This window comes from Stenotrophomonas sp. HITSZ_GD (assembly GCF_029543105.1).
GTDB lineage: Bacteria > Pseudomonadota > Gammaproteobacteria > Xanthomonadales > Xanthomonadaceae > Stenotrophomonas_A.
Window position 1 is genome coordinate 1 of record NZ_JARQXB010000014.1, and the last position, 55,963, is coordinate 55,963.

At 69.4% G+C, this 55,963-nt stretch carries 51 protein-coding genes and 1 pseudogene; 23 read left to right on the top strand and 29 right to left on the bottom strand.

All coding sequences use genetic code 11. The features are described from left to right. Nucleotides 1-168: 168 nt before the first annotated feature. Nucleotides 169-1,077, top strand: coding sequence for a pyridoxal kinase (gene pdxY, locus P6166_RS13635; RefSeq protein ID WP_130318273.1), 909 nt, complete (start codon nucleotides 169-171; stop codon nucleotides 1,075-1,077). Continuing rightward, complete coding sequence (locus tag P6166_RS13640) at nucleotides 1,074-2,189, top strand: prephenate dehydrogenase (RefSeq protein WP_277765003.1); 1,116 nt, start codon at nucleotides 1,074-1,076, stop codon at nucleotides 2,187-2,189. The genes pdxY and P6166_RS13640 overlap by 4 nt, the downstream gene beginning before the upstream one ends. A 117-nt stretch (nucleotides 2,190-2,306) precedes the next feature. On the opposite strand, the gene P6166_RS13645 is transcribed toward P6166_RS13640, so the two are convergent. From P6166_RS13645 to P6166_RS13655, 3 genes are all read right to left on the bottom strand, one after another. Continuing rightward, nucleotides 2,307-2,495 (bottom strand): hypothetical protein, encoded by a 189-nt coding sequence (locus P6166_RS13645; protein WP_277765004.1) that lies wholly within the window; start codon nucleotides 2,493-2,495, stop codon nucleotides 2,307-2,309. 81 nt (nucleotides 2,496-2,576) lie between these two features. Beyond that, nucleotides 2,577-4,343, bottom strand: a complete 1,767-nt coding sequence (locus P6166_RS13650) for an ABC transporter transmembrane domain-containing protein (RefSeq protein WP_277765005.1) — start codon at nucleotides 4,341-4,343, stop codon at nucleotides 2,577-2,579. Then, the gene (locus P6166_RS13655; protein WP_277765006.1) at nucleotides 4,340-4,933 is read right to left on the bottom strand and encodes a YigZ family protein; all 594 of its coding nucleotides are present in this window, start codon (nucleotides 4,931-4,933) and stop codon (nucleotides 4,340-4,342) included. Before P6166_RS13655 ends, P6166_RS13650 begins: the two co-directional genes overlap by 4 nt. A gap of 152 nt (nucleotides 4,934-5,085) precedes the next feature. On the opposite strand from P6166_RS13655, the gene P6166_RS13660 reads away from it, so the two are divergent. Continuing rightward, entirely contained in the window at nucleotides 5,086-7,977 is a 2,892-nt protein-coding gene (locus P6166_RS13660) for an EAL domain-containing protein (RefSeq protein ID WP_277765007.1), read from the top strand. A gap of 235 nt (nucleotides 7,978-8,212) precedes the next feature. Here P6166_RS13660 and P6166_RS13665 read toward each other — a convergent pair whose 3' ends face one another. From P6166_RS13665 to purB, 8 genes are all read right to left on the bottom strand, one after another. Continuing rightward, nucleotides 8,213-8,806 carry a TIGR00730 family Rossman fold protein gene (locus tag P6166_RS13665; protein ID WP_277765008.1) on the bottom strand — a complete coding sequence of 198 codons (594 nt, stop codon included), beginning with the start codon at nucleotides 8,804-8,806 and terminating at the stop codon, nucleotides 8,213-8,215. Nucleotides 8,807-8,909: 103 nt separating this feature from the next. Then, nucleotides 8,910-10,346 carry a dihydrolipoyl dehydrogenase gene (lpdA, locus tag P6166_RS13670; RefSeq protein WP_277765009.1) on the bottom strand — a complete coding sequence of 479 codons (1,437 nt, stop codon included), beginning with the start codon at nucleotides 10,344-10,346 and terminating at the stop codon, nucleotides 8,910-8,912. 163 nt (nucleotides 10,347-10,509) lie between these two features. Continuing rightward, entirely contained in the window at nucleotides 10,510-11,721 is a 1,212-nt protein-coding gene (gene sucB, locus P6166_RS13675; protein ID WP_277765010.1) for a dihydrolipoyllysine-residue succinyltransferase, read from the bottom strand. Between the two features lie 40 nt (nucleotides 11,722-11,761). Beyond that, nucleotides 11,762-14,590: a 2-oxoglutarate dehydrogenase E1 component gene (locus P6166_RS13680; RefSeq protein ID WP_277765011.1), complete on the bottom strand. Its 2,829-nt coding sequence runs from the start codon at nucleotides 14,588-14,590 to the stop codon at nucleotides 11,762-11,764. Nucleotides 14,591-14,779: 189 nt separating this feature from the next. After that, nucleotides 14,780-15,613: a GNAT family N-acetyltransferase gene (locus tag P6166_RS13685; RefSeq protein ID WP_345781877.1), complete on the bottom strand. Its 834-nt coding sequence runs from the start codon at nucleotides 15,611-15,613 to the stop codon at nucleotides 14,780-14,782. Nucleotides 15,614-15,677: 64 nt separating this feature from the next. Next, on the bottom strand, nucleotides 15,678-17,051 hold the full coding sequence (locus P6166_RS13690; RefSeq protein WP_277765013.1) for a cupin domain-containing protein: 1,374 nt from the start codon (nucleotides 17,049-17,051) through the stop codon (nucleotides 15,678-15,680). Between the two features lie 74 nt (nucleotides 17,052-17,125). Continuing rightward, entirely contained in the window at nucleotides 17,126-17,581 is a 456-nt protein-coding gene (locus P6166_RS13695) for a VOC family protein (protein ID WP_277765014.1), read from the bottom strand. A 59-nt stretch (nucleotides 17,582-17,640) separates the two neighbouring features. Further along, nucleotides 17,641-19,008: an adenylosuccinate lyase gene (gene purB / locus P6166_RS13700; protein ID WP_277765015.1), complete on the bottom strand. Its 1,368-nt coding sequence runs from the start codon at nucleotides 19,006-19,008 to the stop codon at nucleotides 17,641-17,643. A 187-nt stretch (nucleotides 19,009-19,195) separates the two neighbouring features. Between purB and P6166_RS13705 the strand changes: the two genes are divergently transcribed. Next, the gene (locus P6166_RS13705) at nucleotides 19,196-20,605 is read left to right on the top strand and encodes a class II fumarate hydratase (RefSeq protein WP_277765016.1); all 1,410 of its coding nucleotides are present in this window, start codon (nucleotides 19,196-19,198) and stop codon (nucleotides 20,603-20,605) included. A gap of 393 nt (nucleotides 20,606-20,998) precedes the next feature. Here P6166_RS13705 and P6166_RS13710 read toward each other — a convergent pair whose 3' ends face one another. The 7 genes from P6166_RS13710 to P6166_RS13740 all read right to left on the bottom strand — a co-directional run bounded on the left by P6166_RS13710 (nucleotide 20,999) and on the right by P6166_RS13740 (nucleotide 25,437). After that, nucleotides 20,999-21,424 (bottom strand): hypothetical protein, encoded by a 426-nt coding sequence (locus P6166_RS13710; protein ID WP_277765017.1) that lies wholly within the window; start codon nucleotides 21,422-21,424, stop codon nucleotides 20,999-21,001. 96 nt (nucleotides 21,425-21,520) lie between these two features. Beyond that, on the bottom strand, nucleotides 21,521-22,111 hold the full coding sequence (locus P6166_RS13715; RefSeq protein ID WP_277765018.1) for a DUF2884 family protein: 591 nt from the start codon (nucleotides 22,109-22,111) through the stop codon (nucleotides 21,521-21,523). A 3-nt stretch (nucleotides 22,112-22,114) separates the two neighbouring features. Continuing rightward, on the bottom strand, nucleotides 22,115-22,942 hold the full coding sequence (locus tag P6166_RS13720; RefSeq protein WP_277765019.1) for a DUF4097 family beta strand repeat-containing protein: 828 nt from the start codon (nucleotides 22,940-22,942) through the stop codon (nucleotides 22,115-22,117). Between the two features lie 29 nt (nucleotides 22,943-22,971). After that, nucleotides 22,972-23,946 (bottom strand): ABC transporter permease, encoded by a 975-nt coding sequence (locus P6166_RS13725; protein ID WP_277765020.1) that lies wholly within the window; start codon nucleotides 23,944-23,946, stop codon nucleotides 22,972-22,974. After that, nucleotides 23,943-24,818, bottom strand: a complete 876-nt coding sequence (locus tag P6166_RS13730) for an ABC transporter ATP-binding protein (RefSeq protein WP_277765021.1) — start codon at nucleotides 24,816-24,818, stop codon at nucleotides 23,943-23,945. The genes P6166_RS13725 and P6166_RS13730 overlap by 4 nt, the downstream gene beginning before the upstream one ends. Further along, nucleotides 24,815-25,177 carry a GntR family transcriptional regulator gene (locus P6166_RS13735; protein WP_130318292.1) on the bottom strand — a complete coding sequence of 121 codons (363 nt, stop codon included), beginning with the start codon at nucleotides 25,175-25,177 and terminating at the stop codon, nucleotides 24,815-24,817. The genes P6166_RS13730 and P6166_RS13735 overlap by 4 nt, the downstream gene beginning before the upstream one ends. Nucleotides 25,178-25,179: 2 nt before the next feature. Then, entirely contained in the window at nucleotides 25,180-25,437 is a 258-nt protein-coding gene (locus P6166_RS13740) for a hypothetical protein (RefSeq protein WP_277765022.1), read from the bottom strand. Between the two features lie 175 nt (nucleotides 25,438-25,612). On the opposite strand from P6166_RS13740, the gene P6166_RS13745 reads away from it, so the two are divergent. The 6 genes from P6166_RS13745 (at nucleotide 25,613) to P6166_RS13770 (ending at nucleotide 30,206) form a co-directional block, all read left to right on the top strand. Continuing rightward, nucleotides 25,613-26,131 (top strand): glutathione peroxidase, encoded by a 519-nt coding sequence (locus P6166_RS13745; RefSeq protein ID WP_277765070.1) that lies wholly within the window; start codon nucleotides 25,613-25,615, stop codon nucleotides 26,129-26,131. Nucleotides 26,132-26,219: 88 nt separating this feature from the next. Then, a complete protein-coding gene (locus P6166_RS13750) occupies nucleotides 26,220-27,182 on the top strand; it encodes an FKBP-type peptidyl-prolyl cis-trans isomerase (protein WP_277765023.1) in 963 nt (320 codons plus the stop codon). A gap of 24 nt (nucleotides 27,183-27,206) precedes the next feature. Beyond that, a complete protein-coding gene (locus P6166_RS13755) occupies nucleotides 27,207-28,568 on the top strand; it encodes a UDP-glucose/GDP-mannose dehydrogenase family protein (RefSeq protein WP_277765024.1) in 1,362 nt (453 codons plus the stop codon). Continuing rightward, nucleotides 28,561-28,794, top strand: a complete 234-nt coding sequence (locus P6166_RS13760; RefSeq protein WP_277765025.1) for a SlyX family protein — start codon at nucleotides 28,561-28,563, stop codon at nucleotides 28,792-28,794. The genes P6166_RS13755 and P6166_RS13760 overlap by 8 nt, the downstream gene beginning before the upstream one ends. Before the next feature lie 19 nt (nucleotides 28,795-28,813). Further along, the gene (locus P6166_RS13765; RefSeq protein ID WP_277765026.1) at nucleotides 28,814-29,479 is read left to right on the top strand and encodes a DUF2058 family protein; all 666 of its coding nucleotides are present in this window, start codon (nucleotides 28,814-28,816) and stop codon (nucleotides 29,477-29,479) included. Further along, complete coding sequence (locus P6166_RS13770) at nucleotides 29,436-30,206, top strand: transporter (RefSeq protein WP_277765027.1); 771 nt, start codon at nucleotides 29,436-29,438, stop codon at nucleotides 30,204-30,206. The genes P6166_RS13765 and P6166_RS13770 overlap by 44 nt, the downstream gene beginning before the upstream one ends. A gap of 164 nt (nucleotides 30,207-30,370) precedes the next feature. On the opposite strand, the gene metH is transcribed toward P6166_RS13770, so the two are convergent. From metH to P6166_RS13785, 3 genes are read right to left on the bottom strand one after another with little or no spacing between them, the layout of a single operon-like run. Then, a complete protein-coding gene (gene metH, locus P6166_RS13775) occupies nucleotides 30,371-33,055 on the bottom strand; it encodes a methionine synthase (protein ID WP_277765028.1) in 2,685 nt (894 codons plus the stop codon). A 34-nt stretch (nucleotides 33,056-33,089) separates the two neighbouring features. Beyond that, nucleotides 33,090-34,178: a homocysteine S-methyltransferase family protein gene (locus tag P6166_RS13780; protein ID WP_277765029.1), complete on the bottom strand. Its 1,089-nt coding sequence runs from the start codon at nucleotides 34,176-34,178 to the stop codon at nucleotides 33,090-33,092. Between the two features lie 12 nt (nucleotides 34,179-34,190). After that, nucleotides 34,191-35,120, bottom strand: a complete 930-nt coding sequence (locus P6166_RS13785) for a metalloregulator ArsR/SmtB family transcription factor (protein ID WP_057646247.1) — start codon at nucleotides 35,118-35,120, stop codon at nucleotides 34,191-34,193. Between the two features lie 122 nt (nucleotides 35,121-35,242). On the opposite strand from P6166_RS13785, the gene P6166_RS13790 reads away from it, so the two are divergent. Beyond that, on the top strand, nucleotides 35,243-36,391 hold the full coding sequence (locus tag P6166_RS13790) for an acyl-CoA dehydrogenase family protein (RefSeq protein ID WP_277765030.1): 1,149 nt from the start codon (nucleotides 35,243-35,245) through the stop codon (nucleotides 36,389-36,391). Between the two features lie 348 nt (nucleotides 36,392-36,739). Here P6166_RS13790 and P6166_RS13795 read toward each other — a convergent pair whose 3' ends face one another. Then, nucleotides 36,740-37,570 carry an inositol monophosphatase family protein gene (locus tag P6166_RS13795; RefSeq protein WP_130318303.1) on the bottom strand — a complete coding sequence of 277 codons (831 nt, stop codon included), beginning with the start codon at nucleotides 37,568-37,570 and terminating at the stop codon, nucleotides 36,740-36,742. A 120-nt stretch (nucleotides 37,571-37,690) separates the two neighbouring features. On the opposite strand from P6166_RS13795, the gene P6166_RS13800 reads away from it, so the two are divergent. The 3 genes from P6166_RS13800 to P6166_RS13810 all read left to right on the top strand — a co-directional run bounded on the left by P6166_RS13800 (nucleotide 37,691) and on the right by P6166_RS13810 (nucleotide 41,583). Then, entirely contained in the window at nucleotides 37,691-38,467 is a 777-nt protein-coding gene (locus P6166_RS13800) for an RNA methyltransferase (protein WP_277765031.1), read from the top strand. Nucleotides 38,468-38,581: 114 nt separating this feature from the next. Next, a complete protein-coding gene (locus tag P6166_RS13805) occupies nucleotides 38,582-39,463 on the top strand; it encodes a phosphate/phosphite/phosphonate ABC transporter substrate-binding protein (RefSeq protein ID WP_277765071.1) in 882 nt (293 codons plus the stop codon). Beyond that, entirely contained in the window at nucleotides 39,460-41,583 is a 2,124-nt protein-coding gene (locus P6166_RS13810; protein ID WP_277765032.1) for an EAL domain-containing protein, read from the top strand. Before P6166_RS13805 ends, P6166_RS13810 begins: the two co-directional genes overlap by 4 nt. 52 nt (nucleotides 41,584-41,635) lie before the next feature. On the opposite strand, the gene epmB is transcribed toward P6166_RS13810, so the two are convergent. Further along, nucleotides 41,636-42,658 (bottom strand): EF-P beta-lysylation protein EpmB, encoded by a 1,023-nt coding sequence (gene epmB / locus P6166_RS13815; RefSeq protein ID WP_277765033.1) that lies wholly within the window; start codon nucleotides 42,656-42,658, stop codon nucleotides 41,636-41,638. Between the two features lie 99 nt (nucleotides 42,659-42,757). Here epmB and efp point away from each other — a divergent pair, with 99 nt between their 5' ends. From efp to P6166_RS13850, 7 genes are all read left to right on the top strand, one after another. Beyond that, entirely contained in the window at nucleotides 42,758-43,324 is a 567-nt protein-coding gene (gene efp, locus P6166_RS13820; RefSeq protein WP_277765034.1) for an elongation factor P, read from the top strand. 4 nt (nucleotides 43,325-43,328) lie between these two features. Beyond that, nucleotides 43,329-43,997: a TMEM175 family protein gene (locus tag P6166_RS13825; protein ID WP_277765035.1), complete on the top strand. Its 669-nt coding sequence runs from the start codon at nucleotides 43,329-43,331 to the stop codon at nucleotides 43,995-43,997. Nucleotides 43,998-44,045: 48 nt separating this feature from the next. Continuing rightward, complete coding sequence (locus tag P6166_RS13830) at nucleotides 44,046-45,386, top strand: TRZ/ATZ family hydrolase (RefSeq protein ID WP_277765036.1); 1,341 nt, start codon at nucleotides 44,046-44,048, stop codon at nucleotides 45,384-45,386. A gap of 28 nt (nucleotides 45,387-45,414) precedes the next feature. Further along, entirely contained in the window at nucleotides 45,415-46,149 is a 735-nt protein-coding gene (gene ubiG / locus P6166_RS13835) for a bifunctional 2-polyprenyl-6-hydroxyphenol methylase/3-demethylubiquinol 3-O-methyltransferase UbiG (protein ID WP_277765037.1), read from the top strand. After that, complete coding sequence (locus P6166_RS13840) at nucleotides 46,142-46,831, top strand: phosphoglycolate phosphatase (RefSeq protein WP_277765038.1); 690 nt, start codon at nucleotides 46,142-46,144, stop codon at nucleotides 46,829-46,831. Before ubiG ends, P6166_RS13840 begins: the two co-directional genes overlap by 8 nt. Nucleotides 46,832-46,875: 44 nt before the next feature. Continuing rightward, complete coding sequence (locus tag P6166_RS13845) at nucleotides 46,876-47,565, top strand: squalene/phytoene synthase family protein (RefSeq protein ID WP_277765039.1); 690 nt, start codon at nucleotides 46,876-46,878, stop codon at nucleotides 47,563-47,565. 102 nt (nucleotides 47,566-47,667) lie between these two features. Further along, entirely contained in the window at nucleotides 47,668-48,162 is a 495-nt protein-coding gene (locus P6166_RS13850; protein WP_277765040.1) for a pyridoxamine 5'-phosphate oxidase family protein, read from the top strand. A 94-nt stretch (nucleotides 48,163-48,256) separates the two neighbouring features. Here the strand turns inward: P6166_RS13850 and P6166_RS13855 are convergent, their stop codons facing one another. The 3 genes from P6166_RS13855 to yidD are packed head-to-tail and all read right to left on the bottom strand — an operon-like array spanning nucleotide 48,257 to nucleotide 50,702. Then, complete coding sequence (locus P6166_RS13855; RefSeq protein WP_277765041.1) at nucleotides 48,257-49,102, bottom strand: M23 family metallopeptidase; 846 nt, start codon at nucleotides 49,100-49,102, stop codon at nucleotides 48,257-48,259. Beyond that, nucleotides 49,102-50,436: a dihydroorotase gene (locus tag P6166_RS13860; protein WP_277765042.1), complete on the bottom strand. Its 1,335-nt coding sequence runs from the start codon at nucleotides 50,434-50,436 to the stop codon at nucleotides 49,102-49,104. The genes P6166_RS13855 and P6166_RS13860 overlap by 1 nt, the downstream gene beginning before the upstream one ends. Beyond that, a complete protein-coding gene (gene yidD / locus P6166_RS13865) occupies nucleotides 50,433-50,702 on the bottom strand; it encodes a membrane protein insertion efficiency factor YidD (protein ID WP_277765043.1) in 270 nt (89 codons plus the stop codon). The genes P6166_RS13860 and yidD overlap by 4 nt, the downstream gene beginning before the upstream one ends. 96 nt (nucleotides 50,703-50,798) lie before the next feature. Here yidD and dksA point away from each other — a divergent pair, with 96 nt between their 5' ends. Continuing rightward, nucleotides 50,799-51,899, top strand: a complete 1,101-nt coding sequence (gene dksA, locus P6166_RS13870; RefSeq protein WP_277765044.1) for an RNA polymerase-binding protein DksA — start codon at nucleotides 50,799-50,801, stop codon at nucleotides 51,897-51,899. A 58-nt stretch (nucleotides 51,900-51,957) separates the two neighbouring features. Here the strand turns inward: dksA and P6166_RS13875 are convergent. The 3 genes and pseudogenes from P6166_RS13875 to cysS all read right to left on the bottom strand — a co-directional run. After that, nucleotides 51,958-53,217: pseudogene (locus P6166_RS13875) on the bottom strand (MFS transporter); the annotation flags it as partial. Then, nucleotides 53,214-53,651, bottom strand: coding sequence for a SufE family protein (locus P6166_RS13880; protein WP_277765045.1), 438 nt, complete (start codon nucleotides 53,649-53,651; stop codon nucleotides 53,214-53,216). The pseudogene P6166_RS13875 and the gene P6166_RS13880, both read right to left, overlap by 4 nt. A 52-nt stretch (nucleotides 53,652-53,703) precedes the next feature. Further along, complete coding sequence (gene cysS, locus P6166_RS13885) at nucleotides 53,704-55,083, bottom strand: cysteine--tRNA ligase (protein ID WP_277765046.1); 1,380 nt, start codon at nucleotides 55,081-55,083, stop codon at nucleotides 53,704-53,706. Nucleotides 55,084-55,237: 154 nt separating this feature from the next. Here cysS and P6166_RS13890 point away from each other — a divergent pair, with 154 nt between their 5' ends. Beyond that, nucleotides 55,238-55,765, top strand: coding sequence for a hypothetical protein (locus tag P6166_RS13890; protein ID WP_277765072.1), 528 nt, complete (start codon nucleotides 55,238-55,240; stop codon nucleotides 55,763-55,765). Nucleotides 55,766-55,963 lie beyond the last annotated feature (198 nt).

The window sequence follows — 55,963 nt, forward strand, 5'->3', positions numbered from 1 at the left end:
GTCGGGCGACATGGACGTCGCCCGACGAGCCCCGCAGGGATGCGGTTGTTGGCGTCCCCCGATGCGGCCGCCCGCCCGTCCACCGCGCGACGTCAATGCAAGCGCCAAAAAAAACATGCAGAAAACGACCCAGCCCTAACCCCACGCGCAGTCCTAGAATGGACAACCATGAACACCCCAACCGATAGCCACCTGATCCACGGCCGCCGCCAGCGCCCGGACGGCCCCGTTCCGGTCGACGTCATTTCCGTGCAGTCCCAGCTCGTCTACGGCCACGCCGGCAACAGCGCCGCGGTGCCGCCGCTGCGCGCCCTCGGCCTGCGCGTGGCTGAAGTGCCGACCACGCTGCTGAGCAACGCGCCGTTCTACAGCACCTTGCGCGGCCGCGTGCTGCCTTCGGATTGGCTGGCCGACCTGCTGCTCGGCGCCAGCGAACGTGGCCTGCCCGCGCGTGCCCGCATGCTGGTGTCCGGTTATTTCGGCAGCACCGCCAATGGCGAAGTGTTCGCCGACTGGCTCGAACGCGAGCAGGCGCACGCGCCGCAGATGCGCTACTGCCTGGACCCGGTGATCGGCGATACCCACACCGGCCCCTATGTCGAAGCCGGCCTGGAGCGCGTGTTCGCCGAGCGCCTGTTGCCGCGCGCCTGGCTGGTCACGCCGAACGCCTTCGAGCTCGGCCGCCTCACCGGGCTGCCCAGCCTCGCGCAGGAAGATGCCATCGCCGCCGCGCGCGTGCTGCTCGAACGCGGCCCGCAATGGGTGCTGGCGCATAGCGTGGGCGGCGCGCCGGGCGAACTCGTGACCCTGGCGGTCAGCCGCGAGGCGGTGTTTCGCTGGCGCACGCCGCACTTGCCAGTCGACGTGGCCGGCACCGGCGATGTGCTGATGGCGCTGCTGATCGGCTTCCTGCTGCGCGATACCCCATTTGAGACCGCCGTCAGCCGCGCGCTCGCCGGCGTGCATACCGCGCTGGAGGCGACGCTGGCCGCCGGCTTCGAGGAGTTCGACGTGCTCGCCGCCGCACCCGCCGCGCTCTCGCCGGCCGATCGCTTCCCCGCCGAGCGCCTGGCGTGACGCCCACGCCGGTCGTCGGCATCGTCGGCAGCGCCGGCGCCTACGGGCGCTGGCTCGCGCGCTTCCTGCGCGAGCGCATGGGGCTGACGGTGTGGGGCCACGACCCGGCCGACGCCGCGTCCCTCGACGAGGCCGAACTGCTGCGCCGCGTCGACGTGCTGGTGTTCTCCGCGCCCATCCGCCACACCCCGGCGCTGATCGCCCGTTACGCCGCGCTGTCCGCCGGCCGCGAGCGCGAACAGCTGTGGCTCGACGTCACCTCGATCAAGCAGGCACCGGTCGCGGCGATGCTGGCCTCGCAGGCCGAGGTCGTCGGCCTGCATCCGATGACCGCACCGCCCAAGTCGCCCACGCTCAAGGGCCGCGTGATGGTGGTATGCGAAGCCCGCCTCTCGGGTTGGCGCCCGTGGGTAAGGCAGCTGTGCACCGCGCTGGAGGCCGAATGCGTGCCCGCCACGCCGGAACACCACGACCGCGTGATGGCGCTGGTGCAGGGCATGGTCCACGCCACGCACCTGGCCCAGGCCGGCGTGTTGCGCGAATACGCACCGCTGCTCGGCGAGCTGCAGGCGCTGATGCCCTTCCGCTCGGCCTCGTTCGAGCTGGATACCGCGGTCATCGCGCGCATCCTGTCGCTGAATCCCACGATCTACGAGGACATCCAGTTCGGCAATCCGTACGTGCCGGACATGCTGGATCGCCTGCTGTCGCAACTGGCCACGCTGCGCGAACTGGTGCGGCAAGGCGACGACGCGGCACGCGCTCGCTTCCGTGCCCAATTCCTGCAGGCCAACCAGCAGGCGCTGGCGCCCGCCAGCCTGGATGCCGGCAACTACAGCTACGAGCGCGTGGGCTACCTGCTGGCCGACCTCACCGAGCCGCTCGCCACCAGCGTGTACCTGCCCCAGGACCGGCCCGGCTCGCTGCGCGCGCTGTTGAACGTGTTCGAGCAGCACGGCGTCAACCTGTCTTCGATCCATTCCTCGCGCACCCCGGCCGGTGAGCTGCACTTCCGCCTCGGCTTCGAGCCGGACACCGACCCGGGCCGACTGGACACGGCCAAGCGCGAGATTGACCGCAGCGGCATCGGTCGCGTGTTGCCGATGCGCTGACCCACGCGGTCATCCACAGGCGATGTGGATGACCGTTGCACGAAGCTGTGGATAAACGCGCGCGGCCCAGGCCTGGCGCGGCTTGCACGCGGTATGGCGAATTATTCGCCAGCGCCCTCAGGCCGTGGACAAGCGCAGCTCGCCGCCCGTGGTGGTGTATTCCTGGCCCTGGCGGATCAGGTGGCGGCCGTCGGCCAGTTCATAGCGCGGGCGCTCGTGCGAGGCGCCCTGCGCCTGTTCGCGGAATTCGATGATGACGTAGGACTCGCCATCGGAGCCGGTGGCGGGAAATTGCCGGAATGACATCGTGCGCCTCCTCATCTGGATCGACGCCGGCCCATGCCGGCGCAGCGCGAGGATGCGCAAGCCGGCGTTACCGCCACGTGGTCAATCGATGAATTGCAGCCGCGCCAGTTCGGCGTACAGGCCACCCTGGGCGAGCAGTTCGGCATGCGTGCCTTGCGCGATGATGCGGCCGCGGTCCATCACCACGATGCGGTCGGCCTTGAGCACGGTGGCCAGGCGGTGCGCGATGACCAGCGTGGTGCGGCCGGCCATCAGCCGCTCCAGTGCCTGCTGCACGGCGCGCTCGCTCTGCGCGTCGAGCGCGCTGGTAGCCTCGTCGAGCAGCAGTACCGGTGCGTCCTTGAGCAGGGCGCGGGCAATGGCGATGCGCTGCTGCTGGCCGCCGGACAGCCGCGCGCCGCGCTCGCCCAGTTCGGTATCGAAACCCTGCGGCAGCTCGCCGATGAAACCTTCGGCCTCGGCGGCGCGTGCCGCCGCGCGCACTTCCTCGTCGCTGGCCTCCAGGCGGCCGTAGCGGATGTTCTCCGCCGCGCTGGCGGCGAACAGCGCCGGTTGCTGCGGCACCAGCGCGATGTGTTCGCGCAGCGGCAGCGGGTCGAGCGCGCGCAGGTCCAGGCCGTCGAGCGATACGCGGCCCGCGTCCGGGTCGTGGAAGCGCAGCAGCAGCGACAGCACCGTGCTCTTGCCCGCGCCGGAGGGGCCCACCAGCGCCACCGTCTCGCCCGGCCGCACGTGCAGGGTGAAGCCATCCAGCGCCGCGTGGTCCGGGCGCTGCGGATAGTGGAAAACCACCTCGTCGAAGCGGATCTCGCCGCGCAGCGGCGCGGGCAGGGCGGTGGGCGCGGCGGGCAGCGCCAGGCGCGGCCGCTCGCGCAGCAACTCGGCGATGCGGCCCATGCCGCCGGCCGCGCGCTGCAATTCGTTCCATACCTCGGCCAGCGCGCCCACCGAACCACCGCCGATCAGCGCGTACAGCACGAACTGGCCCAGCGCGCCGGTGCTCATGCGGCCATCGACCACATCGTGCGCGCCCAGCCACAGCACCGTGACGATCGCGCCGAAGAACAGCACGATGGCTACCGCGGTCACGATCGACTGCGTGCCGATGCGCCGCCGCGCCGCGGCCAGCGTGGCCTCCAGCGCCGCGCCGAAGCGCGCGCGCTCGTAGGGCTCGCGCGCGTGCGCCTGCACCGTGCGCACCGCGCCCAGGGTCTCGGCGGCGAGCGTGTTGGCGTCGGCTACGCGATCCTGGCTGGCACGCGCCATCTTCTGCAGCCGGCGCGCGCCCAGCACGATGGGCAGCACCGCCAGCGGGATGCCGAGCAGCGCCCAGGCCGCCAGCCGCGGGCTGGTGACGAACAGCATCACCAGGCTGCCGATCACCGTGACCGTGCTGCGCAGCGCCACCGACATCGTCGAGCCGATCACCCCGCGCAGCAGCTCGCTGTCGGCCGACAGGCGCGAGACCAGCTCGCCGCTGCGGCTGCGGTCGTGGAATTCCATGTCCATGCCGATCAGGTGGGCGTAGAGCCGGCCGCGCAGGTCGGCCACCACGCGCTCGCCCAGCAGCGAGACGAAGAACAGCCGCGCGGCGGTCGCCACCGCCAGTACCGCGGTGACGACGAAGGCGAGGGCGAAGGTGCGGTTGATCGCGCTGGCGGCGCTGAAACCATGGTCGATGACCTGGCGCGCCACGGCCGGCAGCACCAGCGTCGCCGCCGAGGACACCGCCAGGGCCACCAGCCAGGCTACGAACAGCGGCAGGTGGCGCCGCACGAACGGCCACAACGCGCCCAGGCTGGCGAGGCCGCGCAGGCCGGGGCGCGGGGTATCCGGGGTCGAACTCATGCGGGGGGCTGCTCGCGGACGTGTACCCGGTTCCGGGTGGCGTCGCGCAGCTGGTTTTTCAAGCCCGGCAGGTGCTCGGCCGGCAGCGACAGGCACAGCCACGCGCCTTCGGCGTCGAAATCCTCCTGCGCCTTGGTCGCCAGGCACTGCGCCATGACGCTGTGCACCGTGCCGAGGTCGTCGAAACCGCAGTGCAGCCACACCGTGGCCATCTGCGTGAGCGGCACGCGCGGGGCGGTGCGCAGGCATTCGGCAGCGGTGCCGCCATACGCGCGCACCAACCCGCCGGCGCCAAGCTTGATGCCGCCGTACCAGCGCGTCACCACCACCACGAGGCGGTCCAGCCCCTGGCCATCGATGGCGGCCAGGATCGGTCGTCCGGCGGTGCCGGCCGGCTCGCCGTCGTCGCTGGAGCGGTATTCGCCGCCGATGCGGTAGGCCCAGCAGTTGTGCGTGGCGTCGGCCACCGCGACCTGCGCCAGGAACGCCAGCGCGGCGGCGGCTTCCTCGACCGGCGCAGCGTGGGCGAGAAACCGGCTGTGGCGGATTTCCTGGCGGTGGCTGACCGCGTGGGCGAGGGTTTCGGACATCGCGGCCATTGTAGCGGCGAGGTGACTGCCGACCGTGCGGGTGCGTGCGCCGCGTCAAGAACGCGGGACAATCTTTCCATCTACCCCATGCCCAACGGTTATGCTGGGCACCACAGGGGAGCTGCCGGGAACGGCGGCCATGGATTTTCACAATGCTCATCAGCCCATCCGCCATGGCCCATCGCCTGCGCATCGCGCAGGCGTGTGATCGCGCCGCCGCGGTGCTGGCCGGCGTGATGCCGCCGGGCGCCGCGCTCGCGCTGGCCTGGCGCGATGGGCGGCTGGACGACGAGGCGCACGGCAGTACGCCGGGTGCCGGGCAGGCACTGCGTGATCGCGCCAGCGCCGGGCTGGCACGGCGCGACACACCGGCCCCCGGCGAGCGCCTGCACGTGTGGCGCAGCGACGACGACTTCGCGGTGCTGGCATTGGCCTGGGAAGGTCCGGCGCGCGATGCGGCGGAAGAACGCGCCTGGTTGCGGCTGGCCGAGTGCGTGGTCGGCAGCACGCTGGACAGCGCGCTGCTGCAGGCCGAGATCGAGGACCTGGAGAAGTCCAAGCTGCTGCAGCAGGCGTTGTACGAAATCGCCGACCTGGCCGGCAACGAGCTGGACCTGAGCCAGATGCTGCAACGCATCCACGCGGTGGTCGGCTCGCTGATGTACGCGGAGAACTTCTACATCGTCGAGTACGACGCCGCCGCGGCGAGCATGCGCTTTTTGTACTTCGTCGATCACCAGGACGGTTTCGTCGCCGATCCCTCGCGCACCTACCGCCACGAGGACATCCCCAACAGCCTGACCCTGGCGCTGCTCTCGCGCGGCGTGGCGCTGAGCGGGCCTTCGGATGAACTCTCCGAACGCCTCAACATCTCCCACGATCCCACCCGCGGCCCGGAAAGCCTGGACTGGCTCGGCGTGCCGATGCTGCGCGACGGCCAGGTGGCCGGCGCGATCGTGGTGCAGAGCTACGACGAGAAGATCGGCTTCAGCGAACAGGACCGCATCCTGCTGGCCTATGTCGCCCAGCACGTGCTCACCGCCATCGACCGCCGCCAGGCCAAGGTGCAGCTGGAGCGGCGGGTCGAGGAGCGCACGCGCGAGCTGCAGCACGCCAACCGCGAGCTGCAGGACGAGATCATCGAGCGCAAGCGTGCCGAGAAGCTGCAGCTGGCACTGTTCCGCATCAGCGAACTGGCCGGCGCATCGGAAAGCCTCAGCCAGTACTACGCCGAGGTCCACGACGTGGTCGGCGCCCTGCTGGATGCGCGCAACTTCTACATCGCGCTGATCAACGACAGCGGCGACGGGCTGGAGTTCGCCTATTCGGTGGACGAGCACAACGGCGTGCGCCCGCCGCGCAAGTTCAGCGGCGGCCTCACCGAATACCTGATCCAGACCCGCTCGGCGCTGCTGGCCACGCGCGCGGACATCGACGCGATGGCCGCCGCCGGCAAGCTCACCAACATCGGCGCGCAGGCGCACAGCTGGCTAGGCGTACCGCTGTTCATCGACGACGAAGTGGTCGGCGCGATCGTCGTGCAGAGCTATTCGCCGCAGGTCAGCTACACCCCGCACGACCAGCGCCTGCTCGCCTTCGTGGCGCACAACATCGGCAACGGCCTGGCCCGCCAGCGCAACCAGGCGCGGCTGCGGCTGGCGCATGCCGAGCTGGAAGTGCGCGTGCACGAGCGCACGCGCGAGCTGGCCGAACTCAACGAGCAACTGCTGAGCCAGATCGCCGAGCGCATGCGCGCCGAGCAGCGGCTGACCCACCAGGCGCTGCACGATGCGCTCACCGGCCTGCCGAACCGCGCGCACCTGCTGGACCGGCTGGACGAATCGATCCAGCGCGCCGCGCACGGCGACGGCGCGGCCTTCGCGGTGCTGTTCCTGGACCTGGACCGCTTCAAGCTGGTCAACGACAGCGTCGGCCATGCGGCCGGCGACCGCATGCTGGTCGAAGTGGCGCAGCGCATCGTGGCCACCGTGCGCGCCGACGACGTGGTCGCGCGGCTGGGCGGGGACGAGTTCGCCATCCTGATGCGCTGCCCGGAGGGTGTGGAGGCCGCGCGCGAGCTGGCGCAGCGCCTGCAGGGCGTGCTTGGCCAGCCGATGTGGGTGGCCGGCCGCGAGCTGTTCCCGTCCGGCAGCATGGGCGTGGCGCTATGGAACCGGCGCTACCGCACCGGCGAGGAGATGCTGCGCGATGCCGACGCGGCGATGTACCGTGCCAAGGCGCAGATCGCCGAGCGTTTCGCCGTGTTCGACGAGGCCATGCGCGAGGAAGCGCTGCGCAGCCTGGACCTGGAAGCGGACATGCGCCGCGCGCTCAACAACCGCGATTTCCATCCGTTCTACCAGCCCATCGTGCGGCTGGAGGACAACGTGGTGGTCGGCCACGAGGCGCTGCTGCGCTGGGAGCACGAGAGCCGCGGGCTGCTGCGGCCGAACGTGTTCATCCACTTGGGCGAGGACAGCGGCCTGATCGAACAGGTGGACTGGCAGCTGTACGAGCAGGTGATCGAACACCTGGCGCGCGGGGGCGAGGGCTACGTGTCGGTCAACGTGTCGCCGCGGCATTTCCGTTCAGTGGATTTCGCCGAGCGCTTGCTGGGGCTGATCGACGCGGTTGGCGCCGATCCGGTGCGCCTGCGGCTGGAGATCACCGAAGTGGCGCTGCTGGACGATGCGCCGCGCACGCTGCGCATCCTGCGCACGCTGCGCGAGCGCGGTGTGCTGATCCAGCTGGACGATTTCGGCACGGGCTATTCGGCGCTGTCCTACCTGCACCGCTTCCCGATTTCGGCGCTGAAGATCGACCAGAGCTTCGTGGCCGGCCTGCACCAGGGCGGTGGACAGGATTCGCTGGCGCTGGTGCGCAGCATCCTCGCCCTGGCGGCCACGCTGGGCATCGAGACGGTGGGCGAGGGCATCGAAACCGAGCAGCAGCGGCGCACGCTGCGCGAGCTGGGCTGCCACTACGGGCAGGGCTACCTGCTGGGCAAGCCCACGCCACGGCCGGAAGGCCTGGCCTGGTTGTAGCGGAAGGACGCGTTGCCCTGCCGTTAGTGCTTTTTCCCTGCGTCGCGGCTGAAGCCGCTTCTACAATGGGAAATCAGGCGCCGGGGAGATCAAGCGAAGCGTGGATCAGGACGCGCGCCCCTCAACGCAGCGCGGTGCGCCGCTTCTCGTCAATCCGCGCCAGGAAGTGATGAGGGCGCCCGGCGGGTGGGCGCGTCGCCACGCGTCCTGATCCAGCCGCGTTCACGCATGCTTCTCAACGCAATGCAGTGCGACGCTTCTCGTCGATCCACTTGGACGCCTGCGCCGGCGAATAATCGCGCATCCACTGCAGCATCTGCTCGATATCGCTGCCGTACCAGAGATCCGCACGCTGGTCCGGATGCAGGAAGCGCTCTTCCACCATGCGGTCGATCATCCCGATCAGCGGCGCGTAGAAGCCTTCCACGTCCAGGAACGCGCACGGCTTGTTGCCGATACCCAGCTGGCGCCAGGTCAGCATCTCGAAGATTTCCTCCATCGTGCCGAAGCCGCCGGGCAGGGCGACGAAGCCATCGGCCAGGTCGAACATGCGCGACTTGCGCTCATGCATCGAACCGACGATCTCCAGCTCGGTCAGGCCGCGGTGCGCCACTTCCCAGTCCGCCAGCTGCTTCGGGATCACGCCGGTCACCTCGCCGCCAGCGGCCAGCACCGCGTTGGCCACGGTGCCCATCAGGCCGACGTTGCCGCCGCCGTAGACCAGCCGCAGGCCTTCGCGGGCGATGCGGTCGCCCAGCGCGATGGCGCGTTCGGTGTAGCCCGGCTTGCTGCCGGCGTTGGAGCCGCAATAGACGCAGATGCTCTTCATGTCAGGCCTTTCGTATACGAGTGCTGGAAGCGCGAACGCCGGGCGGGCGCCCGGCGTTCGCTGGAGCGGTCGGGTGCGGCGTTCGCCGCCCCCGGAGCCGGGCTCAGTTGACCTTGTGGATGGCGCGCTTGCTGACTGCCATCGCGGCGTCGTGGATCGCCTCGGACAGGGTCGGGTGCGCGTGGCAGATGCGGGCGAGGTCGTCGGCCGAACCATTGAACTCCATGGTCAGCACGCCCTCGTGCACCAGCTCGGAGACGCCCACGCCCACCAGGTGCAAGCCCAGCACGCGGTCGGTCTCGGCATGGGCGATGATCTTCACCAGGCCCGCCGGCTCGGCCATCGCCACCGCGCGGGCGATCGCCGCGAACGGGAAGGTGCCGACCTTGTACGGGATGCCCTCAGCCTTGCACTGCTGCTCGGTCTTGCCGACCCAGGCGATTTCCGGCTCGGTGTAGATCACCCACGGGATGGTGTCGAAGTTGACGTGGCCCGGCAGGCCGGCGATCAGCTCGGCCACCGCGATGCCTTCCTCGAAGCCCTTGTGCGCCAGCATCGGGCCGCGCACGCAGTCGCCGATCGCCCACACGCCGTCCACGCCGGTGTGGCAGTGGTCGTCGACCACGATCTGGCCGCGCTCGTTGACCTGCACGCCGGTGCCGTCGGCCAGAAGGCCCTTGGTGGCGGCCTTGCGGCCCACCGCGACCAGCAGCTTGTCCACGGTCAGGCTCTTCTCGCCTTCGCTGTCGGTGTAGGTGACGACGACTTCCTTCTTCTTGCCCTTGCCGGTGACTTCGGTCTTGGAGACCTTGGCGCCGAGCTTGATCTCCAGGCCCTGCTTCTTGAATTCCTTGGCGGCGGCCTTGGCGATGTCGGTGTCGGCGGCGGCCAGGAAGTCCGGCAGCGCTTCGAGGATCACCACTTCCGAGCCCAGGCGCTTCCACACGCTGCCCAGCTCCAGGCCGATCACGCCGGCGCCGATGACGGCCAGGCGGTTCGGCACTTCGGTGAAGTCCAGCGCGCCGACGTTGTCGACGATGGCCTCGTTGTCGAACTTGGCGAACGGCAGCTCGATCGAATCCGAGCCGGCGGCGATGATCACGTTGGTGCCCTTCAGCTCGACTTCCGAACCGTCGTGCTGCTTGACCTTGACCACGTTGCCCGGCTGCAGCTGGCCGAAGCCGTAGTAAGTGGTGATCTTGTTCGCCTTGAACAGCATCGCGATGCCGCCGGTGAACTGCTTCACGATCTTGTCCTTGCGGCCGATCATGGTGCCGACGTCCATCTTGGCATCCTTGAAGCTGATGCCGTGGTCGCCAAAGATGTGGCCCATGTTCCAGTACTGGCGCGAGGAATCGAGCAGCGCCTTGGACGGCACGCAGCCCACGCGCAGGCAGGTGCCGCCGAGCGCCGGCTGGCCGTCCTTGCCCAGGGCCGCGTCGATGCAGGCGACCTTCAGGCCCAGCTGCGCGGCGCGGATGGCGGCGTGATAGCCGGCCGGGCCGGCACCGATGACGACGACGTCGAAGTTCTCTGCCATTTTGGAATCCTTGTGCTTGCGCGGGAAGTGCGCGGTGGCCGGCCGGGAAGCACCCGGCGGGCCGGAATCTGGGAGGGCGGGGCGGTCATGGCCGATGTGGCGCCGCCAGCCCCCACAAGCAACCCCCTCGCCGTGCGGGCCGAGGGGGCGGGTGTGCCTTCGTTTACAGGCCGAACAGCATCCGGCCCGGGTTTTCCAGCTGGTTCTTGATGTCCACCAGGAACTGCACCGAATCCTTGCCGTCGATGATGCGGTGGTCGTAGGACAGCGCGATGTACATCATCGGCGCGACCACGACCTGGCCGTTCTCGGCGATCGGGCGCTCCTTGATGGCATGCATGCCCAGGATGGCGCTCTGCGGCGGGTTGACGATCGGGGTGGACATCAGCGAGCCGAAGGTGCCGCCGTTGGTGATCGTGAAAGTGCCGCCCTGCAGCTCTTCCAGGCTCAGCTTGCCGTCGCGCGCCTTCTTGGCGTAATCGGCGATGCCGGCCTCGATGTCGGCGAAGGACATGCGCTCGACGTTGCGCAGCACCGGGGTCACCAGGCCCTTCTCGGTGGACACCGCGATGGAGATGTCCGAGTAGCCGTGATAGATGATGTCGTCGCCGTCGATGGAGGCGTTGACCAGCGGGAAGCGCTGCAGCGCGTTGGCGGCAGCCTTCACGAAGAAGCTCATGAAGCCGAGCTTGATGCCGTGGGCCTTCTGGAACTCTTCCTGCAGCTCCTTGCGCGCGGCCGACACCTTGGCGAGGTTGACCTCGTTGAAGGTGGTCAGCATCGCGGTGGAGTTCTTCGAATCCATCAGGCGCTTGGCGATGGTCTTGCGGATGCGCGTCATCGGCACGCGCTCTTCCGGGCGCGCGCCGCCGGCGCGGGCCACGCCGCCGGACTTGGCGAAGTTGACGATGTCTTCCTTGGTCACCGCGCCGCGACGGCCGGTGCCTTCCACCTGCGACGGATCAACACCCTCGGTGATGGCGGTGAAGCGCGCGCCCGGCGGCAGGCTGTCGGCGGCCGACTTGGCGGCCGGGGCCGGCGCGGCGGCCTTCGGGGCCGGGGCGGCGGTAGCGGCGGCCGGCGCCGCCGGCGCGGCTTCGGCCTTCTTCTCTTCGGCCGGGGCGGCCGCGGCGACCGCGCCTTCCTCGATGATCGCCAGGACCTGGTTGCTGGTCACGGTGCTGCCGGTCTCGAACTTGATTTCCTTCAGCACGCCGTCCACCGGCGAGGGGACTTCGAGCACGACCTTGTCGGTTTCCAGGTCGACCAGATTCTCGTCGCGCTTGACGGCTTCGCCGGCCTTCTTGTGCCAGCTGGCGATGGTGGCGTCGGAAACGGATTCGGGCAGTACCGGGACTTTGACTTCGGTGGCCATTTGAGGAGCGTCCTAGAGTTCTGTTCTTGGGGGGTAAAGGTTATTCAGCGACCTGGTCGTTGAACGGATTGACCAGCGCATCGGCGACCAGCTTCTGCTGCTCGGCGATGTGGTCGGCCATGTGGCCGGCGGCCGGCGAGGGCGAGCGGGCACGGCCGGCGTAATGCAGCGCCTGGCCCTCGGCCAGCACGGCCTGCAGGTGGTGCTTGATCTGGTACCACGCGCCCTGGTTCTGCGGCTCTTCCTGGCACCACACCACGTCGGTGGCCTGGCCGTACTTCTTCAGTTCGGCGGCCAGCAGCGCGCGCGGGAACGGGTAGAGCTGCTCCACGCGCAGGATCGCCACGTCGTCCTGGCCACGCTTCTGCGCGTCTTCCAGCAGGTCGTAGTAGACCTTGCCCGAGCAGGCGACCACACGCTTGACCTTCTTGGCGTCGGCGGCGGCGTCCGGGATCAGGTGCTGGAACTCGCCGTTGGCCAGCTCGTCCAGCGTGGAGACCGCCAGCTTGTGGCGCAGCAGCGACTTCGGCGTCATGACCACCAGCGGCTTGCGCGTGCTCATGCGCATCTGGCGGCGGATCATGTGGAAGCACTGGGCCGGGGTGGTCGGCACGCAGACCAGCATGTTCTCCAGCGCGCACAGCTGCAGGAAGCGCTCCAGGCGCGCAGAGCTGTGCTCCGGGCCCTGGCCTTCGTAGCCGTGCGGCAGGAACAGCGACAGGCCCGAGATGCGGCCCCACTTGGCCTCGCCGGCGGCGATGAACTGGTCGATGACGACCTGCGCGCCGTTGGCGAAGTCGCCGAACTGCGCTTCCCACACGCACAGCGCGTTGGGGTCGGTGGTCGAATAGCCGTACTCGAAGCCCATCACCGCTTCTTCGCTGAGCAGCGAGTCGATCACGGTGGCTTCTTCCGGGTTCTCCACCAGCTGGCGCAGCGGCAGGTAGTAGCTGTCGGTCTTCTGGTCGTGGAGGATCGCGTGGCGGTGGAAGAACGTGCCGCGGCCGGCGTCCTGGCCGACCAGGCGCAGGCGGTGGCCTTCGCTCAGCAGGGTGGCGTAGGCCAGGTTCTCGGCAAAGCCCCAGTCGGCCGGCTGCTCGCCGGCGGTCATCTTCAGGCGGTCCTCGTAGATCTTCGCCACGCGCGGGTGCAGCTCGACGCCGGCCGGCACGGTGTTGATGATCTTGGCCAGCTGGTCCAGCGCGCCGCGCTTGACCGTGGTGTCGACCTTGTCGGTCAGCTTGCCGGACAGGTACTTGGACCAGTCGATGGCGAACTCGTCCGGCTTGCGCGTGGCCAGCTCGGTGGTGAACTCGCCCGAGTCCAGCTTCTCGCGGTAGCCGTCCACCAGCGCCTTGGCCTCGTCGGCCTTCAGCACGCCTTCGCTTTCCAGCTGCGTGGCGTACAGCTCGCGGGTGGTCTTGTGCTTGCGGATGGTCTGGTACATCACCGGGTTGGTCGCCGCCGGCTCGTCGGCCTCGTTGTGGCCCCAACGGCGGTAGCAGACCAGGTCGATGACCACGTCCTTCTTGAACTGCTGGCGGAACTCGTACGCCAGCTGGGTCACGAACATCACCGCGTCCGGGTCGTCGCCGTTCACGTGGAAGACCGGCGCGCCGATCATCTTGGCCACGTCGGTGCAGTACAGCGTCGAGCGGGCGTCGTCGCGGGTGCTGGTGGTGAAGCCGATCTGGTTGTTGATGACGATGTGCATGGTGCCGCCGACGGCGAAACCGCGCGCCTGCGACATCTGGAACAGCTCCATCACCACGCCCTGGCCGGCGAAGGCCGCGTCGCCGTGGATCAGGATCGGCATCACTTCCTTGCGCGCCGCGTCGCCGAAGCGCTCCTGGCGCGAACGCACGGAACCGGCGACGACCGGGTCGACGATCTCCAGGTGCGAGGGGTTGAACGCCAGCGCCAGGTGGACCTGCTTGCCGTCGCCCACGGCGATGTCGGCCGAGAAGCCCATGTGGTACTTCACGTCGCCGGTGTGGGCGCGGTCGTCATGGGCGTGCTCGAACTTGCCTTCGAACTCGTCGAACAGCTTGCGCGGGTTCTTGCCCAGCGTATTGACCAGCACGTTGAGGCGGCCGCGGTGGGCCATGCCGATCACGATGTCCTTCACGCCTTCCTGGCCGGCTTGGCGGACCATGCCGTCCATCATCGGGATCAGCGCATCGCCGCCTTCCAGCGAGAAGCGCTTCTGGCCGACGTACTTGGTGTGCAGGTAGCGCTCCAGGCCTTCGGCGGCGGTGAGGCGCTCGAGGGTGCGGCGACGGCTCTCGGCGCTGCCGGCGATCTTGCCGCCCGCATTCTCCAGGCGCTGGTAGATCCACTGGCGCTGGTCGAATTCCGGGATGTGCATGAACTCGGCGCCGATCGAGCTGGTGTACGTCGCCTTCAGGCGCGCCAGCAGGTCGCGCAGCTTCATGCGCGGCTGGCCGCCGATGCCGCCGGTGCTGAACTCGCTGTCCAGGTCGGCCTGCGAGAGGCTGTGGAACGGCAGGTCCAGGTCCGGCGGGTTGACCGGCGGGGTCAGGCCCAGCGGGTCGATGCGGGCACCCAGGTGGCCGCGCGAACGGTAGGCGGTGATCAGGCGGCCGACGTTGCGCTCGCGCTCGTCGCTGGCACCTCCGGACAGGCCCGCGTTGGCCGCGTTGCGCGCCGCTTCGCCGATGTGGGCGATGACGGCCGAATGCGGCACGTCGCCGGCCTCACGGCCCTTGAAGCCGTCGAAGTAGGCTTTCCACTTGGGATCGACGCTGTCGGGGGAGACGAGGTACTGCTCGTACAGATCCTCGATGTAGGCGGCATTGCCGCCGGCGAGTTGCGAAGACTGCGCAAACTGCTTCAGGAGATTGTCCACGATGGTAAGTCGGGTCGCTTGGGATATGGGGGCTTGCACGTGGCAGGGCCACTTGATCGGCCGCAAGGCCGGTCTGGCGGTGTCAGAGCCCGAAAATTATACCCCCACGCGCCCCCAAGGGGGCGTATGCAATCAGGCGGTTGCGTGCGCGACGGTCAGGCCCGCGACAGAGAACGTGCCCGGCCCACGCTACAGCCCGAGGGCGCGATGTTCGCTCCAGGGCCGGCTGCGCTCCCATATCTGCTCGAAATGCGCGCGCAGCTGGCGCGCGCGGGCCGCGCCCTCCAGCCACGTTTCGCCGTCGTCGTGGCGGTTGCCCGTAGAACGAAAGTAGTAGGCCTGCGCATCGCCGACTAGGTAGGCGGAGGGATAGCTGGCATCGACCGGGTCCGAGACCGCGCGGAACTGGAACACGGTGGGCAGGCGCTGTGCCAGCCGCAGCAGGGGGGCGTCGAGCAGCTGCGGGCTGGCGGTGTCCTGCAGCAGGATGCGCACCTGCTTGTCGTGGCGCAGGGTCGCGAAGCGGCGCAGCGCGGTCTGTACGGTGGCCGCGTCGAGCAGGCCGGGGTCGAGGGCGCGCGTGTACAGGCGCAGCTCGCGCCGTGCCTGGCCGATCAACGCGGCGGTGGCGTGCACCGCGGCATTCGCGTCTTCCACCGCCATCGGCCCGTCCAGCCGGCGCTGCAAGACCTCCGGCTCGCCGGTGGTGGGCAGGAACCCGGCGCAGGCGCAGAACGGCGCCATGCCGTGGACCGCCTGCGCGCGCACGCCCGGCCAGCCGCGCTGGCGGGCGCCATCGAGCAGGGCACCGAGCACGGCCATGCCCACGCCTTGGCCGCGCCAATCCGGCAATACGCCCAGGTGGCTGACGCGCTGGTCCGGCGAGAGCCGGCCGGCGCCCAGCAGGCGGCCGTCGTGGTCGCGGGCCAGCACGTGCAGGCTCAACAAGTCCAGCGCATCCCACTCGCGCAGGGACGGTGGATGGCCCTGGCCGGCGAACACCGCCGCGCGCAGCGCCAGCAGCTCGGTGGCGCGCAGGCCGCCTTCGCTGTGCTCGAGCAGGAACGGGCCGAGCCGGTTCACCGGGCTACTCCTCCTCGTCCTCGTCCTCGTCCTCGTCCGATTCGGCCGGCAGGTCCTCGGGGTCGATGTCCGGGTCGATCTCGCCTTCGTCGGTATCATCGCCCACGGGTTCGAGCAGGGTCTGGCCGGCGCCGTTGCCCACTTCGCCCGCGGCGTCCTCTTCCCAGTCCTCCTCCCCGGGCACGGCCGCGGCATAGTGGCCCAGCGCCACCAGCTCCAGCAGCGCGGCGCGGCCGCGTTCGGAGAGCGGCGCCCAGGCGGCTTCGTCGATCTCCTCCAGCGCGGCCAGCCGCTGCGCGTCGCGCAACGGCACCGGGAAGGCGTGCCCGCTCACGAACAGCAGCGCGCCCTTGCGCGCGCGGCGCCAGGCCACGCGCGACCACGGGTGCCGGTAAAGCACGGCGCCCTCGGCCAGCGCCTCGGCCAGTTGGGCGGCGTCCGGGGCCTCCGGCGGCGGGGCGATGTCGCCCGAGGCGCGGTAGGTGGTGATGAAGCGGCCGAACCACTCGCCCAGGCGGTCGGGGTCGTTCATGCGCAGCGCGTTGAGCGCGGCGATGGCGCGGCCCATGGCGGCCTCGTCGATCTCGTAAGGATCGGCCGGCGCGGCGAGGTCCTCGTCGTGGTAGCGCACGGCCTCGTCGGCGTCGGCAATCAGCGTGTCCAGGTAATCGGCGATCAGCTCGGCCGAGGCCGGCGCGCGCATGCCCACCGAGAACGTCAGGCACGGGTCCTCGGCGATGCCGTGGTGCGGTACCAGCGGCGGCAGGTAGAGCATGTCGCCCGGTTCGAGTACCCAGTCGTGGGTGGGCTTGAACTGGCGCAGCAGCTTGATGTCCACGTCGTTGCGGAAATCCAGCGGCGGTGCCTTGCGGCCCATCGCCACGCTGGCGTCGATCTGCCAGCGGCGGTGGCCGAAGCCCTGCAGCAGGAACACGTCGTAGTGGTCCACGTGCGCGCCGACCGAGCCACCGGTGGCGGCGAAGCTGATCATGATGTCGTCGATGCGCCAGCGCGGCAGGAAGCGGAACTGCTGCAGGATCGCGCGCACGTCCGGGTCCCACTTGTCCACGTCCTGCACCAGCAGGGTCCAGTCGTGGTCGGGCAGGCCGGGGAAGTCGGTTTCCTCGAACGGGCCGCTGCGCACCTGCCAGTCGTCGCGGGCGCGGTCGTGGGAGATCAGCCGGGCCAGCACGCCTTCCTCGCAGGCCAGGCCGGCCAGATCTTCCGGCGTGACCGGGGTCTGGAAGCCGGGGAAGGCCTGGCGGATCAGCAGCGGGCGCTTGTGCCAGTAGTCGCGCAGGAAGCGCGCGACCGGCATGCCGAGCGGGTGCTGCGCGGTGGCCTGGATCTCGAAGGGAAGGGCGGCGGATTTCTTCATGGGGTTCCTGCGAACAGCAGCCGGGGTGCGGCCGGATTGTGGCCCAGGCGGGGTGACGGGCGTCTTGCGCCCGATCAATCGCCGTCCGGGCCGGAAGTGGCGACGGCATCGTAGCCGGCGGCGGAAAACTGGATCAGGCACCAGCCATGGCCGAACGGATCGGCCAGCCGCAGCAGCCGGCCCCATGGGGCCTGGCGGATGCAGGCGCGGGCAGCGGCCGGGTCGCGGCGGCGGTCGGGCAGGTCGTCGGCCTCCAGGCCCGCCGCCAGGGCGCGCTCCAGGGCGGCGTCCAGGTCCTCGACCACCACATCCAGGTGCACCGGTGTCCAGTGGCGGGCGTAGTCGCGCGGTTGGCCGCCGGCGCCGGGGCTGCCGTCCGGCTGCGCCAGCAGGTACAGCGGCACCGCCGCGCCCCGCATTTCCAGCGCCGCATCGCCGAAGCGGCGGCCCGGGCGCAGGCCGAAAGCCGCGGTGTACAGGCGCTGCGCGGCGGGCAGGTCGGGCACATCGAGGTTGACCAGCAGTTCCATCGCAGGCCTCCGCGGGGCAGGGGCGGTACGCGGCCCCGCCGGGGGGCGGGGCGGGGGGGTCAGATCGCGCGGGCCAGGCGCTCGGCCAGGCCGGTGTAGCCGCCCGGGGTGAGCGCGCGCAGGCGCTGCTTGTCTTCGGCCGGCAGGTCCAGCGACTCGACGAACGCGCGCATCGAATCGGCGGTGATGCCCTGGCCGCGGGTCAGCGCCTTGAGCTGCTCGTAGGGGTTGGGCAGGCCGTGGCGGCGCATCACCGTCTGCACGGCTTCGGCCAGCACTTCCCAGGCCGCGTCGAGGTCGGCATCCAGGCGCTGCGGGTTCACCTCCAGCTTGCCCAGGCCCTTGGCGAGCGAATCCAGCGCCACCTGGGTGTGGCCGAAGGCGGTGCCCAGGGCGCGCAGCACGGTGGAGTCGGTGAGGTCGCGCTGCCAGCGGCTGATCGGCAGCTTGGCCGAGAAGTGCTCGAACAGCGCGTTGGCCAGGCCGAAGTTGCCCTCGGCGTTCTCGAAGTCGATCGGGTTGACCTTGTGCGGCATCGTCGAGGAGCCGACCTCGCCTTCCTTGAGCTTCTGCTTGAAGTAGCCCAGCGAGATGTAGCCCCAGATGTCGCGGGCCAGGTCGATGAGGATGGTGTTGGCGCGGCGGCTGGCATCGCCGATCTCGGCGACGTTGTCGTGCGGCTCGATCTGCGTGGTGTACGGGTTGAACACCAGGCCCAGGCCCTGCACGAACTTCTGCGCGAAGGCCGGCCAGTCCACGTCCGGGTAGGAGACCACGTGCGCGTTGTAGTTGCCCACCGCGCCGTTGATCTTGCCGGTGAGTTCGACCGCGGCGATCTGCGCGCGCTGGCGCTGCAGGCGGGCGACCACGTTGGCCAGTTCCTTGCCCAGCGTGGTGGGCGAGGCGGTCTGGCCGTGGGTGCGCGAGAGCATCGGCTGGGCGGCCTGCGCGTGGGCGAGCGTGCGCAGCGTGGCGATCACGCCATCCAGCGCCGGCAGCAGCACCTCGCTGCGCGCCTGCGCCAGCATCACGCCGTAGGACAGGTTGTTGATGTCTTCGCTGGTGCAGGCGAAATGCACGAACTCCAGCGCCGGCCCGAGTTCGGCATCGCCCTTCAGGCGCTCCTTGATGAAGTACTCCACCGCCTTGACGTCGTGGTTGGTGGTGCGCTCGATCTCCTTCACCCGCGCCGCGTCGGCCACCGAGAAGCCTTCGGCCAGCGCGCGCAGGGTCTGCGCGGCGGCAGCGGAGAACGGCGCCAGCTCGACAATGCCCGGTTCGGCGGCCAGGGCCAGCAGCCACTCGATCTCGACCTTCACGCGGGCGCGGATCAGCCCGTACTCGGAGAAGATCGGGCGCAGCGCGTCGACCTTGCCGGCGTAGCGGCCATCGAGCGGGGACAGGGCGAGCAGGGCGGATTCCGTCATGGGGGCGGGCAGGGCAGGCGGCAGGGGCGCACATTCTACGCCGTCCACACCAGCTGCTGGCACGCAGCGTCCGCGCTTGCCGGCTGGGCGGCGGGGACAGCGGCGCGTATCGTGTCCGCGTCAGCCAGCGGCGCATGCCCGCGCAGCCAGCGCCCTTCCCCTCGAATCAGCAGTGCGGAGATTGCGTATGAGCGACAAGTACCGAACCGAACACGACAGCATGGGTGAACTGCAGGTGCCCGCCGAGGCCCTGTGGGGCGCGCAGACCCAGCGCGCCGTGCAGAACTTCCCCGTGTCCGGCCAGCGCATGCCGCGCGGCTTCATCCGCGCGCTAGGCCTGATCAAGGGCGCCGCCGCCCAGGCCAACGCCGACCTCGGGCTGCTGCCCAAGGGCGTGGCCAAGGCCGTGCAGCAGGCCGCCGCCGAGGTGGCCGAGGGCGCGCACGACGACCATTTCCTGATCGACGTGTACCAGACCGGCTCGGGCACCTCGTCGAACATGAACGCCAACGAGGTCATCGCCACGCTGGCCACGCGCCTGCTCAAGGGCGGCAAGGCCAAGGTGCACCCGAACGACCACGTCAACCTGGGCCAGAGTTCCAACGACGTGATCCCCACCGCGATCCGCGTCAGCGCGCAGCTGGCGACCGTCGAGCAGCTGCTGCCGGCGCTCAAACACCTGCGCAAGACCATCGACAAGCGGGCCAAGGGCCTGGGCAAAGTGGTCAAGACCGGCCGCACCCACTTGATGGATGCCATGCCGCTGACGTTCGCGCAGGAGTTCGGCGCGTGGTCGGCGCAGATCGCCTCCAGCGAAGCGCGCATCGAGGACAGCCTCAAGCGCCTGCGCCGCCTGCCGCTGGGCGGCACGGCGATCGGCACCGGTATCAATGCCGACCCGCGCTTCGGCGGCAAGGTCGCCAAGCTGCTGTCTGGCGGCACGGGCACGCGCTTCGAGAGCGCGGACAACAAGTTCGAGGGCCTGGCCGCGCAGGACGATGCGGTGGAGTTGTCGGGCCAGCTCAATGCCACGGCGGTGGCGCTGATCAAGATCGCCAACGACCTGCGCTGGATGAACGCCGGCCCCCTGGCCGGCCTGGGCGAGATCGAACTGCCGGCGTTGCAGCCGGGCTCCTCGATCATGCCGGGCAAGGTCAACCCGGTGATTCCGGAGGCCACGGTGATGGCGTGCGCGCAGGTGATCGGCCACCACACCGCGATCACCGTGGCCGGGCAGACGGGCAACTTCCAGCTCAACGTGACCTTGCCGCTGATCGCGCTGAACCTGCTCGATTCGATCGGGCTGCTGGCGAACGTGTCGCGGCTGCTGGCCGATTCGGCGATCGCCGGGCTGAAGGTGCGGCAGGACCGCGTGCGCGAGGCGCTGGATCGCAACCCGATCCTGGTGACCGCGCTCAACCCGATCATCGGCTACGAGAAGGCGGCGGCGATCGCCAAGCGCGCCTACAAGGAGAACCGGCCCGTGCTGGAAGTGGCGCGGGAGGAGAGTGGATTGCCCGAGGCTGAGTTGAAGCGGTTGCTGGATCCTGCGGCGTTGACGCAGGGGGGTATCCAGGCGGGCGGTGGTGGCGGCTGAGATGGCGGGCGTCGTGGCCTGCCCGATGTTCGCGGCCAACTCCGCTGCGCGGAACTAGCCGCCAACGTTGGCCGCGCAAACTTCGGGCGCCGCTCCCACTCCCACCCAGCATTCGGGGCTGAAGTCGCCTACAGGAGCGCGCGAAGGGGCGGCCTGCTTTTGCTCTCGTATCCGGTCGCGGGAATGTGTCGGGCCTGTGGGGGCGGGGCCCTTTCGGGACCGTAGGCGACATGGATGTCGCCTACGAGCCCCCAGGGATGGGTTCACGGCGTGTCCCGAAAGGGCCCCGTCCCCACAGGCCGTGCACCCAGCAAAAACAGCCGACCTAGATCGCAAGCCAAGAAAAAAGGCGGCCACCAAGAGCCGCCTTTCCCAAATGCCAAAGCGAGAAAATCAGCGCCGCTCGCCGGAAATGTTGGAGAAGCTCTCGCGGTAGGGCTTCAGCGGCGCGATCTCCGCCAGCAGCTGATCGCGCAGGGCATCGATCTGCGGATTGGACTGCAGCTTGACCCCGCGGTTGTCCGGGTCGGCCGGCGCGGTTGCCAGTGCTTCCTGGCGCACCATCTGCAACTGGCCGAACAGCTGCTGCAGCTGCAGGCGCTGGTCTTCCGGCAGCGGCACCTCGATGTCGTCGATGCGCAGATGGCCTTCGGGCGTGATGTCCGCGTTGGGCGCCGGTGCGCGGCGAATCTGCACGACCTGCGTGGTCACCGACACGCGCGGCTTGGAGCGCTCCGCGCGCGCCGCCGACTGCTTTTCGCAGGCGGCCAGGCCGGCGCACAGCACCAGCGACAGCATGACGAGGAAGATCTTCTTCATGGAAACGCGACCATCAATGGGGGGGGAGTCGCCGCCCATTCTACGCCGCTGCCCCGCACGCACCGGCCTGCCGCGTGGGCAGGCCGGGCCGTGCGACTATTTGCGGCAGTCGGCGATGTCGCGCTTTTCCAGCCCGCCGTACGGCTTGAAAGCCGGCACCAGCGCCACCGCCGCGTCCTGCGCCACGCGCATCGCTTCCAGGTGGTCGCACAGCTTCGCCGCCGCCGCCTCGATCGCACCGGTCTTGGCCTCGATCTTGGCGTCGATCTGGTCGGCCTGGCCGTTGAACAAGCCCTTGACCGCCTCCGTCGCCGCCTGCACGCCGAGCTGCGCGCCCGCCTTGCCCACCTCGATGCTCTGCCGGACCATGCCCTGCAGTGCCTTGCGATAGGACGTCATCGCCTGGCGCTGCGCATCGGTGGTCGTCACCGTCTTGCCGCCCAGGACTAGGTCGCCGCCCGGCGTGATCACCGCATCCGGCAGCGTGTCGCGGCGCAATGTCACCTGGTCCCCATCGAAGGTGACGCCGCCATTGAGGTGGATCACCCGGTCACGCTTGCCACCGTCGGCTGACGCCGTACCGGTCGCGCTCGCGTCGTGGTCGCCGCGGCCGCACGCCGCCAGCGGCAGCAGCGCACCGGCCAGCATCACGCAGCGCAATGTGTAGGAAAGCCTGTTCGCGCGCATGGCTCAGTCCTCCTTCGGCACGCTGGTCTTGCCGCGCACGCCGCTGTGGCTGACATCGCCGCTGCCCTTGCGCTTGACCGTCAGGTCGCCGGAGACATCGCGCACCGTCAGGTCGCCCGAGCCGATCGAATCGACCACCACGCTGCCCTGCGCGCCGCGCACATCCACATCGCCCGAGCCCACCGAACCGATGTGCACGTTGCCGGCCACCTCTGCCAGGTCCAGGTCGCCGGAACCGACCACGCCCACGTCCACCGCGCCGTTGATCCGCGTGGCGCGGAAATCGCCCGAGCCGATCGAGCTCACGGTGAGCGCGCCGATGCGTTCGAGCTGGATATCGCCCGAACCCGTCTTGGCCGTGACCGCGCCCTTGATGTCGCGGCCCTTCACGTCGCCCGAGCCGGTATCCACCGCCAGCGCGGCGATGCCGGTGGCCTCCGCGTCGCCCGAACCCACGTCCAGGCGCACCGGCAGCGTGGCCGGGATGCTGGCGCGGATGTCCAGGTAGGCGTAGGTGTTGCCGATCCAGAAGCCATCGGTCTTGCGCGCCAGGGTGACGATCAATTGGTCGCCGGACTTGCGCTGGGTGACCGTGAGTTGCTTCAGCCGCTCCTGGCTGGACGCGCAGGCGCGCCCGCTCAGGCTGCCGGCCCCGCCGGGCCCACCCTGCACGTGCAGGTCGTGGTGGTTGACCTCGAACAGCACGCTCTTCACGCCGGCCAGGTCGAGCTTGAGCTCGCGCGGCTCGCTGGCCTTGCACTGCGGTTCGTCGGCCTGCGCGACGGCCGGCAACACCAGCAGCATCGTGCAGAAAGCTAGGGTCATGCGCATGGGCGTTCCTCCTGGAATGCGGGAATGGATCAGTTCTCGTCGCGCCAGCGGCGCATGTAGATCGCACCGACGATCAATGCCACGCCGATCACCGCGCCGATCCACAGGTCCGGGGTGGTGAACACGTGCCAGCCATCGCTCAGGTCGAACACCCGCGCCAGCTCGTCCGGCGTGTTGATCTCGCCCTTCGGGCTGTCCACCAGCACGTACCAGGTGCCCGGCGCCACGCTCAGCAGGCCGCGGTAGACCACGATGTACCAGAGGATGTCGTGGCGGATATGCAGGCCCGGCAGGATGTCCATCATGCTGACGATCACGCAGGCCAGCACCGGGATCAGCACCGCCCACAGGAACGGCTTGGTGCGTGACCAGGCCGAGCAGAACATCAGCCAGCCCACCGTGGGCAGCGCCCAGGCCACGTACAGCGGCAGCGTGCTGATGGCGGTGCCGACGATGCGCAGCGGATGGGAGTGGGTGAACACCGCCGTGCCGGCCGGCAGGCCGTTGACCGTGATGGTCAGGCCGGTGATCAGCCACAACGCCAGGCCGATCGCCAAGCCCACCACCAGGGCCACCAGCGGCGCCAGCACCAGCGCCCAGGCGGCCTTGGACAGCACGGTCTGCGTGTCCGACAGCGGCAGCGACTTCCAGAACAGCACGCTGCGGTCGCGGCGGTCGTCGTACAGGGCGCCCAGCGAATAGAAGAACACCACGAAGGCCAGCACCACGCACACCAGCAGGATGCCCGCCAGCAGCACGCCGTCGCCGAAAGCGCCGACGATCTCGTGGACCTTCTGCGGGCCCTCGTCCAGGTTGAAGTCGCCATTGAAATTGCGGCCGGCGATGGAGCCGATCACCGCCAGCAGGCCGTAGAGCAGCACCACGATCGAGCCGGTGATCAGCGGCGCCCACAGGAAGCCGCCGCGGTGTTCCCACAGTTCGCGCTTGAGCAGCCAGCCGAACTTGCGGCCCTGGGTCACATGATGGGTAGGAGCGGTGTTCATGCGTAGGTTCCCTTCATGATGGCGACGAACAGGTCGGCCAGGCCGGGGTTGCGGGTTTCGCCGAGCGTGGCCAGGTGCGCCTTGGGCTGGCCGTCGAACAGCAGCACGGTCTTGCCGAACGGCAGGCTGCGCTCGTCGATGGCGCCCAGCGCGCGGGCCTCCGGCAACGCTTCGGCCGACACCAGCACCTCGGTGTAGCGGTCCGACAGGTGCTCCATGTCGGCGCTGAGCACGATGCGGCCGTCGCGGATGAACAGCACGTCGGTCAGGATGTGCTCGATCTCCTCCACCTGGTGGGTGGTGATGAGGATGGTCTTCTCCTCGTCGAAGTAGTCCTCCAGCAGGCGCTGGTAGAACTGCTTGCGGTACAGGATGTCCAGGCCCAGCGTCGGCTCGTCGAGCACCAGCAGGCGCGCGTCGATCGCCATCACCAGCGCCAGGTGCAGCTGCACGATCATGCCCTTGGACAGCTCGCGCACGCGCAGCTTCGGGTTGAGCTGGGTGTTGGCCAGAAAGCGCTCGCACTTGGCCCGGTCGAAGCGCGGGTGCACGCCGGCGACGAAGTCGATCGCCTCGCCCACGCGCAGCCAGCGCGGCAGCACCGCCACGTCGGCGATGAAGCACACATCGTTCATCAGCGCATCGCGGCTATGGCGCGGGTCCAGGCCCAGCACCTTGAGCTGGCCCTCGAAGCCGGTCAGGCCCAGGATGGCCTTCAACGCGGTGGTCTTGCCCGCACCGTTGGGCCCGATCAGCCCGACGATGCGCCCGGCGCCGACGCTGAAGGACGTGTTGTCCAGCGCCAGCTTGTTGCGGTAGGCCTTGCGCAGGCCCTGTGCGGTGACGACGTTTTCCGACGCGACGGCGTTCATGGTGTTTTCCCCGAAGGCAGCAGTTCTTCCAATGACAGTCCCAGCCGCTGGATGCGTTCCAGCACGGCCGGCCATTCTTCGTTGAGGAAGCGGTCGCGCTCGCTGCCGCGCAGCTTCTTGGCCGCCTCCTCGGTCATGAACATCCCCAGCCCGCGCCGCTTCTCGACCAGGGCCTCGTCGGCCAGCTCCTGGTAGGCGCGCGAGACGGTGATCGGGTTCAGCTGGTACTCGGCGGCCACCTGGCGCACCGAGGGCAGGGCGTCGCCCGGCTTGATGATGCCGTCCAGCATCATCGCGATGACGCGATCCTTCAGCTGGCGGTAGATGGGAGCGCCGTCGCTCCACGTGATGTCGCTCATGTTCAGCTCCGGGGACGCAGGGCCTGCGCGAAGGAGAAATAGGGCATCGACAACGAGGTGCGGGCCCGGCGCGTGGCGCGGGGGGCTTCTTCCTGCGTGGGGGTCGCTGCGTTTTCCTCTGCCGCCGCCGAGACGCCATAATCGGCGCCGGTGTCCTTGACCATTCCGGGTGCGGATTCCAGCCGGCCGGTGCCCAGCAGGGCGGAACCGGAGAGCAGGAGCAGCAACGGAACGGATCGCTTGAAGAGCTTGCTGTTCATGTGTTCCCCCTGCGTTGGGTGGCTGGTGTTGTATGTAACTATAACACCAACACGCAGCGCGTCAACCCACTGTCATACCCAACCGATGGCAGGGGGCCTGAATCCGCCCCGGCCGCTGCCAGGAGAGCCGCCCATGTCGTACAAGAAGCTGTTTTTGCTGTGTTTTATCGCCGTCATGAGCAGCGTGGCGGTGGCCGCCGCGCCGGCCCTGCTGGACCTGGCGTACCGCCCGCTGGCCGGAAAGGCGCCGGTCAATCTGAACAAGGCCTATGGCGGCAAGGTGTTGCTGGTGGTGAATACGGCCAGCAAGTGCGGCTTCACCCCGCAGTACGAGGGGCTGGAAGCGTTGAACAAGCGCTTCCAGGCGCAGGGGTTCTCGGTGCTGGGCTTCCCGTCCAACGACTTCCGTGGCCAGGAGCCGGGCGACGAGAAGCAGATCCAGGAATTCTGCACGCTCACCTATGGGGTGAAGTTCCCCATGTTCGAGAAGGTGCACGTGCTCGGCAGCGAGGCCACGCCGCTGTACCAGCGCCTGACCGCGGCCACCGGCGTGGCGCCGGGCTGGAATTTCCACAAGTACCTGATCGCGCGGGACGGCCGCGTGGTGGCGCAGTTCCCCAGCAAGATCAAGCCGGACGATCCGGCGCTGATCGCGGCGATCGAACGCGAACTCAAGGCGCCCGCGGCGCGCTGACGTAGGCCGGCGCACCCGGTGCGTGCCACAATACGGGCCCCTCGCGCCGGCGCCGGCGTCCAACAACACATCCTAGGATTTGCAGCGAATGAAGATGGGAATGCGCGGCGCGGCAGCGTCGCTGATGATCGTGGCAATGGCGGCTTCGGCGCCGGCGATGTCGCAGCAACCGGCCGCGACTCCCGCGGCAGCCAAGGAGAAGTCCGTTTTGACCTCTGAGAAAGACAAAGTCAGCTACGCCATCGGCATGGATATCGCGCGCTCGTTCGAGCCGATCGCCGATTACGTCGATACCGCCGCCATGCAGCGCGCGATCGAAAACGCATTCAAGGGCGGCCAGCCGCTGCTCGGCGACGAGCAGGCGCAGGCCACCGACGCCGCGCTGCGCGTGGCGTTGGCCGCGCGCAACGGCCAGCAGGTGCCGGGCCTGGCCCCGGGCAGCCAGCCGCCGGCGGTGAACAAGCAGAACGTGGGCCTGATGCTGGGCGACCGCGTGGTCGGCCCGTCGCTGGTGCGCATCCAGGAAGACATCAACCTGCCGGTGCTGATCCAGGGTCTGCAGGCATCGCTGAGCAAGGGCCAGACCCTGCTCAGCGCGCAGGAAGCGCAGGCCACGCTGCAGGCGTTCGGCAGCGCCAAGCAGGCCGCCGCGTCGGGCAAGAACCGCGAGCAGGGCAACGCGTTCCTGGCCAAGAACAAGACCGAGAAGGGCGTGGTGACCACCGCTTCGGGCCTGCAGTACATGGTGCTGCGCCAGGGCAGCGGCGAGCGCCCGACGCCGACCAGCAAGGTGCGCGTGAACTACGAAGGCAAGCTGCTCGACGGCCACGTCTTCGACAGCTCCTACGAGCGCGGCGAACCGGTCGAATTCGGCCTCAACCAGGTCATCAAGGGCTGGAGCGAAGGCGTTTCGCTGATGCCGACCGGCTCCAAGTATCGTTTCTGGATTCCGTCCAACCTTGCGTACGGACCTGAAGGCATGCCGCAGGGGGGCATTGGTCCTGACGCAACTTTGACGTTTGATGTCGAGTTGCTCGGTATCCTGCCGTAATCCCCCACCGGAGACCCCCCCTCCATGCGCGTTGCGATCTTCGGGACCGGCTACGTCGGTCTCGTCACTGGTACCTGTCTGGCTGAAGTTGGACATGATGTGGTCTGCGTCGATATCGACCAGGCCAAGGTAGAAGGTCTCAACCGGGGGGTGATCCCCATTTACGAACCCGGCCTTGAACCGATGGTCAAGGCCAACCACGCCGCCGGCCGCCTGCGTTTCACCACGGACGCGGCTGCGGCGATCGCCCATGGCGAAGTGGTGTTCATCGCGGTGGGCACCCCGCCGGACGAGGACGGCAGCGCCGACCTCAAGTACGTGCTCGCCGTGGCGCGCACCATCGGCCAGCACATCGACGGGCCGGCGACCGTGGTCAACAAGTCCACCGTGCCGGTCGGCACGGCGGACAAGGTGCGCGCGGCGATCAGCGAGGCACTGAAGGCGCGCGGCGTGGACCACGCCTTCGACGTGGTCTCCAACCCGGAGTTCCTCAAGGAAGGCGACGCGGTGGCCGACTGCATGCGGCCGGACCGCATCGTGATCGGGGCCACGCGCCCGGATGCGGTCGCGCGCATGCGCCGGCTGTATGCGCCGTTCAACCGCAACCGCGACCGCATCGTCGAGATGGACGTGCGCTCGGCCGAGCTGACGAAGTACGCCGCCAACGCGATGCTGGCGACCAAGATCAGTTTCATGAACGAGATCGCCAACATCGCCGAGAAGGTCGGCGCGGACGTGGAGCAGGTGCGCAAAGGCATCGGCTCGGATCCGCGCATCGGCTGGCACTTCATCTATCCCGGCGCCGGCTACGGCGGTTCCTGCTTCCCCAAGGACGTGCAGGCGCTGGCCCGCACCTCGCAGCAGTACGGCCACGAGCCGAAACTGCTCAACGCGGTGGAGGCGGTCAACCACGGCCAGAAGGGCCATCTGTTCGAGCTGATCCAGCGCCACTACGGCGGCGCCGGGCAGGGCGTGGCCGGCAAGACGTTCGCGGTATGGGGCCTGGCGTTCAAGCCCAATACCGACGACATGCGCGAGGCCTCCAGCCGCCGCCTGCTGGCGCAGTTGTGGGAGGCCGGCGCCAAGGTGCAGGCCTTCGATCCGGAAGCCACGCACGAAGCGCAGCGCATCTTTGGCGAGCGCGACGACCTGCGTTTCTGCGACAACGCCGACGCCGCGCTGCAAGGCGCCGACGCGCTGGTGGTGGTCACCGAGTGGAAGCAGTTCCGCAGCCCGGATTTCAGCCGCCTCAAGGCCGCGCTGAAGGACGATGTGGTGTTCGACGGACGCAACCTCTACGAGCCGGCCGACATCGAGGCCGCCGGGCTGGCCTACTACGCCATCGGCCGAGGCCGTTCCGTGCAGGGAAACCCGTTCGATGCATGACGCCACGCCCCAGGACCCGGCGCTCGAAGCGCGCTTGGTCGAACTGGAGATGCGCCTGTCCTTCCAGGAACAGGCGCTCTCCGAACTGAGCGAGGCCCTGGCCGAAGCGCGCATGACCGGTGCGCGCAACGCCGAACTGCTGCGCCACCTGCTCGACGACCTCGGGCGGGTGCGCAACGCGTTGAATGCCGATCCGGCGGACGAACCGCCGCCGCCGCACTACTGAGTCATTTCGCCAGACCGTCATGAGCGACACCCTCCGCGACCAGCTGCTGGGCCTGGGCTTCAAGCCCGCGCCCAAACCCGAACGCAAGCCCGATACCCGCGCCGACGCGCGCCGCCCGCAGGGCGGCAAACCCGGCCGGCCCGGCCCAAGCCAGGGCGGCAAGCCGCACGGCCAGGGCCAAGGCAAGCCGGCGCATGCCGCGCGCAGTGGCCAGGCGCCCGGCGGCAAGCCTGGCGCCGCCAAGCCGCCGCGTTCGCGCGAGGACATCGACCTGGCCAAGGCGTACGCCATCCGCGCGCAGCGCGAGAAGGACGAGCGCATCGAGGCCGAGCGCCTGAAGCAGGAAGAGGCGCGGCAGCGTCGCGAGGCGCGCGCCAAGCTGGAGGAACTGCTCAGGGACAAGGCGCTGAACAAGGCCGAGGCCGACATCGCGCGGCACTTCTCCTACGGCGGCAAGATCAAGCGCATCTACGTCGATGCCGAGCAGCTGAAGGCGCTCAACGCCGGCGAGTTGGGCGTGCTGCAGCTCAACGGCCGCTATGTGCTGGTTACCGCCGCGGTGCTGGCCGAGGCCGAAGCGATCTTTCCCGCCGCCCTGGCGTTGAAGGTCGATCCCAACGCACCGGTGGAGGAAGATCCGTATGCCGATCCGCAATTCCAGGTGCCGGACGATCTGGTCTGGTAAAACTCCCGGCCTGCTGCTGGCCTGTGCGCTGCTCGCGCCCCTGGCTGCCCGGGCGGATGACGATATCGCTTTCGACCGGCCGGGCATCGCGTTCGGCACCGAGGTGCTTGCGCCCGGGCAGTTCGCCTGGGAGCAAGGGCTGCCGGATTACACGCGAGATGACAGCGGCGGTGCTTCCACCGAGCAATACACGTTGGACAGCCGGCTGCGGCTGGGCCTGGGCGCGCAGTGGGAACTGCAGGTGGCGGTGGACAGCTATGTCTGGCAGCACGGCGATCCGCGCGCCCGCGGCGGCGGCGACAGTCAACTCGCGCTGAAGTGGGCGCTGCCTTCCTCGAACGACGATTTCACCTGGGCGCTGCTCGGCACCTACCGTGCAGGCACGGGGCGTTCGGCCTTCAGCGAAGGCGCAGCGCGTGATCTGGGCCTGAGCATGGCGTGGTCGCTGCCGCACGGGCGCGGGGTGGGCTTGTATCTGGATGTCGGGCGCGGGGTCGATGGCACGGTGTGGACCGTATCGCCCAACTACACGCTGCACGACGATGGCCGCTGGATGACCTACGTCGAGGCCGGCATGACCGGCGGCGCCGAGCACGAACGGCAGCTCGGCGGTGGCGTGGCCTGGCACGTGCGGCCGAAGGTGCAGATCGATGCTTCGCTGCTGCGCGGGCTGGATGCACGCAGCACGGATTGGCAGGCAGGGCTGGGGCTGTCTTTCGCGCTGTAACGCGGAGCATTCGGCTTCGGTTGCCAGCACCGTCACCGCCACTGGCGTCACCATACCTGTAGGAGCGGCTTCAGCCGCGACCGCCGGATCGTCCTGTCGCGGCTGAAGCCGCTCCTACACCGGATCGTCCTGCACCAGCTCGTCCTGTCGCGGCTAAAACCGCTCTACTCGGGATCGTAGTCCAGGTTCGAGGCCAGCCAGCGCTCGGCCTGGGCCAGCTCCACGCCCTTGCGCCGCGCGTAGTCGGCCACCTGCTCGCGCGACAGGCGCCCGACCACGAAGTACTGGCTGCGCGGATGGCTGAAGTAATAGCCCGACACCGCCGCCGTCGGCAGCATCGCGAAGCTTTCGGTCAGCGTCATGCCGGCGTTCGCAGGCGCATCCAGCAGCGCGAACAGCGTCTGCTTCTCGCTGTGCTCCGGGCACGCCGGATAGCCCGGCGCCGGCCGGATGCCGCGGTACTGCTCGGCGATCAGCGCCTCGTTGTCCAGCGTCTCGTCATCCGCGTAGCCCCAGAATTCCTTGCGCACGCGCTGGTGCAGGCGCTCGGCCAGCGCCTCGGCCAGGCGGTCGGCCAGCGCCTTGAGCAGGATCGCGTCGTAGTCGTCGTGCGCGGCCTCGAAGCGCGCCACGTGCGGCTCGATGCCGATGCCGGCGGTGACCGCGAATGCGCCGATCCAGTCCTCGCGGCCGCTCTCGCGCGGTGCGATGAAGTCGGCCAGGCAGAAATCCGGCCGGTCCACCGGCTTGTCGACCTGCTGGCGCAGGAAGTGCAGGGTGGTCGGCGCATCGCCCGCGCGCACCTCCACGTCGTCGCCCACGCTGTTGGCCGGCCACAGGCCGAACACCGCCTTGGCGGTCAGCCACTTCTCCTCCACGATCTGCTTCAGCATCGCGCGCGCGTCGCGGTACAACTCGGTGGCCTGGGTGCCGACGATCTCGTCGGTAAGGATCGCCGGATACTTGCCCGCCAGCTCCCACGCCTGGAAGAACGGGGTCCAGTCGATGGCCGCGACCAGCTCGTCCAGCGGGTAGTCGTCGAACACGTGCAGGCCGGGCTGCCTGGGTGCCGGCGGCACGTAGTCCGCCCAGCCGCCGTCGAAGCGCTGGCCGCGCGCGTGCTGCAGCGACACCAGCCGCTTGGCGTCGCCGCGGTTGCGGTGGCGCTGGCGGATGTCCGCATAGTCGGCATCGTTGGCGGCGACGAACGCGTCGCGCAGCTCGCGCGAGATCAGCGATTGCGCCACGCCGACCGCGCGCGAGGCATCCTTCACCCACACGGTCGGCGCGTGGTAGTGCGGATCGATCTTCAGCGCCGTATGCGCGCGCGAGGTGGTCGCCCCGCCGATCAGCAGCGGGATGTCGAACTTCTGCCGCTCCAGCTCGCGGGCGACGTGGGACATCTCCTCCAGCGAAGGCGTGATCAGCCCGGACAGGCCGATCAGGTCGGCGTTCTCCTCGCGGGCGCGGTCGAGGATGGTCTGCGTGGGCACCATCACGCCCAGATCGACGACCTCGAAGTTGTTGCAGGCCAGCACCACGCCGACGATGTTCTTGCCGATGTCGTGCACGTCGCCCTTCACCGTGGCCATGATGATCTTGCCGTTGGAGCGGTTGGCCTGGCCGCCGGCGGCCTTCTCGGCCTCGATGTAGGGCAGCAGGTAGGCGACGGCGCGCTTCATCACCCGCGCCGACTTCACCACCTGCGGCAGGAACATCTTGCCGGCGCCGAACAGGTCGCCGACCACGTTCATGCCGGCCATCAGCGGGCCTTCGATCACGTCCAGCGGGCGGCTGGCGGCTTGTCGCGCCAGCTCGGTATCCTCTTCGACAAAGGCGTCGATGCCGTGCACCAGCGCATGCGCCAGGCGCTCGGCGACCGGCTTGCCGCGCCAGGCGAGGTCTTCTTCCTTGCTGGCGCCCTTCTTGCCCTTGTAGCGCTCGGCGATCTCCAGCAGGCGTTCGGTGGCGTCCTTGCGGCGGTTGAGTACCACATCCTCCACGCGCTCGCGCAGGTCCGGCTCCAGCTCGTCGTAGATCGGCATGGCGCCGGCGTTGACGATGCCCATGTCCATGCCCGCGGCGATGGCGTGGTAGAGGAACACCGAGTGGATCGCCTGGCGCACCGGCTCGTTGCCGCGGAAGGAGAACGACACGTTCGACACGCCGCCGGATACATGGCAGTGCGGCAGCGTGCGCTTGATGATGCGGGTGGCCTCGATGAAGTCCACCGCGTAGTTGTCGTGTTCCTCGATGCCGGTGGCGACGGCGAAGATGTTCGGATCGAAGATGATGTCTTCCGGCGGGAAGCCCACCTGCTCGGTGAGGATGCGGTAGGCGCGCGTGCAGATTTCCACCTTGCGCGCGCAGGTGTCGGCCTGGCCGGTCTCGTCGAATGCCATCACCACCGCCGCCGCGCCGTAGCGCAGCACCTTGCGCGCGTGTTCGATGAACAACGCCTCGCCTTCCTTCAGCGAGATGGAGTTGACCACGCTCTTGCCCTGCAGGCATTTCAGGCCGGCCTCGATCACGCTCCACTTGGAGGAATCGACCATCACCGGTATACGGGCGATGTCAGGCTCGGACATGATCAGGTTGAGGAAGCGCGTCATCGCCTTCTCGGAATCGATCAAGCCCTCGTCCATGTTGACGTCGAGGATCTGCGCGCCGTTGGCCACCTGCTGGCGCGCCACTTCCACCGCCTCCTCGTAGCGTTCTTCCTTGACCAGCTTGCGGAACTGCGCGCTGCCGGTGACGTTGGTGCGTTCGCCGACATTGACGAACAGCAGGTCCGGGGTGATGACCAGCGGCTCCAGGCCGGAGAGGCGGGTATGGCGGGGCAGGGGCATTGCGTGGGGCATCCTGGCGTGGCGGTGGCGGCGGTCAGGCCGCCAGGTCGAGTGCGCGGGGCAGGCGGCGCGGCGGCAGGCCGCGCACCGCATCGGCGATGGCGCGGATGTGCGCCGGCGTGGTGCCGCAACAACCGCCGACGATGTTCAGCAGGCCGGCGGTGGCGAACTCGTGCAGCGTGGCGGCCATTTCTTCCGGCGTTTCGTCGTACTCGCCGAAAGCGTTGGGCAGCCCCGCGTTCGGATGCGCGCTCACGTAGCTGTCGGCCACGGTGGAGAGCGTTTCCACGTGCGGACGCAGGTCGCGCGCGCCGAGCGCGCAGTTCAGGCCCACCGAGAGCGGGCGGCTGTGCGCGACCGAGGCGTAGAACGCTTCGGCGGTCTGCCCGGACAAGGTGCGCCCGGAGGCATCGGTGATGGTGCCGGAAATCATGATCGGCAGCCGCCCGCCGCGCGCGTCGAACACCTCTTCGATGGCGAACAGCGCGGCCTTGGCGTTGAGCGTGTCGAAGATGGTCTCCACCATCAGCGTGTCGGCGCCGCCGTCGATCAGGCCTTCGATGGCTTCGCGGTAGGTCGCGCGCAGCTCGTCGAAACTGGTGTTGCGGTGGCCGGGGTCGTTGACGTCCGGGCTGATGGAGGCGGTGCGGCTGGTCGGGCCGAGCACGCCGATCACGAAGCGCGGCTTCTCCGGCGTGGTCGCCTCGATCGCGTCGCAGCACTGCCGCGCCAGCGCCGCGCCGGCCTTGTTCAGTTCGTAGACCAGGTGTTCGAGGTGGTAGTCGGCCTGGCTCACCGAGGTGGCGTTGAACGTGTTGGTCTCGATGAAGTCCGCGCCCGCTTCGAGGTAGGCGGTATGGATGCCGGCGATCACGTCCGGGCGGGTGAGCAGCAGCAGGTCGTTGTTGCCCTTCAGGTCGTGGCCGCAGCCTTCGCCGTGGACGTGGCCCTGCTGCCCGTCGTAGCCGCCGGCGAAGCGCTCGCCGCGGTAGTCGGCCTCTTCCAGGCGATGGCGCTGGATCATCGTGCCCATCGCGCCGTCGATGATCATGATGCGTTCGCGCAGGGCCTGGGCGAGTTGTTCGGCGCGGTCGGGGTGCAGCCAGGGCAGGTCGATGCTCATGCGGACTCCGGGTCAGGGCTTGGCGGCGATCAGCGAGATCACCTCGAAATGCGGCGGTCGCTTCTCGCGCGTCACCGTCTCCAGGCTGGACACTTCCAGCCCCGCCTTCTCGACGAACTTGCGCAATTCCTTGGCGCTGAAACCGAGATTGACGTGGCCATAGGCCTCCACCGCGGCGCGATGCTCGTGCTTGGCCAGGCTGCACAGCAGCAGGCGGCCGCCCGGCCGCAACACGCGCGCGGCTTCGGCCACGGCCTGCGCGGGCTTGGCCGCGTAGGTCAGTGCGTGCATCAGCACGACCAGATCGAAGCTGCGCTCGGCGAACGGCAGGGCGTGCATGTCGCCCTCGCGCACCTCCACGTTCGCCAGCCGGCGCAGGCGTTCGCTGGCGGCGGCCACCACGCGGGCGCTGGTGTCGATGCACACGTAGCGCTGAGCGTGCGGGGCGACCAGCTCGGCCAGCACGCCGTCGCCGGAGGCGATGTCGAGCACGTCACCGGTTTCCAATAGCGGCAGCGCACTGCGGGCCAGGGCCTCCCAGGTGCGGCCGGGGGAGTAGTGGCGTTCCATGTCGCCGGCCACCGAGTCGGCCCAGTTCTGGTCCGCGGCACGCATCGCCAGCACGCCGGCCACGCGCTCGGCGTCCTGGCGCAGCAGGGGGTCGTCGCTGCCGTTGCTCAGTGCCTGCCACAAGGCGCGCTGGGCCGGGTCCAGCGCGGCTTCGTCGAAGCGGTAGTAGGCCGACACGCCGGCGCGGCGGTCGCGCACCAGGCCGGCTTCCTTAAGCTTGGCCAGGTGAGTGGACACGCGCGGCTGGGCCAGGCGGGTGATGCCCGACAGCTCGGCCACGGTGAGCTCCTCCTGCTCCAGCAGGGCGAGCAGGCGCACGCGGGTGGCGTCTGCGAAGACCTTCAGGCGGGTCGACCAGTCTTCCAGGTCCATAAATATCTCTATATCTCGATAGCGAGATATTTTAGGGCGTGGCGGGGTGGGGTCAACCTACATACGCATGCGAATGGTTGGCGCTACAATGGGCCGACTTTGCTCCCCCGGAGGGTTCGGACGTGGATTTCAGCTTTACCGAAGAACAATTGATGATCCAGGACGTCGCGCGCCGGATCGCCCAGGAGAAGATCGCGCCGAGCGCCGAGCACTTTGACCGCACCGGCGAGTTCCCGCGCGAGAACATCCGCCTGCTCGGCGAGAACGGCCTGATGGGCATCGAGGTGCCGGAGGAATATGGCGGCGCGGGCATGGACCCGGTGTCCTACGTGCTGGCGATGATCGAGATCGCGGCGGGCGATGCGGCGCATTCGACGATCATGTCGGTCAACAATTCGCTGTTCTGCACGGGCATCCTGAAGAACGGCAGCGAGGCGCAGAAGCAGAAGTACGTGCGGGCGATCGCCGACGGCAGCCAGGTCGGCGCGTTCGCGCTGACCGAGCCGCAGTCCGGTTCCGATGCTTCGGCGATGCGCTGCCGCGCGGTGAAGCAGGCCGATGGCACCTACGTGATCAACGGCAAGAAGAGCTGGATCACCTCCGGGCCGGTGGCCAAGTACATCATCCTGTTCGCGATGACGGCGCCGGAGCAGGGCGCGCGCGGCATCACCGCCTTCATGATCGATACCGACAAGCCCGGCTTCGGCCGCGGCAAGACCGAGCCCAAGCTGGGCATCCGCGCCTCGGCGACGTGCGAGATCGAGTTCGCCGATTACGTGGCGCAGCCTGAAGACGTGGTCGGTTCGGAAGGCGATGGCTTCAAGATCGCGATGGGCGTGCTGGACGCGGGCCGCATCGGCATTGCCTCGCAGGCGATCGGCATCGCGCGGGCGGCCTACGAGGCGACACTGGAATACGCGCGCGAACGCCATGCCTTCGGTGCGGCGATCGGCACGTTCCAGATGACCCAGGCCAAGATCGCCGACATGAAGTGCAAGCTGGACGCGGCGCTGCTGCTGACCTTGCGGGCGGCCTGGCTCAAGTCGCAGGGGCAGAAGTTCAGCACCGAGGCGGCGGTGGCCAAGCTCACCGCGTCCGAAGCGGCGATGTGGATCACCCACCAGGCCGTGCAGATCCACGGTGGCATGGGGTACTCCAAGGAAATGCCGCTGGAGCGGTATTTCCGCGATGCGAAGATCACCGAGATCTACGAGGGGACTTCGGAAATCCAGCGGCTGGTGATTGCGCGGGCGGAAACCGGGTTGCGCTGAGGGCTCGGATTCGGATTCGGACTCGGACTCGGACTCGGAGCGCGGCTGTTCCGGGTGGGTCGCGCGGCGTCCGGTGGGCAGGCCCTACCGGGACACGCCGTGAATCCATCCATGGAGGCTCGTAGGCGACATCCATGTCGCCTACGGTCCCGGCAGGGCCCGCCCACCGGACGCCCGATGGATTCGCGCGACCGGACCGCAAAGCGGTTCGCGCAAGCCGTGGTGCTCCTGTAGGAGCGGCTTCAGCCGCGACCGCGTCCCGCGAGCGCCAGTTCCACCCACGCCGCTGGCGGCCGAGCACAAAAAAAGCCGCCCTCGGGCGGCTTTTTTTGTTCGGGCGGCAAGGCCTCAGAACTTGGCGTCGAACTCGGCCGCGTAGCCCGTGTTGACGATCACCTTCTGCAGGGCCTCGCTCACCTTGATGTTGCCGGCCACCAGCTGGCGCGCGTCCGGGCCCTTGTCGTCCATGCGCGCCGGGGTGGCGCCCTTGAAGTCGCACACGCGGCCGCCGGCTTCGCGCACCAGCAGCACGCCGGCGGCGATGTCCCACGCCTTCACGCCGGCCTCGAAGTAGGCGTCGGTGCGGCCGCAGGCCACGTAGGCCAGGTCCAGCGCGGCCGAGCCGGTGCGGCGGATGTCCTCGGCCTGGGTCAGCAGGGCGTCCACGCACTTGAGCTGGCTGCTGGCGCGGGCACGCTCGCGCGGCGGGAAGCCAGTGTGGATCATGGCGCCGGCCAGGTCCTTGCGGTCGGCCACGCGGATGCGGCGGTCGTTGAGCACCGCGCCGGCACCGCGGCTCGCGGTGAACAGCTCGTTGCGCAGCGGGTCGAAGATCACCGCGTCCAGCGGCTCGCCGTTCTCGACCAGGGCGATGGACACGCAGTAGTGCGGGAAGCCGCGCAGGTAGTTGCTGGTGCCGTCCAGCGGGTCGATCACCCACATGTAGCGGCCGCTGTGGCCCTGCACGCCGCCCTCTTCGCCGAGGACGCCGTAATCCGGGTAGGCGCGCTTGAGTTCCTTGACGATCACCTTCTCCGCGTCCGCATCCACCTCGCTGGCATAGTCCATGCGGCCCTTCTGCACGACGTTCAGCGCCTCGAGCTTGTTGATGTTGCGCAACAGGACGTTGCCGGCGAGGCGTGCGGCCTTGACCATGACGGTGACGGCGGGTTTCTGCATGGCGAAGGCTCCCGTGAAGGCAGAAGAGGGGCGGAACTGGCGGGGGGAAAGAGCGGTTCGGCGTCGAGGCCGTCGCGCAGTTTACCATCTGCGGCTGATCCGCTCCCCAATTGCCCGTTCATGCAGCCCGTCGCGTTCGCTTCCCCCTCGATCCGTTTCGTCCTCGTCGGCACCCAGCACCCCGGCAACATCGGCGCGGCCGCGCGCGCGATGAAGACCATGGGCCTGGGCCGGCTGGTGCTGGTGGCCCCGGAAAAGGCCCCGGACGACGAGGCCTACCGCCGCTCAGCCGGGGCGGAGGACGTGCTCGATGGCGCGCCCGTCCACGCCACGCTCGCCGAGGCGGTGGCCGACTGCACCCTGGTGCTGGGCTGCACCGCGCGCTCGCGCCGGGTGCAGTTGGAGGAACTGCTGCCGGCCGATGCCGCGCAGCGGGCCGTGGCCCATGCCGCGACCCCGGCCGAGGTGGCGGTGGTGTTCGGCCGCGAGCGCACCGGCCTGACCAACGAGGAGTTGCAGCTGTGCCACGTGGCCGTGCACATCCCCTCCGACCCGGCCTTCAGCTCGCTCAACCTGGCCGCGGCCGTGCAGGTGCTGGCCTACGAGATGCGCCTGGCGCTGCTGGCGGCCGGCCAGGCGGCGGCCGCGCCGGCTGCCGAGCCCGGCCTGCGCGAGGGGGCGGCCAGCCATGCGCAGATGGAAGGGCTGTTCGGCCAGTTGGGCGAAACCCTGGACGACATCGATTTCCACAAGGGCCGCTCGCCCGACTCGGCCATGCGCAAGCTGCGCCGGCTGTTCCTGCGCGCGGCCCTGAGCGAGCAGGAAGTGCGCCTGCTGCGCGGCATCCTCTCCGACGCCCAGCGGATGGCCATGCTCGCCCGCCGGGACGGCCCCTAACAGACTGTTGCATGCGTCACGCTTTCGGCTAGGCTTGGCCGAACGCTTGGGGGGTGTCGGTTGACTGCTTCACGCTGGCCGGGTTGGCGATGGCTGTGGGTCACCTGTGGGTGGCTGGTGGCGGGTGCGACGTTCGACGCCGCCGCTGCCGGGCCTTCCGGGGAGCTGGTGCTGGGGCGCATCAGCGACGACCCCAAGGTCCATTACGAACAATTGAAGCCGCTGCTCGACTACGTCGTGCCGCGCATGCACGACGTGGGCATCCGCGAGGGCCGCATCCTGATGGCGCCCGACGCGCAGCGCATGGCCAGCTACCTGCGCCGCGGCCGGGTGGACTGGGTCACCGAGACCGCCGGCACGGCGATGCTGCTGCAGCAGCGCAGCGGCGCGCGCCCGCTGCTGCTGACCGAGCGCAACGGCGTGCGCGAATACAGCACGGTGGTCTTCGTGCGCCGCGACGGCCCGGTGCAGCGGCTGGACCAGCTGCAAGGCCACTCGATCGCGCTGCAGAGCACGCTGTCCACCAGTTCCTACCTGGTGCCGGTGCTGACCCTGCTGCAGAACGGCCTGCGCCCGGAAATCCTGCTCGGCCCCAAGGACGAGCCGGCGCCGGACGCGGTGGGCTACGTGTTCGCGCGTTCGGAGTTGAACATCGCCGCCTACGTGCACAAGCGCCTGGTCACCGCCGGCGCCTTCTCCAACCTGGACTGGAACGACGAGCGCCACCTGCCGCCCTCGTTCAAGCACGATTTCCGCATCATCTACACCACCGAGCCGATCCCGCGCGCGGTGGAGATGGTGCGCGGCGACCTGCCGCCGGCGGTGCAGCGGCGGCTGCACGAAGTGCTGTTGCAGGCCGCCTCCGACCCGCAGGCCGCCCCGGCGCTGCACAAGTTCTTCGGCACTTCCGGTTTCTACCCCGTCGATCCGGCCTCGCAACGCGAGCTGGATGCCCTTCGCGAAGGATTGCAGCGCGTGCGGATGCAGGTCGAATGAATCGCGTACGTTTCGGGCTGCAGGCCCGCTTCCTGATCGTGATGGGCCTGGCGTTCGCGCTGGTGGTCGGCATCCTGTTGCTGCTGCTGCAGCGGCAGACCCGCATGCAGGCCGAGGTGCGCACCCTGAGTGGGGCGATCATCCACGACCTGTTCGACCGCAGCCTGCGCTCGCGCGGCGAGGCGCTGGCTACCGAGCTGGCCGACGCGTTGGTCAACCCGCTGTACTACTCGGACCTGGACCAGGTCGGCGCGCTGGTGCGCAACACCTCGCGCCAGCAGGTGGTCAGCTACGTGCGCGTGTTCGACCGCGAGGGCCGGCTGATCCACGACGGCTCGGTAGACATTCCCGGCTATGGCCAGCAGATGCAGGACCCGCTCGCCGGGCAGGCCATCGGCACGCGCAAGCTGCTGATGCAGTGGTCCCCGGACGTGCTCGACGTGACCATGCCGGTGATGATGGGCCAGGAGAAGATCGGCGGCGTCCGCGTGGGCATGTCGCTGGGCCGCGTGCGCCAGCTGGAATCCGGCGCCAACGAGACCTTGCTCGAACGCCTGGCGGAGGTCGGCAAGCGCGACCTGGGCTGGCTGATGCTGCTGCTGGCCGGGCTGGCGGTGATCGCCACGGTGGTGGCGATCTACATCCAGCGCACGCTGGTCGGGCCGATCCGCTGGCTGGCGCAGGCGGCCCGGCAGATCGAAGCCGGCGACTACGCGGTGGAGCGGCGCAGCAGCGAGCGCAACGACGAGGTCGGCGAGCTGATCCGCGCGTTCGGCCGCATGAGCGAGAGCATCGCCCGGCACGACCGCGAAGTGCGGCACATGGCCTACACCGATGCGCTGACCGGCCTCACCAACCGCCTGGCTTTCCGCGAGAACCTGGACCACCAGCTGCTGGCCGCGCGCAATTCCGGCCGCCAGCTGGCGCTGCTGTTCGCCGACATCGACGACTTCAAGCGCGTCAACGACACGCTCGGCCACGAGGCCGGCGACGAGGCGCTGCTGCAGTTCTCCGCGCGCATCCGCGTGGCGGTGGAGGAGATGGGCGGCGACGAGGCGCTGCTGGCGCGTTTCGGCGGCGACGAATTCGTGATCCTGGTGCAATCCGGCGACGTGCGCGAGTCCGCGCTGAAGCTGGCCGACCGGCTGGTGGAGGACCTGGGCGAGCCGTTGAAGGTGGAAGGGCGCGAGGTGTTCCTGGGGACCTCCATCGGCATCACGCTGTTCCCGGACGACGCCCGCGATGCCACCGCGCTGCTGAAGAATGGCGACATCGCCATGTACCAGGCCAAGGTGGCCGGCAAGAACTGCCACCGCGCCTACAACCGCGCGATGGACCACGCGGTCGAGCGCCGCGTGCACATGGAGCACGAACTGCGCGGCGCCTGGGAGCGCGGCGAGCTGCGGCTGGTCTACCAGCCGATCTACCGCACCGCCGACCGGCAGATGGTCGGCGTGGAGGTGCTGCTGCGCTGGCAGCACCCGGCGCTGGGCGCGATCCCGCCGTCGGTGTTCATCGAGGTCGCCGAGCAAAGTGGCCTGATCGAGGTGATCGGCCCGAAGGTGTTGCGCGCGGCCTGCCTGGACGCGACCCAATGGCCGCAAGTGCCGGGCGTGGCGCCGCTGTTCGTCTCGGTCAACGTGTCGCCGCGCCAGCTGCGCAGCGGCGACATGGCCGACACGGTGGCGCGTTGCCTGCGCGACTCCGGCCTGCCGCCGGCGCGGCTGCACCTGGAGCTGACCGAAACGGCGGTCATCGGCGACGAGATGCTCGCCGCCAGCCTGCTCGACAAGCTGCACCGCATGGGCGTGAAGGTGTGGCTGGACGATTTCGGCACCGGTTTCTCGGGCCTGAGCCACCTGCGCCAGGTGCCGGTGGACGGGGTGAAGATCGACAAGAGCTTCGTGGCCGACCTGCAGCGCGATCCGGACGACCTGGCGCTGACCACCGCGATCATCGCGATGGCGCATTCGCTGGGCATCACCGTGGTGGCCGAGGGGATCGAGCACGAAGTGCAGTACCAGCTGCTGCGTGAGCGCAAGTGCGACCTGGCGCAGGGCTACTGGTTCAGCCGCCCGCTCAGTTCGATGGACCTGGTGCGGTTGCTGGGCGGGCTGTAGGCGCGGCGTCCGCCGCGACTGCCCTCCGCGAGGGGCGCGGCCGAAGCCGCGTCTACAGCGGCCGCTTGCCGGTGTCGCCCTGGATTTCCCGCACCAGCTTCGGCACGAGGTAGCCGGACAGCCGCGCCGCCAGTTCGGCATGCAATGCCCTGGCGCGGGCGTCGTCCACCTCGTAATGCGCCACGCCGGCCACCCGGTCCAGCTGGTGCAGGTAGTAGGGCAGCACGCCGGCGGCGAAGCTGCGCTCGCTCAGCGCGGCCAGCGTATCGACGTCGTCATTGACCCCGCGCAGCAGCACGGCCTGGTTCAAGAGTTGCGCGCCGGCCGCGCGCAGGCGCGCCATCGCCGCGTCCACGTCGGCGTCGAATTCGTTGGCGTGGTTGGCGTGGATCACGAACGCCACCGGCCAGGGCAGGGCGGCCAGCCAGGCGGTCAACTCGGCGTCCACGCGCTCGGGCAGCACCACCGGCAGGCGGCTGTGGATGCGCAGGCGCTTGAGGTGCGGGATCGCCGCCAGCGCGTCGGTCAGCTCGGCCAGCTTGGGCGTGGCCAGCGAGAGCGGGTCGCCGCCGGAGAGCAGCACTTCCTCGATGCTGGCATCGGCTGCGATCGCCGTTACCGCTTCGCGCCAGCCCTCGCGCGCGGCGGTTTCCTCCGCATACGGGAAATGCCGGCGGAAGCAGTAGCGGCAATGCACCGCGCAGCTGCCCGTGGCGATCAGCAGGGCACGGCCGCGATATTTCTGGATCACCCCGTTGGCGGTGCGCGCGGCGGCATCGCCCACCGCGTCCAGGCCGAAGCCGGGCACCACGCGCATTTCTTCGGTGACCGGCAGCACCTGCCGCAGCAGCGGGTCGGCCGGGTCGCCGTGGCGCATGCGTGCGACAAAGCCGCGCGGCACCCGCAGCGCGAACTGCGCCGCGGCCGCCTCGTCCAGGCCCACCGTTTCCGCATTCAGGCCCAACAGCGCCAGCAGCTCGCGCGGGTCGCGCACCGCCTCGCGCCACAGCGCCTGCCAGCGGGCGGCCGGGCGTGCGGGGGGCGGCTGTATGCGGCTGGGGGCTGCGGTTATCATGTCGGGTCTGGAAACAGTACGCCCGCCGGATGGCGGGCACCCCATTCTACCGGCCGGCCGCTCCGCGCGGCGGTTTTGCCTTATCCGAGGAGTTGCACTATGGCCAGCTATGGCATGAACGACGTCAAGAACGGCATGAAGATCCTGGTCAATGCCGAACCGGCGGTCATCACCGACACCGAGTACGTCAAGCCGGGCAAGGGCCAGGCCTTCACCCGCGTCAAGTACCGCCTGATCAAGTCCGGCCGCGTGCAGGAAATCACCATGAAGTCGACCGACTCGGTGGACGCCGCCGACGTGCTCGACACCGACATGCAGTACCTCTACAGCGACGGCGAGTACTGGCACTTCATGCAGCAGGAGACCTTCGAGCAGGTCCAGGCCGACAAGAACGGCATGGGCGGCGCGGAGAAGTGGCTCAAGGGCGAGGAGCAGTGCGTGGTGACCCTGTGGAACGGCACCCCGATCGCCGTGCAGCCGCCGAACTTCGTCGAGCTGAAGATCACCGAGACCGACCCGGGCGTGCGTGGCGATACCTCCGGCGGCGGCGGCAAGCCGGCCACGCTGGAAACCGGCGCGGTGGTGCGCGTGCCGCTGTTCGTCGGCCAGGAAGAGGTGATCCGCGTGGACACCCGTTCCGGCGAATACGTTTCGCGCGTGAAGTAAGCCCATGAAGGACCTGGGCGTGGTCAAGGAAGAACACGAGGCGGACCTCAAGGACCGCTTTCCGCACGACCGGGTCGTCTTTTTCAGCGACGCGGTATTCGCCATCGCGATCACGCTGCTGGCGATCGAGCTGAAGCTGCCCGACCGCGAGATGGTCGAGCACCTCGGCGCGGTGGCCGCCGCAGGCGAGGTGACGGCGCATTTCATCGCCTACTTCATCAGCTTCCTGGTGACCGGCCTGTTCTGGGTCGGCCACATGCAGACCTGGCGCCACGTGCGCCGGGTCACCGGCGGGCTGGTGTGGTCCACGCTGCTGCAGCTGATGTTCGTGGCGCTGATGCCGCTGGCCACGCGCGAATACTCGGTCTATTTCTCCAGCCAGAGCCCCGGCCGGCTGGCGTTCTATGCCTTCGTGCTCGCCGGCATCTCGCTGTTCGCCGTGGTGACCCGACAGATGGTGATCCGCCACGAGAACCTGCGCGAACGCATCGGCGTGGTCGCCACGCGCTGGCTGTTCTGGCGCGGCATGATCCCGCTGATCCTGTTCGCCGTGGCCATTCCCGCCGCCTCCTTCATCCCGGTGTGGGCGGGCGGGCTGATGTTCGTGATGATCTTCCCGTGCCTGGCCATCGCCAAGCGCTGGGTGCAGCGGGGCGCGCCGGATGCGGCGTGACCGGCTGCGGGTCGTCGTTCCCCCCGATGTTCCCGGAGTCGATCTGCCGTGACCTCGCCTGTACCCGAATCCTGTGACCTGCTGATCGAGGCCGCTTTCGTCGTTCCCATCGAACCCCATGCGGTGGTGCTGGAAGACCACGCCGTGGCCGTGCGCGAGGGTGTCATCGTGGCCGTGCTGCCGCGCGCCGAGGCGCGCGCGCGCTTCGCCGCGCGCGAAACGGTCTCGCGCCCCGAGGCCGCGCTGATCCCCGGCCTGGTCAACGCGCATACCCACAACCCGATGACGCTGCTGCGCGGCGTCGCCGACGACCTGCCGCTGATGGTGTGGTTGCAGCAGCACATCTGGCCGGTGGAAGCGGCGGTGATCGGCCCGGAATTCGTTGCCGACGGCACCACCCTGGCGATCGCCGAGATGCTGCGCGGCGGCACCACCTGCGCCAACGAAAACTACTTCTTCCCCGACGCGCAGGCCGCCGTCTACAAGAAGTACGGCTTCCGCGCGCTGGTCGGCGCGCCGGTGATCGATTTCCCGACCGCCTGGGCCAAAAGCGACGACGAATACTTCGACCGCGCCGGCGAGCTGCACGACCAGTGGCGCGACGACCCGCTGGTGGCCACCGCGTTCGCGCCGCACGCGCCGTATACCGTGAGCGATGCCAGCTTCGAGCGCGTGCGCATGCTGGCCGACCAGCTCGACGTGCCGGTGCACCTGCACACGCATGAGACCGCGCAGGAAATCGCCGACTCGCTCACCCAGTACGGCCAGCGCCCGCTGGCGCGGCTGGACCGGCTGGGCCTGGTCAACGACCGCCTGATCGCCGTGCACATGACCCAACTCACCGAAGGCGAGATCCACCTGTGCGCCGAGCGCGGCGTGAGCGTGGTGCATTGCCCGGAATCGAACCTCAAGCTGGCCTCCGGCTTCTGTCCGGCGTGCGCGCTGGCGCGCGCCGGGGTGAACCTGGCGATCGGCACCGATGGCTGCGCCAGCAACAACGACCTGGACATGTTCAGCGAGAACCGCACCGCGGCCATCCTCGCCAAGGCCGTGGCCAACGACGCCACCGCGCTGGATGCGGCCACCACGCTGCGCGCGGCCACGCTGGGCGGCGCGCGCGCGCTGGGTTTCGGCGAGCGCATCGGCTCCATCGAGGCCGGCAAACAGGCCGACCTGGTGCTGGTGGACCTCTCCGCGCTGGAAACCCAGCCGCTGCACCACGTGCTCTCCCAGCTGGTGTACGCCGCCGGCCGCCACCAGGTCAGCGACGTGTGGATCGCCGGCAAGCCCAAGCTGCGTGGCCGCGTGCTGGTCGACATGGACCCGGACGCGCTGGTCGCCAACGCGCGCCAGTGGCGCGACCGCATCCGCCATCTCCATCCCGCCTGATTTCAGGTCGCCGCACGGGAACCCGAGCATGAACGCTTCGCGTGAAAACACCTCCCACAACTTCCATCAGGCCGAACTGGACAAGTTCGCCGCGCTCGCCAACCGCTGGTGGGACGCCGACGGCCCGCAGAAGCCGCTGCATGCGCTCAACCCGGTGCGGCTGGACTACGTCGCCGCGCGCACGCCGCTGGCCGGCGCGCGCGTGCTCGATGTCGGCTGCGGCGGCGGGTTGCTGAGCGAGGCGCTGGCCCGCCAGGGCGCGCAGGTCACGGCCATCGACCTGGCGCCGGAGCTGATCAAGGTCGCGCGCCTGCACCGGCTCGAATCCGGGCTGGAGGTGGACTACCGCGTGCAGTCGGTGGAAGACCTGGCCGCGGAGGCGCCGGGCAGCTTCGATGCCATCACCTGCATGGAGATGCTCGAACACGTGCCGCGCCCCGGCGCGATCCTCGACGCCTGCGCCGCGCTGCTCAAGCCGGGTGGGAAGTTGTTCCTGTCCACGCTCAACCGCACGCCGGCGGCCTTCGCCGTGGCGATCGTCGGTGCCGAGTACGTCGCGCGCCTGCTGCCGCGCGGCACGCACCACTACCAGGATTTCATCAAGCCCTCCGAACTGGCCGCCTGGCTGCGCCAATCGAACCTGCAACTGCGCGACGTCAGCGGCCTGGCCTACGAGCCCTGGCGCGGCAGCGCCCGCCTGAGTGCGCGGACCGACATCAACTACCTGGCCTGGGCGACCAAGCCGGCGACTCCCGATGCCTGAGGCCGGCGGCGAATTCCCGCGGGCGGTGTTGTTCGACCTGGACGGCACGCTGCTCGACAGCGCGCCGGACATGCTCGCCACCGCCAACGAGATGCGTGCGGCGCGCGGCGCGCCGCCGCTGGTGCTGGCGCAGTTGCGCCCGGTGGTGTCCAAGGGCGCGCGGGCGATGCTCGCCGTGGCGTTCCCGCAGTGGGACGCGGCTGAGCGCGACACGCACGTGCCCGAGTTCCTGCAGCGCTACGAAGCGCTGATCGGCCGCCACGCCCTGCTGTTCGACGGGGTGGAGACGATGCTGCGCTGCCTGGAGGATGCCGGCAGCCGCTGGGGCATCGTCACCAACAAGCCCGAGTACCTGGCGCGGTTGATCCTGCCGCAGCTGGACTGGGAGGCGCGCTGCGCGGTGCTGATCGGCGGCGACAGCCTGCCCGAGCGCAAGCCGCATCCGCTGCCGCTGCAGGTGGCCTGCGAACGCATGGGCGTGGACGTGCGCGAGACCGTCTACGTCGGCGACGACGAGCGCGATATCCTCGCCGCGCGTGCCGCCGGCATGCCCTCGGTGGCGGCCCTGTGGGGCTACCGGCTGGCCGAGGACGACCCGTTGTCCTGGCAAGCCGATCGCATGATTGAACAGCCCGCTGCGCTGTGCGCCGCGTCCGCCTGGCCGGCATCGAACGCCGCCTGATCTTCTTCGGCCCGCCGGTGCGGGCCCCGTTCCCGGATCCGCGCATGAGCACGACCAGCGCCCTCGACAGTTTCCTCGACAAATGGCGCGACCGCTGGCCAGAATGGGAAGTGGCCGGGCGCTTCGTGCCGGCCGACCGGCAGCGCGCGACGCTGGCGTGGTTCGCGCTGCTGCAGGAGTTCGAGGACATCATGAACATCGCCGGCGACCCGCTGCCGGCCGACGCCAAGCTCGCCTGGTGGCAGCAGGAACTGCGCGACTGGAGCGGGCGCCGTTCGCGGCATCCGCTCGGCCGCGTGCTGGAGCCGGTCGTCGCCCCCTGGGCGCAGCTGGCCGAAAGCCTGCCGGCGATGCAGGAGGCGAGGGCGCAGCCGCTGTCGCTGGAGGGCGCGCTGGCGGTGCTGCAGCCGTTCGCCGAGGCGGTGGTGGCGGTGGAGGCGGCGCTGTTCGGCCGCGCGCGCGCAGCCAACGCCCGGGCAGTGGCCGTGCAGTGGCTTTCCACGCGCGCGGCCAGCGCTGGCGCGGCGGCCGCGCCCGCGGGCGTGAACGTGGAGGCCTGGCGTGGCCAGCTGCTGGCGCAGTGGCCGCGCAAGGCGGCGCTGGCGCTGCCGCATCGGGTCTGGTCGCGGATGGCGCGCCTGCGTCTTGCACGCGAACACCAGGGGCAACCGGCCTGGGCGCCACCGCTGCAACAGCTGTGGCACGCCTGGCGCGCGGCCAGCGGTGGCGCGTGACGATACGGTCAAGCGCCGCGGCGTGGCGCTCACGCCGGCTTTGCGCGGGCTGACCACACTGCGCGGGAAGCCACGCGCCGCGTGGTGACCGGACAACACGCAATGGCGGACGAACGCGAACTGGAAAAGCGCTTCTGGAAAACCCTCAAGTCGGACCGGACCGTGATGCTGGGCCTGGCGGGCGCACAGGACGGCCACGCGCAGCCGATGACGGCGATGATCGAAGGCGACGAGGGCGGGCCGATCTGGTTCTTCACCGCGCGCGACAACGGCTTGTTGACGGCGCTCGGCGGCACGGCCGCCAGCGCGAACGCGCAGCTCGTCGGCAAGGGCCACGAAGTGTTTGCCAGCATCGCCGGCACGCTGCGGGAGCATACCGACCGCGCGGTGGTCGAGCGGCTGTGGAACCCCTTCATCGCCGCCTGGTACGAGGGAGGCAAGGACAATCCCAACCTCGCGCTGCTGCGGCTGGATCCCGCGCATGCGCAGGTATGGCTCAACGAGAACAACCTGCTGGCCGGCGTGAAGCTGCTGCTGGGCGTGGACCCGAAGAAGGACTACGCCGACAAGGTGGCCGATATTCCGCTCAATCGCTGAGCGTGGCTCCTCATCCCGTCACCGCCGCGCGACTTGGCGGCGGTGGCGAAGGCTGCTCGTCTCGCGCGAGGCGGACCGTTGCGGCGGGCGGCGGCTACGGCGCCGCCTTGCCGCGCTCCAGCACGAGCAGCGGATCGATCCGCACGTCGAACCAGTTCATGCCCCAATGCAGGTGCGGGCCGGTGGCACGGCCGGTCGCCCCCACGGCGCCAATCACCTGGCCCTGCGCCACCCGGTCGCCGACCTTCACGTCGATGCGCGACAGGTGCAGGAAGTTCGAGCTCACGCCGAATCCATGGTCCAGCAGCACCGTGCCGCCGGTGAGATACAGGTCGGGTGCGGCGAAGGTGATCACGCCCGCGGCCGGCGCCTTCACCGGCGTGCCCGTCGGCACGGCGATATCCATGCCCGAATGCCCGGTGCCGGGTTGGCCGTTGTAGATGCGCGCATTGCCGAAGCGCCCGCTGATGCGGCCCTGCACCGGCCACACGAAGGGCTGGGCGAAATCCGGCCGCGCATCGTCGCGCGCTCTCGCAGCGGTGACCTGCGCCTGCTCGCGCTGGATGCGCGCGGCGATCTCCGGCGGCGGATTCACCGTCTTCGGCGGCACGCCGTTGACCTGCTCGGTCGGCCAGTCGCGCGGCGTCACCGTAATGGAGGCCGGCGTGCGCGTGCCGTCGGGCCGCGTCACCTGCACGGTCAGCGGCCCCTGCTCGTCGCGGCCGATGCCGAACACCACGCTGCCGTATTCGCTCACGCGCAGGGAGCGCCCGGCGTATTCCACCTGGCTACCCGGCGGTACCTTGCCGATCACCAGCGCGCCTTGCGAGGCGCTGGCGGGAAACACCACGCGGCCATCGAGCGCTTGGGCGGCGACCGGGCCGGGCAGGGCGAAGGCGGCCAGCAGCACGCCGCCGGCCAGACGCGATGCCCACGGCATCAGCGGTCGAACCGCAGGCGCTGGCCCTGTGGCGTGCCGACCAGCTTCGCGCCGTCCCACACCTGCTGGCCGTTGACCCAGGTCGAGCCGATCTTCGAACGGAACGTGGTGCCTTCGAACGGCGACCAGCCGCACTTGGACAGCACGTCCTCGCGCTTGACGGTGAACGGGGTGTTGTCCACCAGCACCAGGTCGGCCCAATAGCCCTCACGCAGGAAGCCGCGCTCGGCCACGTTGAACAGCAGCGCCGGCGCGTGCGCGAACTTGTGCACGATCTTCTCCACCGGCAGGCGGCCTTCGTGCACCAGCTCCAGCGCCGCCACCAGCGCGTACTGCACCAGCGGCAGGCCGGACGGGGCCTGCGCGTAAGGCTTCTGCTTCTCTTCCCAGGTATGCGGCGCGTGGTCGGTGGCGAGCACGTCGATCACGTCCTCGGCCAGCGCGCGGATCAGCGCTTCGCGGTCGCTGGCGTCCTTGATCGACGGGTTGCACTTGATCAGGTTGCCCAGGCGCTCGTAATCGGCGCGGTCGAAGCGCAGGAAGTGGATGCAGGTCTCGGCGGTGATGCGCTTGCCTTCGATCGGGCCCGGGGTGAACAGGGCCAGCTCGTCGGCAGTGGAGATATGCAGCACGTGCAGGCGGGTGCCGTGCTTCTTCGCCAGCGACACCGCCAGCTGCGAGGACTTCAGGCAGGCCTCGCGCGAGCGGATGTCCGGGTGCATCGACGCGGTGAGGTTGTCGCCGTACTTCTCCACGAACGCCTTCATGGTGGCGTCGATGGTGGGCGTATCCTCGCAGTGGGTGATGATCGGCGTGGGCGCATCGCGGAAGATCGCGTCCAGGGTCTGCGGGTTGTCCACCAGCATGTTGCCGGTGGAGGCGCCCATGAACACCTTGATGCCCGGCGCCGTCTTGGGGTCCAGCTGCTGGATGTCGGCCAGGTTGTCGTTGCTGGCGCCCAGGTAGAAGCCGTAGTTGCCCCAGGCGCGGCCGGCGGCCATGTCGTACTTGGCCTGCAACGCGGCGGCGTTGAGCGTGGGCGGGTTGGTGTTGGGCATGTCCATGAAGCTGGTCAGCCCGCCGGCCACGGCGGCGGCCGATTCGGTCGCCACATCGCCCTTGTGGGTGAGGCCCGGCTCGCGGAAGTGCACCTGGTCGTCGATCATGCCCGGCAGCAGCCAGCGGCCGGCGGCATCGACCACCGTCTCGCCCGGCGCGGCGGAGAGCTGCGGGCCGATCTGCGCGATGCGGCCGTCCTCGCCGATACGCAGGTCGGCGTCGAACTGGCGGCCCTCGTTGACCAGGCGGGCATTGACGATCAGGGTGCGGGTCATGGCGTTTTTCCTGTGCAGCGGCAAGAGGAGGGCGGCGCGACCTCGGGCACGGGGTCGAATCCACCGGGATGGAAGGGGTGGCAGCGGCCCACGCGGCGCGCCGCCAGCCAGCCACCGCGCAACGCGCCGTAGCGGGCGATGGCGGTCATGGCGTACTCCGAGCAGCTGGGCGCGAAGCGGCAGCGCGGTCCGAGCAGCGGACTGACGAAGCGCTTGTACAGGCGCAGCAGGGCGATGAGCAGTCGGGCGATCACGGTGTTCATCATATGCCAACGGCCTTAATGCGATGTTGCCCCTCCCGGTGGTGTACGTTATAAAGGCCCGCTTTCCCGGGCCCCGGGGGAACCAAGGAAGAGCGTTTCGTGGCTGCTAAAAAACCTGCAAAGAAGGCCGTCAAGGCCGCCAAGAAAACCGCCAAGCCTGTTGTGAAGAAGGCAGCGGCCAAGACCGCCGCCAAGCCGGTCGCCAAGGCCGCCAAGACGGCGGCCAAGAAGCCGGTGGCGAAGGCTGCCGCCAAGAAGGCCGTCGCCAAGAAGGCGGCCCCTGCAAAGAAGGCCGTGCCCGCCGCCAAGAAGGCAGCGCCGGCCAAGACGCCCGTGAAAAAGACGGCCGCCAAGCCCGCCCCCAAGCCGGTGGCGAAGAAGGCGGCCCCTGCGCCGGCCCCGAAGGCGCCGGCCAAGCCGGTGGCCCAGGCCGCCGCCAAGCCCGCACCCAAGACCGTTGCAAAAACCCCCGCACCGAAGCCGGCCGCCAAGCCGGTGCCGGCCAAGACTGTTCCGGTCAAACCTGCGCCCCAGGCCGCCCCCGCCCCCGCCCCGAAGGCGGCCCCGGCGAAGCCGGCCGTGGCAACGGCGCCGACCCCGCAATCCAAGAATCCCGTGCCCGTTTCGAAATCTTCAGCAAAAACCCCCACCAAGACCGAATCCCCGGCCAAGCCGTCGGCGACCCGTCCGACCGGCAAGGTCGCCGTGGCCGTCGTGTCGCGCGCGCCGAGCCCGGCACCGCGTACCAAGTTCAAGGTCGTCGAATACACCACCGATGAGGTGACCGGCCGCCCGATCCTCCCGAAGGGCTACAAGCCCGCCGCGGACGAGGAGTACATGAGCCCGCTGCAGCAGGAGTACTTCCGCCAGCGCCTGCAGCAGTGGCGCAACGACCTGGTCGAAGAATCCAAGCAGACCATCGAGAACCTGCGCGAGGAAGTGCGTGACATCGGCGACGAGGCCGAGCGCGCGACCCGCGAGACCGAGAACTCGCTGGAACTGCGTACCCGCGACCGCTACCGCAAGCTGATCGGCAAGATCGACAGCACCCTCAAGCGGCTGGAAGCCGGTGACTACGGCTACTGCGTGGACACGGGCGAGGAGATCGGCCTGGAGCGCCTGGAAGCGCGCCTCACCGCCGAGCGCACGATCGACGCGCAGGAACGCTGGGAGCACATGCAGAAGCAGCAGGGCGACTGACGCCAAGCAGCCCAAGCAAACGAAAACCCGCCGAAAGGCGGGTTTTTTCATGCAAAGAAGCAGCCGAACGAAAGTGAACTTGATGCCAGGTGGCCTTCGGCGCCTTGAGCGCGGTGACGCCCACCACGCACATCGTCACGAAGCCGCCCAGCACGACCGCCGGCACCAGCCCGATGAGCCGCGCCATCGTTCCATCGTAGAAGGCGCCCAACTCGTTGGAAGACCCGATGAAGATGCCGTTGATGGCCGACACTCGCCCGCGCATCTCGTCCGGGGTCGCCAACTGCAGGATCGTCGAGCGCACCACCACCGAGACGCCATCGCACATCCCGTAGACCAGCAGGATCGCCGCCGACAGCCAGAAATGCCGCGACAGCCCGAACGCGATCGTGCACAACCCGAAGCCCGCCACCGCGAACAGCAGTACCCGTCCCGCGTTGCGCTGCAACGGCCGCCGCGCCAGCCACACCCCGACCAGGATCGAGCCCAGGGCCGGCGCCCCGCGCAGGATGCCCAGCCCTTCCGGCCCGTAATGCAGGATGTCGTGGATGAAGGCCGGCAGCATCGAGACCGCCCCGCCCAGCAGCACCGAGAACATGTCCAGCGCCATCGCCCCGAGCATGATCTGGTTGGAGAACACGAACCGCGCCCCCTCGGCGATGCTGCGGAAAATCGGCGCGCGTCCCGCCGTGCTCACGGGCTCCTCCACGCGCAGTGCCAGCAGCGCCGTCATCGCCACCAGCGCGATCACCGCCGCCGTCGCATACGCCAGCCCCTTGCCGCCCCAGCCGACCAGCACGCCGCCCAGCGCCGGGCCGATCACCATGCCCGTCTGGAACACCACGCTGCCCACGCTGGCCCCGCGCGCATACGCCTCGCGCGGCAGCGTGCGCGCGAACAGCGCGTTGTACACCGGCGACAGGAACGAACGCGCCGCGCCGGTCAGCGCGATGGCGCCGTAAATCGGCCACACGCCCCTGACCGGCAGCCAGCCCTTCGCCACCGCCATCAGCACGCCGGCCGTGGCGACCAGCCCGAGCGTGGCGATCGCCCCGAGGCGACGCCGCGGCAGGTGGTCCACCAGGTAGCCGGCGAACGGCGCGATGCAGAAGAACGGCAGGATTTCCGCCAGCCCCACCAGCCCCAGCGAGAACGGATTGCGGGTGATCTCGTAGATGTGCCAGCCCACCGTCACCGCCACGATCTGGTAGGACAGCATCGCGCAGATGCGGTAGGCCAGCACCAGCGCGAAGCCCGGATGGGCGAGGAGCGTGCGGATGCCCTGGTCGGTGGTCGGCGCCGGGCCCGGCGCGCTCACTGCTGCGCCTTCGCGGTCTCGCGGATGAAGGCCAGCATCGCCGCCACGCCGTTGCTGCGCGTGGGCGACAAGTGCCGCGACAGGCCGATATCGCCGATGTAGGTCGGCTCGGTGGCCAGAATCTCCTGTGCGCTGCGCCCGGAATAGACCCGCAGCGCCAGGTAGATCAGGCCCGAGACGATCGCCGAATCACTGACGGCGTGGAAATCCAGCCGCTGCGCGTTGCCCTCCGGCACGATCCACACCATCGACTGGCAGCCGTGCAGGCGGTGTTCCTCGGATTTCCATTCCTCCGGGAACGGCGGCAGCTTGCGGCCAAGGTCGATCAGGTACTGGTAACGCTCGGACCAGTCGCCGAAGAAGGAGAACTCCTCGGCGATGGCCGCCTGGGCCTCGGCGGCGGTGGGTTCGAGCGGGAACGGGGTGTCTGTCATGGGGGCGTTCACTGCGCCGCGCCCGCGGGCGCGGCTGGGGGAAGGGCAGGGGTCAGGCGCGCTTGCGCGACCAACGAACCCCCTGCGGCGTGTCTTCCAGCACGATGCCTTCGGCGGCGAGCTGGTCGCGCAGCGCGTCGGCACGGGCGAAATCGCGGGCCTTCTTGGCGTCGCCGCGCGCGTCGACCAGCGCCTGGATGCGCGCATCCTCGTCGGCGTCCAGCGCGGTGGCGCCGAACCATTGCGCCGGCGCCTGCTGCAGCAGGCCCAGCGCCAGGCCGGCGCCGAGCAGTTCGCGCTTCAGCCGGGTGCGGTCTTCTGCGGTGGTCGCCTTGCGTGCCTCGCCGGCGATGCGTGCCAGTTCGGCCAGCGCCAGCGGCGTGTTGAGGTCGTCGTCCAGCGCGTCCTCGATCGCCTGCGGAATCTGCGCCGCCGCGTCCACCTCGGCCAGCTCGCGCAACGTGCCGTACAACCGGTCCAGCGTGCGGATCGACTGCTCGATCAGCGCATCGGACCAGTCCAGCGGCTGGCGGTAGTGCGCCGACAACAGCGCGTAGCGCAGCGCCTCGGGCGGGTACTTGCGCACCAGGTCGTGCACGCGCTCGATGTTGCCCAGCGACTTGCTCATCTTGGCGCCGCCGAAGTTGAGCATGCCGTTGTGCAGCCAGAACCGCGCGAAGGTCGCGCCGCCATGGGCGCACTCGCTCTGCGCGATCTCGTTCTCGTGGTGCGGGAACTGCAGGTCCACGCCGCCGGCGTGGATGTCGATGGTTTCGCCCAGGTGGGCGGCGGCCATCGCCGAGCATTCGATATGCCAGCCCGGGCGGCCGCGGCCCCAGGGCGAGTCCCAGCCGGGCAGGTCGTCGCTGGATGGCTTCCACAGCACGAAGTCGCCGGCGTCCCGCTTGTAGGGCGCCACTTCCACGCGGGCGCCGGCCAGCATCTCGTCCGGATCGCGGCGCGAAAGCTTGCCGTAACCCTCGAACGTGCCGACCGCGAACAGCACATGGCCCTCGGCGGCGTAGGCGTGGCCGCTGTCGATCAGGCGCTGGATCATCGCCACGATCTGCGGGATATGCGCGGTGGCTTCCGGCTCCAGGTCCGGCGGGGCCACGCCCAGGGCCGCCATGTCCTCGCGGTAGGCGGCGGCGAAGCGGTCGGTGATGGCCGAGATCGGCACGCCCTGGTCGCGGGCGGCCTGGTTGATCTTGTCGTCGACGTCGGTGATGTTGCGCGCGTAGCGCAGCGCGCCATGGCGCCGGCGCAGCAGGGCGGCGAGCACGCCGAACACCACCGGGCCACGGGCGTTGCCGATGTGGACGTAGTTGTAGACGGTGGGGCCGCACACATACATCGTGGGGCCGGCGGCGGGGTCGAGGGGCGCGAACGGTTCGACCCGCCGCGTCAGGTTGTTGTGGAGGCGCAGGCTCATCGGCATCGGGGGTAGGTAAGCCGTTGGATTCTAGCGCCACGGGCGCGTGGGCGGGGCGCGGCACGCCCATTCGCCGCCGGATGGGTTATGTTCAGCCGCCGGGCCGGCGAGGTCCATACACTTGCCCATACGCTTTCGAAGCCCGCCGGTGCTGATGCGCTTCCCGTTCCTGCCACCATTGATCTGCCTTCTGGGCTGGCACGCCGTGCCGGCGTGGGCGGCGGATCCCGAGGCCGATGCCCGCAACCGGGTGGTCGTGGTGGAAAACGTCAAGCTCGACTACGCCCAGGTGCTCAACGTGGAGCCGGTCTACCAGACGCTGCGCGCCACGCGCACGGAAGAGCAGTGCGATCCGGCGCCGGCCGGCGAGCCGCAGGGAGCGGGCGGCGCCGATGCGGCGCAGGAAGGCCGCATCTCCAAGATGATGGACTCGGTGAAAGACATCTTCAGCCGTCGCCACGACACGGTGGTGCCGCCGCCCGCACCGACCAGCACACGCCGCAATTGCCGCATCGTCGAGGTTGGCCGCGAGTTCCGCCGGCCGATCGCCTATGACGTGGATTACGTCTACAAGGGCACCAAGTACCGCTCGCGGTTGCCGGAGGATCCGGGCAACCGGCTGCGGATCCGGGTGTCGGTGACGCCCTATATCCCCGATGCGGTGGTGCAGCCGCCGCGCTGAGGCTTTGGCTTTGTCACCTCGCCCGACGGGTCATCGGCGGCGCCCGGGGGCCATGCCCTGGCGGGGGACGCCAAGAGCCGCATCCATGCGGGGCTCGTCAGGCGACATCCATGTCGCCCGGGGCCCCCGCCAGGGCATGGCCCCCGGGCACCTTCCAGATTCTGCGCGTCGGATCGAAAATCAAATTTTCCGCGCTTG

Bases quoted from the DNA above. Each gene is read 5' to 3' on its own strand.
- P6166_RS13750 (WP_277765023.1), top strand. From the start codon at position 26,220: ATGAAGATGGGAATGCGCGGCGCGGCAGCGTCGCTGATGATCGTGGCA.
- P6166_RS13650 (WP_277765005.1), bottom strand. From the start codon at position 4,343: ATGAGTTCGACCCCGGATACCCCGCGCCCCGGCCTGCGCGGCCTCGCC.
- P6166_RS13660 (WP_277765007.1), top strand. From the start codon at position 5,086: ATGCTCATCAGCCCATCCGCCATGGCCCATCGCCTGCGCATCGCGCAG.
- P6166_RS13705 (WP_277765016.1), top strand. From the start codon at position 19,196: ATGAGCGACAAGTACCGAACCGAACACGACAGCATGGGTGAACTGCAG.
- sucB (WP_277765010.1), bottom strand. From the start codon at position 11,721: ATGGCCACCGAAGTCAAAGTCCCGGTACTGCCCGAATCCGTTTCCGAC.
- lpdA (WP_277765009.1), bottom strand. From the start codon at position 10,346: ATGGCAGAGAACTTCGACGTCGTCGTCATCGGTGCCGGCCCGGCCGGC.
- yidD (WP_277765043.1), bottom strand. From the start codon at position 50,702: ATGATGAACACCGTGATCGCCCGACTGCTCATCGCCCTGCTGCGCCTG.
- P6166_RS13850 (WP_277765040.1), top strand. From the start codon at position 47,668: ATGGCGGACGAACGCGAACTGGAAAAGCGCTTCTGGAAAACCCTCAAG.
- ubiG (WP_277765037.1), top strand. From the start codon at position 45,415: ATGAACGCTTCGCGTGAAAACACCTCCCACAACTTCCATCAGGCCGAA.
- P6166_RS13770 (WP_277765027.1), top strand. From the start codon at position 29,436: ATGCCGATCCGCAATTCCAGGTGCCGGACGATCTGGTCTGGTAAAACT.
- pdxY (WP_130318273.1), top strand. From the start codon at position 169: ATGAACACCCCAACCGATAGCCACCTGATCCACGGCCGCCGCCAGCGC.
- P6166_RS13855 (WP_277765041.1), bottom strand. From the start codon at position 49,102: ATGCCGTGGGCATCGCGTCTGGCCGGCGGCGTGCTGCTGGCCGCCTTC.
- P6166_RS13665 (WP_277765008.1), bottom strand. From the start codon at position 8,806: ATGAAGAGCATCTGCGTCTATTGCGGCTCCAACGCCGGCAGCAAGCCG.
- P6166_RS13810 (WP_277765032.1), top strand. From the start codon at position 39,460: ATGAATCGCGTACGTTTCGGGCTGCAGGCCCGCTTCCTGATCGTGATG.
- P6166_RS13880 (WP_277765045.1), bottom strand. From the start codon at position 53,651: ATGACAGACACCCCGTTCCCGCTCGAACCCACCGCCGCCGAGGCCCAG.
- P6166_RS13755 (WP_277765024.1), top strand. From the start codon at position 27,207: ATGCGCGTTGCGATCTTCGGGACCGGCTACGTCGGTCTCGTCACTGGT.
- P6166_RS13860 (WP_277765042.1), bottom strand. From the start codon at position 50,436: ATGACCCGCACCCTGATCGTCAATGCCCGCCTGGTCAACGAGGGCCGC.
- P6166_RS13765 (WP_277765026.1), top strand. From the start codon at position 28,814: ATGAGCGACACCCTCCGCGACCAGCTGCTGGGCCTGGGCTTCAAGCCC.
- epmB (WP_277765033.1), bottom strand. From the start codon at position 42,658: ATGATAACCGCAGCCCCCAGCCGCATACAGCCGCCCCCCGCACGCCCG.
- P6166_RS13715 (WP_277765018.1), bottom strand. From the start codon at position 22,111: ATGCGCGCGAACAGGCTTTCCTACACATTGCGCTGCGTGATGCTGGCC.
- metH (WP_277765028.1), bottom strand. From the start codon at position 33,055: ATGCCCCTGCCCCGCCATACCCGCCTCTCCGGCCTGGAGCCGCTGGTC.
- P6166_RS13730 (WP_277765021.1), bottom strand. From the start codon at position 24,818: ATGAACGCCGTCGCGTCGGAAAACGTCGTCACCGCACAGGGCCTGCGC.
- P6166_RS13785 (WP_057646247.1), bottom strand. From the start codon at position 35,120: ATGGACCTGGAAGACTGGTCGACCCGCCTGAAGGTCTTCGCAGACGCC.
- P6166_RS13780 (WP_277765029.1), bottom strand. From the start codon at position 34,178: ATGAGCATCGACCTGCCCTGGCTGCACCCCGACCGCGCCGAACAACTC.
- purB (WP_277765015.1), bottom strand. From the start codon at position 19,008: ATGACGGAATCCGCCCTGCTCGCCCTGTCCCCGCTCGATGGCCGCTAC.
- P6166_RS13740 (WP_277765022.1), bottom strand. From the start codon at position 25,437: ATGAACAGCAAGCTCTTCAAGCGATCCGTTCCGTTGCTGCTCCTGCTC.
- P6166_RS13825 (WP_277765035.1), top strand. From the start codon at position 43,329: ATGAAGGACCTGGGCGTGGTCAAGGAAGAACACGAGGCGGACCTCAAG.
- P6166_RS13655 (WP_277765006.1), bottom strand. From the start codon at position 4,933: ATGTCCGAAACCCTCGCCCACGCGGTCAGCCACCGCCAGGAAATCCGC.
- P6166_RS13760 (WP_277765025.1), top strand. From the start codon at position 28,561: ATGCATGACGCCACGCCCCAGGACCCGGCGCTCGAAGCGCGCTTGGTC.
- P6166_RS13845 (WP_277765039.1), top strand. From the start codon at position 46,876: ATGAGCACGACCAGCGCCCTCGACAGTTTCCTCGACAAATGGCGCGAC.
- cysS (WP_277765046.1), bottom strand. From the start codon at position 55,083: ATGAGCCTGCGCCTCCACAACAACCTGACGCGGCGGGTCGAACCGTTC.
- P6166_RS13720 (WP_277765019.1), bottom strand. From the start codon at position 22,942: ATGCGCATGACCCTAGCTTTCTGCACGATGCTGCTGGTGTTGCCGGCC.
- P6166_RS13710 (WP_277765017.1), bottom strand. From the start codon at position 21,424: ATGAAGAAGATCTTCCTCGTCATGCTGTCGCTGGTGCTGTGCGCCGGC.
- P6166_RS13645 (WP_277765004.1), bottom strand. From the start codon at position 2,495: ATGTCATTCCGGCAATTTCCCGCCACCGGCTCCGATGGCGAGTCCTAC.
- P6166_RS13725 (WP_277765020.1), bottom strand. From the start codon at position 23,946: ATGAACACCGCTCCTACCCATCATGTGACCCAGGGCCGCAAGTTCGGC.
- P6166_RS13795 (WP_130318303.1), bottom strand. From the start codon at position 37,570: ATGCAGAAACCCGCCGTCACCGTCATGGTCAAGGCCGCACGCCTCGCC.
- P6166_RS13840 (WP_277765038.1), top strand. From the start codon at position 46,142: ATGCCTGAGGCCGGCGGCGAATTCCCGCGGGCGGTGTTGTTCGACCTG.
- efp (WP_277765034.1), top strand. From the start codon at position 42,758: ATGGCCAGCTATGGCATGAACGACGTCAAGAACGGCATGAAGATCCTG.
- P6166_RS13695 (WP_277765014.1), bottom strand. From the start codon at position 17,581: ATGGAACTGCTGGTCAACCTCGATGTGCCCGACCTGCCCGCCGCGCAG.
- P6166_RS13735 (WP_130318292.1), bottom strand. From the start codon at position 25,177: ATGAGCGACATCACGTGGAGCGACGGCGCTCCCATCTACCGCCAGCTG.
- P6166_RS13745 (WP_277765070.1), top strand. From the start codon at position 25,613: ATGAGCAGCGTGGCGGTGGCCGCCGCGCCGGCCCTGCTGGACCTGGCG.
- P6166_RS13690 (WP_277765013.1), bottom strand. From the start codon at position 17,051: ATGAAGAAATCCGCCGCCCTTCCCTTCGAGATCCAGGCCACCGCGCAG.
- P6166_RS13800 (WP_277765031.1), top strand. From the start codon at position 37,691: ATGCAGCCCGTCGCGTTCGCTTCCCCCTCGATCCGTTTCGTCCTCGTC.
- P6166_RS13890 (WP_277765072.1), top strand. From the start codon at position 55,238: ATGCGCTTCCCGTTCCTGCCACCATTGATCTGCCTTCTGGGCTGGCAC.